The organism is Burkholderia sp. AW33-5, assembly GCF_053427615.1.
In genome coordinates this window covers 55,785-112,232 of sequence record NZ_JBSAXA010000018.1, presented here as the reverse complement: position 1 = coordinate 112,232, position 56,448 = coordinate 55,785, and the positions used below count along the sequence as shown (strand labels likewise).

Below are 56,448 nucleotides of genomic sequence, written 5' to 3'. Positions count from 1 at the left end.
GTTCATCATGGGCGGCATCTTCGTCGCGGAAACGCTGTCGGTGATGCTGCAGGTGTCGTGGTTCAAGTACACGAAGAAGCGTTACGGCGAAGGGCGGCGCCTGCTGAAGATGGCACCGCTGCATCACCATTTCGAATTGTCCGGCTGGAAGGAAACGCAGGTGGTGGTGCGTTTCTGGATCATCACGCTGATGCTGTGCCTGTTCGGTCTGTCCACCCTCAAGCTGCGGTAAAGGAAAGGTAACAAGGATGTCTGGCGAGATGTTTGGAGATCGGCAGCGGCCGATGGTGCTCGTACTGGGGCTCGGGGAATCGGGTCTCGCGATCGCGCGTTGGTGCGCGAGGCACGGGTGCCGGCTGCGAATTGCCGATACCCGCGAGGCGCCGCCGAACCTTGCCGCGCTGCAGGCCGAAGGCATCGATGCGGAGTTCGTCGGCGGGCCGTTCACGCCTGCGCTGCTCGACGGCGGCGTCGAGATCGTCGGGCTGAGCCCCGGCCTGTCGCCGCTCGAACCGGCACTGGCGGCGCTGATCGCGGCCGCGAACGAGCGCGCGATCGCCGTGTGGGGCGAACTGGAATTCTTCGCGCAGGCGCTGCGCGCGCTCGGCACGAGCGGCTACCAGCCGAAGGTGCTCGCGATCACCGGCACCAACGGCAAGACCACGACGACGAGTCTCACGGGCCTGCTGTGCCAGCGTTCGGGCAAGAAGGTCGCCGTCGCCGGCAACATCAGCCCGGCGATGCTCGACCGGCTCGCGGGCGCGATCGACGATATCGCGTTGCCCGACGTCTGGGTGCTCGAACTGTCGAGCTTCCAGCTCGAGACGGCACGCACGTTCGCGCCGGATGCGGCCGCGATCCTCAACATCACGCAGGATCACCTCGACTGGCACGGCAGCTTCGACGCCTATGCGGCCGCGAAGGGCCGGATCTTCGGCGCGACGACCACGCGCGTGCTCAACCGCGACGATGCGGCCGTGATGAAGTTCGCGCCGGCCGCCGGCGCGGCCGATGCGGCGCGCACGGTCACGTTCGGCCTGAACGAACCGACGCAGGACGGCGACTACGGCCTGTCGCGCGACAACGGCATTGCGTGGCTGGTCGAAGCGGTCGACCGCGACGCGCCGGACGAGACGACGACGAGCCGTCGCCGCAAGCGCGACGGCGCGCATACGCCCGACATCGCGCAGAAGCGCCTGATGCCGGCCGACGCGCTGCGCATCCGCGGGCTGCACAACGCGGCGAACGCGCTGGCCGCGTTCGCGCTTGCACGCGCGATCGATCTGCCGGCCGCGCCGTTGCTGCATGCGCTGCGCGAATATCGCGGCGAGGCGCATCGCGTCGAAGTGATCGCGACGATCGACGACGTGGACTACGTCGACGACAGTAAGGGAACGAACGTCGGCGCGACGGTGGCCGCGCTCGACGGGCTCGCGCAGAAGATCGTGCTGATCGCCGGCGGCGACGGCAAGGGGCAGGATTTCGCGCCGCTGGTCGCGCCGGTCGCGCGCTGGTGCCGTGCGGTGATGCTGATCGGCCGCGATGCGCCGGCGATTCGCGACACGCTCGCCGAAACCGGCGTGCCGCTCGCCGACCACGCGACGCTCGAAGGCGCGGTGCATGCCGCCGCCGACCTCGCCGAGCCGGGCGATGCGGTGCTGCTGTCGCCCGCGTGCGCGAGCCTCGACATGTTCAGGAACTACGCCCATCGCGCGGATGTGTTCCGCGCGGCGGTGGATGAAATCGCCATCGACAAAGGAGCGACGCCATGAGCTGGTCCGATCGCCTCGTCTCCCGTTTCAACGACCGGCGCGACACCGGCGGCAATGCCGCCGGCGGCCGCGTCGCGTCGGCCACGCGCGCCGCGACCGGCGGCCTCGCGAGCGTCGTCAACGGCGTGCGGCCGAGCCGCTCGCGGATGCTCGATTTCGACTACTCGCTGCTGTGGGTCGCGATCGCGCTGCTCGGGCTCGGCGTGGTGATGGTGTACTCGGCGTCGATCGCGATGCCCGATTCGCCGAAATACGCGTCGTATCACGACTATGCGTTCCTGATGCGCCACTGCGTGTCGCTTGGCGTCGCGTTCATCGCGGCGGTGATCGCGTTCCGCGTGCCCGTGTCGACCTGGGACAAATACGCGCCGCATCTCTTCCTGATCGCACTGGTCGGCCTCGTGATCGTGCTGATCCCGCACGTCGGCAAGGGGGTGAACGGTGCGCGCCGCTGGATTCCGCTCGGCATCACCAACATGCAGCCGTCGGAAATCATGAAGCTCGCGGTGACGATCTACGCGGCGAACTACACGGTGCGCAAGCAGGAATACATGCAGAGCTTCGCGAAGGGCTTCCTGCCGATGGCGTTCGCGGTCGGTCTCGTCGGCGCGCTGCTGCTGCTCGAGCCGGACATGGGCGCGTTCATGGTGGTCGCCGCGATCGCGATGGGCGTGCTGTTCCTCGGCGGCGTCAACGGCAAGCTGTTCGGCGGCCTGGTCGCGACGGCCGTCGGCACCTTCACGATGCTCGTATGGCTGTCGCCGTGGCGTCGCGAGCGGATCTTCGCGTACCTCGATCCATGGGACGAACGCTATGCGCAGGGCAAGGCGTACCAGCTCACGCACTCGCTGATCGCGTTCGGCCGCGGCGAGTGGTTCGGCGTCGGCCTCGGCGGCAGCGTCGAGAAGCTGAACTACCTGCCCGAAGCGCATACCGACTTCATCCTCGCGGTGATCGGCGAGGAGCTCGGCTTCGTCGGCGTGCTGGTCGTGATCCTGCTGTTTTACTGGATCGTGCGCCGCGCGTTCGAGATCGGCCGTCAGGCGCTCGCGCTCGACCGCACGTTCGCGGGCCTGATGGCGAAGGGCATCGGCATCTGGTTCGGCGCGCAGACGTTCATCAACATGGGCGTGAACCTCGGCCTGCTGCCGACCAAGGGCCTGACGCTGCCGCTCGTGAGCTACGGCGGCTCGGGCATCCTGCTGAACTGTGTCGCGCTTGCGGTGCTGTTGCGTGTCGACTATGAAAATCGCGTATTGATGCGGGGAGGGAAGGTATGACCGCGTCGCGACGCACGCTGATGGTGATGGCAGGCGGCACCGGGGGCCACGTGTTCCCGGGGCTCGCCGTCGCGCACCGGATGGAAGCGGCGGGCTGGCGCGTCGTGTGGCTCGGCAATCCGGCCGGGATGGAAGCGACGCTCGTGCCGAAGCACGGCATTCCGATGGAATATGTGCGCTTCGGCGGACTGCGCGGCAAGGGCCTGAAGACCAAGCTGACGCTGCCGTTCAACCTGCTGCGCGCGTGCTGGCAGAGTCTCGGTGCGCTGCGCCGCGTGCGGCCGGACGTCGTGCTCGGGATGGGCGGCTACATCACGTTCCCGGCGGGCGTGATGACCGCGCTGTCGGGCCGACCGCTCGTGCTGCACGAACAGAATTCGATCGCCGGTCTCGCGAACAAAGTGCTCGCGAAATTCGCGAAGCGCGTGCTCGTTGCGTTCCCCGACGCACTGCCGCACGCGGAATGGACCGGCAACCCGATTCGCGCGGAACTTGCGCGCACGGAAACGCCCAAAGCACGCTATGCGTCGCGCAGCGGCCCGCTGAACGTGCTGGTCGTCGGCGGCAGTCTCGGCGCCGCCGCGCTGAACGAAGTCGTGCCGCGCGCGCTGGCGCTGCTGGCGCCGGGCGAGCGCCCGCGCATCGTGCACCAGGCCGGCGCGAAGCACATCGACGCGCTGAAGGCGAATTACGAAGCGGCCGGATTCACCGGCGGCGACGACGTGCGGCTCGTGCCGTTCATCGACGACATGGCCACCGCATACGCGGCGGCGGATCTCGTGATCTGCCGCTCCGGCGCGATGACGGTGTCGGAAATCGCGGCGGTGGGCGTGGCGGCGCTGTTCGTGCCGTTCCCGTACGCGGTCGACGACCACCAGACGACCAACGCCGCGTTCCTCGCCGATGCGGGCGCGGCGGTGCTGGTGCAACAACGCGACCTGTCGGCGGAACTGCTTGCCGACTGGCTGCGCGGCCAGTCGCGGGCGTCGCTCGCGGACATGGCGGAGCGTTCGCGCTCGCTGGCGAAGCCCGAGGCCACCGACGAAGTCGCGCGCGTCTGCGCGAAGGTGGCTGGCGCGAACCTGGAACAACTGCAATGAAACACATCGTCAAACACATTCATTTCGTCGGGATCGGCGGCGCGGGCATGAGCGGCATCGCCGAAGTGCTCGTCAACCTCGGCTACGAGGTCAGCGGCTCCGACCTGTCGCGCAACGCGGTGACCGATCGCCTCGCGGCGCTCGGCGCGCGGATCGCGATCGGGCACGACGCGGCGAACATCGAGGGCGCGAACGCGGTCGTCGTGTCGACGGCCGTGCGCTCGGACAACCCCGAAGTGCTCGCCGCGCGCCACCAGCGCGTGCCGATCGTGCAGCGCGCGGTGATGCTCGCGGAGCTGATGCGCCTGAAGCAGGGGATCGCGATCGCCGGCACGCACGGCAAGACCACGACGACGAGCCTCGTCGCGAGCGTGCTCGCGGCGGGCGGGCTGGACCCGACCTTCGTGATCGGCGGCCGGCTGATCAGCGCCGGCGCGAACGCGCGGCTCGGCACGGGCGACTTCATCGTCGCCGAGGCCGACGAATCGGACGCGTCGTTCCTGAACCTGTATCCGGTGATCGAAGTCATCACGAACATCGACGCCGATCACATGGACACCTACGGCCACGATTTCGCGCGGCTCAAGCAGGCGTTCATCGAATTCACGCAGCGCCTGCCGTTCTACGGCAGCGCGGTGGTGTGCGTCGACGATCCGAACGTGCGGCAGATCATCCCGTTCATTTCGAAGCCGGTCGTGCGCTACGGGCTGTCGCCGGACGCGCAGGTGCGTGCGGAAGACATCGACGCGCGCGACGGCCGCATGCACTTCACGGTGATCCGCGAAGGCCGTGCGCCGCTCGCGGTGGTGCTGAACCTGCCGGGCCTGCACAACGTGCAGAACGCGCTCGCGGCGATCGCGATCGCGACCGATCTCGGCGTGGCGGACGACGCGATCCAGCTGGCGCTGGCGGAATTCAACGGCGTCGGCCGACGCTTCCAGCGCTACGGCGAGGTGCCGAGCGCGGACGGCGGCCACTACACGCTGATCGACGACTACGGCCATCACCCCGTCGAGATGGCCGCGACGATCGCGGCCGCGCGCGGCGCGTTCCCGGGCCGCCGCCTCGTGCTGGCGTTCCAGCCGCACCGCTACACGCGCACGCGCGATTGTTTCGACGACTTCGTCAACGTGCTGTCGACGGTCGACGCGCTGGTGCTGACGGAAGTCTATGCCGCGGGCGAAGCGGCGATCGCGACGGCCAACGGCGACGCGCTGTCGCGTGCGCTGCGCGCGGTGGGCAAGGTTGACCCGGTGTTCGTCGTGACGGTCGACGACGTGCCGGACGCACTGGCCAAGGTCGCGCAGAACGGCGACGTGGTGATCACGATGGGCGCGGGTTCGATCGGCGGCGTGCCGGCGAAGCTCGTGCAACACACACAACAGAAGGCATGACATGAGCGGGATCGATCCGAAACGTTTCGGCAAGGTGGCGGTGTTGTTCGGCGGCGAATCCGCCGAGCGCGAGGTGTCGCTCACCTCGGGCCGTCTCGTGCTGCAGGGCCTGCGTGACGCGGGCGTTGACGCGCATCCGTTCGACCCGGCCGAGCGGCCGTTGTCGGCGCTGAAGGACGAAGGCTTCGTGCGCGCGTTCAACGCGCTGCACGGCGGCTACGGCGAGAACGGCCAGATCCAGGGCGCGCTCGATTTCTACGGGATCCGCTACACGGGCAGCGGCGTGCTCGGCTCGGCGCTCGGCCTCGACAAGTTCCGCACGAAGCTCGTGTGGCAGCAGACGGGCGTGCCGACGCCGCCGTTCGAGACGGTGATGCGCGGCGACGACTACGCGGCGCGCGCGGCGGACATCGTCGCGAAGCTCGGCCTGCCGCTGTTCGTGAAGCCGGCGAGCGAAGGCTCGAGCGTCGCGGTGCTGAAGGTGAAGACGGCCGACGCGTTGCCCGCCGCACTGTCGGAAGCGGCGACGCACGACAAGATCGTGATCGTCGAGAAGAGCATCGAAGGCGGCGGCGAATACACCGCGTGCATCGCCGGCGATCTCGACCTGCCGCTGATCAAGATCGTGCCGGCCGGCGAGTTCTACGACTACCACGCGAAGTATGTCGCCGACGATACGCAGTACCTGATTCCGTGCGGGCTGCCCGCGGAACAGGAAACGGAACTGAAGCGCATCGCGCGCCGCGCGTTCGACGTGCTCGGCTGCACCGACTGGGGTCGGGCGGACTTCATGCTCGATGCCGCCGGCAACGCGTATTTCCTGGAAGTGAACACGGCCCCCGGGATGACCGACCACTCGCTGCCGCCGAAGGCCGCGCGGTCGATCGGCATCAGCTATTCGGAGCTGGTCGTGAAGGTGCTGTCGCTTACGCTCAACGACTGACGCAGGAACGGAACGACGTATGTGGAACAACGTTCGCCAACTCAACCTTGCCGCCAGCGCGCTGTACGCGCTGTTGCTGCTCGTGTTGGCGGCGGCCGGCTGCTACTGGCTGATCCAGCGTCCGACGTTCGCGCTGCGCGAAATCCGGATCGACGGCGACACCGAGCACATCAACACGCCGACGGTGCGTGCGGGCGTGGTCGGCCGGCTGAAGGGCAATTTCTTCACGGTCGATCTCGATACGGCGCGTGCCGCGTTCGAGCAGATGCCGTGGGTGCGCCACGCGAGCGTGCGCCGGGTGTGGCCGAATGCGCTGGCTGTCACGCTCGAGGAGTACAAACCGCTCGGGACCTGGGGCAGCGCGCAGCTCGTGAGCGTCGACGGCGAGCTGTTCACCGCGAACCAGGGCGAACTGGATCAGGAACTGCCGGCGTTCGACGGCCCGGAGGGCAGTGCGAAGGAAGTCGTCACGCGGTATCGCGACTTCACGAACTGGTTTGCGCCGCTGAAGGCGGCGCCGGAAGAAGTGACGCTGTCGGCGCGCTACGCGTGGACGGTGAAGCTGTCGAACGGCATGCAGGTCGAGCTGGGCAAGGAGCGCACCAGCGAGACCCTGCATGACCGGAGCCAGCGCCTCGTCGCCGCGTGGCCGGCCGTCACGGAGCGTTGGGGCAACGACATCGAGTACGCGGACCTGCGTTATCCGAACGGATTCGCGATTCGTGCGGCAGGCATGCGGTTCCTGACCGATACCGACAAGCGCAAGAAGTAACGAGAGATCACACGCAAGAGCACTTTATGAGCAAAGACTACAAGGATCTGCTGGTTTCCCTCGACATCGGCACGTCGAAGGTGGTGGCCATCGTCGCCGAGCTGAAGGGCGAAGGCCATTACGAGGTGATCGGCCTCGGCCAGAGCGAATCGAAGGGTCTGAAGAAGGGCGTGGTGGTCAATATCGAGGCCACCGTGCAGTCGATCCAGCGCGCGCTCGAGGAAGCCGAGCTGATGGCCGACTGCAAGATCACCAACGTGTTCACGGGGATTGCCGGCAGCCATATCCGCAGCTTCAACTCGAGCGGGATGGTCGCGATCAAGGACAAGGAAGTCACGCAGACGGACGTCGCGCGCGTGATCGAGACCGCGAAGGCGATCAACATCCCGACCGACCAGCAGGTGCTGCACATCCTCACGCAGGAATTCATCATCGACGGCCAGGAAGACGTGCGCGAGCCGATCGGGATGAGCGGCATCCGCCTCGAGGTGAAGGTGCACATCGTGACGGGCGCGGTCAGTGCCGCGCAGAACATCGTCAAGTGCGTGCGTCGCTGCGGGCTGGAAGTGAACGACCTGATCCTGCAGCCGCTCGCGTCGTCGCTGGCCGTGCTGACGGAAGACGAAAAGGATCTCGGCGTGGTGCTGGTCGACATCGGCGGCGGCACGACCGACATCGCGATCTTCGCCGAAGGCGCGATCCGCCATACCGCGGTGATTCCGATCGCCGGCGACCAGATCACGAGCGACATCGCGATGGCGCTGCGCACGCCGACGCCGGATGCGGAAGACATCAAGGTCGGCTACGGGATCGCGAAGCAGGCGCTCGCCGATCCGGACGAGATGGTCGAAGTGCCGGGCCTCGGCGAACGCGGCCCGCGCACGCTGTCGCGCCAGGCGCTCGCGGCCGTGATCGAGCCGCGCGTCGAGGAACTGTTCTCGCTCGTGCAGCAGGTCGTGCGCGAGTCGGGTTACGAAGAACTGCTGAGCTCCGGCGTGGTCATTACCGGCGGGGCTTCGATGATGCCGGGCATGGTCGAGCTCGGCGAAGACATTTTCCTGAAACCGGTGCGCATCGGCGCGCCGGAATACGCAGGCGGCCTCGCCGACGTGGTGCGCAATCCGCGCTACTCGACGGCGATGGGCCTGCTCGTCGAAGGCAGTGCTCAGCGCATGCGCGGCCGCAAGGTCGCCGTGCAGTCCGGCAACGCGGGGCAGATCTTCTCGCGGATGAAGGAATGGTTCCTGAGCAACTTCTGACGAACCGAATCGAAATTCGCGCCGGTGCCGGCGGCTGGCGCGCGACAGGGGGTTGCCCGATCTCCTGCCGAATAACGGCCGAGTAGTTTTATTTTCTTGACGGAGGCAACAATGGAATTCGAAATGCTGGAAACCGAAACCAACGGCACCATCATCAAGGTGGTCGGCGTTGGCGGCGCTGGCGGCAATGCCGTTCAGCACATGATCAACCGTGGCGTGCAGGGCGTCGACTTCATCGTGATGAACACCGACGCACAGGCGCTGTCGCGCGCGCGCGCACCGTCCGTGATCCAGCTCGGCAACACCGGCCTCGGCGCAGGCGCGAAGCCGGAAATGGGCAAGGCGGCGGCGGAAGAGGCGCGCGAGCGCATCGCCGACGCGCTGCGTGGCGCGCACATGGTGTTCATCACGGCCGGCATGGGTGGCGGTACGGGCACGGGCGCGGCGCCGGTGGTCGCGCAGATCGCGAAGGAGATGGGCATCCTGACGGTGGGTGTCGTCAGCAAGCCGTTCGAATTCGAAGGCGGCAAGCGCATGCGCGTCGCGGAAGCAGGCTCGCAGCAACTGGAGGATCACGTCGACTCGCTGATCGTCGTCCTGAACGACAAGCTGTTCGACGTGATGGGCGATGACGCCGAGATGGACAAGTGCTTCCAGTGCGCGGACGACGTGTTGAACAACGCGGTTGCAGGCATTGCCGAAATCATCAATGTCGATGGCCTCGTGAACGTCGACTTCGAAGACGTGAAGACGGTGATGGGCGAGCAGGGCAAGGCGATGATGGGCACGGCGACGGTCGCCGGCGTCGATCGCGCACGCCTCGCGGCGGAACAGGCCGTGGCGAGCCCGCTGCTCGAAGGCGTCGATCTGTCGGGCGCGCGCGGCGTGCTGGTCAACATCACGTCGAGCCGTTCGCTGCGCCTGTCGGAAACGCGCGAAGTGATGAACACGATCAAGAGCTACGCGGCGGAAGACGCCACGGTGATCTTCGGTGCGGTGTACGACGACGCAATGGGCGATGCACTGCGTGTGACGGTCGTGGCGACGGGTCTGGGCCGTGCGGAGAAGAAGCAGCAATCGGCTCCGATGACGCTGCTGCGCACGGGTACCGACAACCAGCCGGTCAGCGCGGTCTCGCACGGCTATGCGCAGCCGCAGCACGTCAGCACGGCCGACTACGGCGCGCTCGATACGCCGGCGGTGTGGCGCAACTCGCGCGAAACCGCGGCATCGCACGTGCAGGCGCTGCAGGAGAAGGGTGTCGACACGTACGACATCCCGGCTTTCCTGCGCAAGCAGGCTGACTGACGACGCACACAAAGGCGAAGCCGCGGCGCGATCGACGAGATTGCCGCGGTAACGCCGGCGTGACGGATGCCACGGACCACGACAGGCCGCGTCGAATGCGACGCCGGGCCGGGAAACGTGCCCTCTTCGCATGAGCGGAGCGGGATGGGACGTGCTGTCCGCAATACGCCGAAAAACCGTATCGCTATGAGGGACCAGCCATGATTCAAGTGGGCGACGCGCTGCCCGACGCGCAACTGTTCGAGTTCATCGACGACGCGCGCGAAGGCTGCACGCTGGGGCCGAATGCCTGCAGCGTGCGCGATCAGGTTGCGGGAAAGCGGGTGGTGATCTTCGGATTGCCGGGCGCTTTCACGCCGACCTGTTCGGCGCAGCATGTGCCGGGCTATGTCGAGCACGCCGAGCAACTGCGCTCGGCGGGCATCGACGAGCTCTGGTGCGTGTCCGTCAACGACGCATTCGTGATGGGCGCATGGGGACGTGATCTGCACACCGCGGGCAAGGTGCGCATGATGGCGGACGGCAGCGCTGCTTTCACTCATGCGCTGGGGCTGACGCAGGATTTGTCCGCGCGTGGCATGGGAATCCGTTCCCTGCGCTACGCGATGGTGGTCGACGACGGTGTGGTCAAGACGCTGGCCGTCGAAGCGCCGGGCAAGTTCGAAGTGAGCGATGCGGCGAGCGTGCTCGCGACGTTGACGTCCTGATCGTGCGGTGCGCCGTTGCCTGCCGGCAACGCTGCTCACCGGCCTCAGGACAGTTGTAACACGGGCCGATGACCGGAAACGCCTCCGTTCCGGGCATCGGCCCGTCCCGTATCGGCGCGGGTAAACAGTCGAAACAGATTGATACGCAGTTTCAAACAGCGTTGGATAGGGAATTACGCTATAATCCCACCTATCGAATATAACTCCTGATTGATATTCTCAATCAAGATGAAGAACATCATGCTGAAGCAGCGCACCATCAAATCGATCGTGAAGACCGTGGGCATCGGTCTCCACTCGGGCCGCAAGGTCGAACTGACGCTCCGCCCGGCCGCGCCGGGCACGGGGATCGTTTTCTCGCGCGTCGACCTGCCCACGCCTGTCGACATTCCGGCATCCGCGATGTCGATCGGCGACACGCGGCTCGCGTCGGTGCTGCAGAAGGATGGTGCGCGCGTGTCGACCGTCGAGCACCTGATGTCGGCGTGTGCCGGCCTCGGCATCGACAACCTCTACGTCGACGTGACGGCCGAGGAAATCCCGATCATGGACGGCAGCGCCGCGTCCTTCGTGTTCCTGATCCAGTCCGCGGGCATCGAGGAGCAGAACGCGCCGAAGCGCTTCATCCAGGTGAAGAAGCCGGTCGAAATCCGCGACGGCGACAAGTTCGCGCGTCTCGATCCGTATTTCGGCTTCAAGCTGAAGTTCACGATCGACTTCCGTCACCCGGCCGTCGACAAGACCGGCCAGGAACTCGAGGTCGACTTCGCGAACACGTCGTACGTGCGCGAGATCGCGCGTGCGCGCACGTTCGGTTTTGCCCATGAAGTCGAAATGATGCGCGAGCTGGGTCTCGCACGCGGCGGCAGCATGGACAACGCGATCGTGCTCGACGAATACCGGATCCTGAACAACGACGGGCTGCGCTACGACGACGAATTCGTGAAGCACAAGATGCTCGACGCGATCGGCGACCTGTACGTGGTCGGCCATCCGCTGCTGGCGTCGTACACCGCATACAAGTCGGGTCACGGGCTGAACAACGCGTTGCTGCGCGAACTGCTCGCGCACGAGGACGCGTACGAGATCGTCACGTTCGACGATCCGCAAGCCGCGCCGAGCGGCTTCGCGTTCGACACGCAGACGGCCTTCGCCTGATCGGCGTTCGGCACCCGCGATAAAAAAGCGACCTTCGGGTCGCTTTTTTGTTGGGCGTCAGGCCCGCGGGGGCGGCGCGCACTCAGCGCGACGACTTCGCACCGTGCCGCGCGGCCATTCGCGCGAGTGCAGCCTGCAATGGCGACGGCTCGAGGTGATCGGCGAGGTCGCGCAACGCGGTGGCGCCGACGGTCGTCATGCGCGCCTGCTTCACGTGCGGGGGTTCCGGCGCGTCTTTCGGACGCACGCGCACGCGCAGCGCCGAAACCGGCCAGCCGCGCTTCTGGAGATCGGCGAGCAGGCGCGGCTCGACCTGCCGCAGCCGGGCGGCGAGCGCATTGTGCGCGGCAAAGAGGGTCAGGGTGCCGTCCTTGATGGAGCCCGGCTCGACGTGATTCGCGAGATAGTCGGGCAGCAGCGCGGCCAGGTCGCGCTGCAGCGACGCGACCTGTTCGACGCCGGCGCGCAGCGCCGCGAACGCGTCGGTGCGGTTGAGCACTTCGGACACGGGTTGCGGGCGATACGCGGCGAGCGGGCCGAAACGCTTGGAAAATCGGTTCATCGAGGCATTCTTCGGGCGCGCACGGGCGCGGACGTTGACGCCGATTGTACCCGCGCCGGCTAGCGCACGGGCGGCTTTCGGGCCATGCGCCCGATTGCCCGCACGGGTTTGGCGTGCGGCGCGAGTCCGGCCGGGACACCGGCGCATGCTTCCTCGCGTGCTAAAATTCCTCGTTTGATTCCACTAATTCGCTAAGCCGCCGAGGCTCGGGCGTCGGGGCGCGCAACGCGCGCCGGGCGCCGGTGCTGCGACGCAGGATCCGATCCGATGACAACCGGTTTTCTCCAGAAAATTTTTGGCAGCCGCAACCAGCGGCTCGTCAAGCAATACCAAAAGACCGTCGCGACGATCAATGCGCTCGAAACGCAGATCGAGAAGCTGACGGACGACCAGTTGCGCGGCAAGACGGATGAGTTCCGCCAGCGGATCGCGGGCGGCGAGTCGCTCGACAAGCTGCTGCCCGAGGCGTTCGCGGTCTGCCGGGAGGCAAGCCGCCGCGTGCTGAAGATGCGCCACTTCGACGTGCAAATGATCGGCGGCATGGTGCTCCACTACGGCAAGATCGCGGAAATGCGCACCGGCGAGGGCAAGACGCTCGTCGCGACGCTGCCGGTCTACCTGAATGCGCTGGCCGGCCGTGGCGTGCACGTCGTGACGGTCAACGACTACCTCGCGCAGCGCGACGCCGAATGGATGGCGCGTCTCTACAACTTCCTCGGTCTGTCGGTCGGCATCAACCTGTCCGGCATGGAGCACGACCAGAAGCAGCAGGCCTACGCGTCGGACATCACCTACGGCACGAACAACGAGTTCGGCTTCGACTACCTGCGCGACAACATGGTCTACGAGACCGACGCGCGCGTGCAGCGGGCACTGAACTTCGCGGTCGTCGACGAAGTGGACTCGATCCTGATCGACGAGGCGCGTACGCCGCTGATCATCTCCGGCCAGGCGGAAGATCACACCGAACTGTACGTGCGGATGAACGCGCTGCCGCCGCTGCTCGAGCGCCAGATCGGCGAGGAGAAGGCCGACGGCACGGGCGTCGAGAAGCCGGGCGACTATACGCTCGACGAGAAGGCGCGCCAGGTGTTCCTGACGGAGTCGGGCCACGAGAAGGCCGAGCGGCTGCTCGCCGAGTGGGGCCTGATCGGCGAGGGCGAAAGCCTGTACGCGCCGCAGAACATCACGCTGATGCACCACGTGTACGCCGCGCTGCGCGCGCACACGCTGTTCCACAAGGACCAGCACTACGTCGTGCAGAACGGCGAAGTGGTGATCGTCGACGAATTCACGGGCCGCCTGATGGCGGGCCGCCGCTGGTCCGACGGCCTGCATCAGGCGGTCGAGGCGAAGGAACACGTGAAGATCCAGAGCGAGAACCAGACGCTCGCCTCGATCACGTTCCAGAACTACTTCCGCATGTACGCGAAGCTCGCGGGCATGACCGGTACGGCCGACACCGAAGCGTACGAATTCAACGAGATCTACGGCCTCGAGACGGTCGTGATCCCGACCAACCGCCCGCCGAAGCGGATCGACAAGCAGGACCAGATCTACAAGACGGCCAAGGAGCGCTACGACGCGGTGATCCGCGACATTCGCGACTGCTACGAGCGCGGCCAGCCGGTGCTGGTCGGCACGACGTCGATCGAGAACTCGGAGCTGCTGTCGCACCTGCTGAAGCAGGCAGGCCTGCCGCACGAGGTGCTGAACGCGAAGCAGCACGAGCGTGAAGCCGCGATCGTCGCGGAAGCCGGCCGGCCGAACCGCATCACGATCGCGACCAACATGGCCGGTCGCGGTACCGACATCGTGCTCGGCGGCAACGCCGAGAAGCAGGCTGCGTTCATCGACGCCGACGACGCGATCCCCGCCGACGAAAAAGCGCGCCGCATCAAGCAGCTGCACGACGAGTGGGAGACGCTGCACGAGCAGGTGAAGGCCGCGGGCGGCCTGCACATCATCGGCACCGAGCGCCACGAATCGCGCCGGATCGACAACCAGCTGCGCGGCCGTGCGGGCCGCCAGGGCGACCCGGGCTCGTCGCGCTTCTACCTGTCGCTCGACGATCCGCTGCTGCGCATCTTCGCGGGCGACCGCGTGCGCTCGATCATGGATCGCCTGAAGATGCCGGAAGGCGAGGCGATCGAGGCCGGCATCGTCACGCGTTCGATCGAGTCCGCGCAGCGCAAGGTCGAAGCGCGCAACTTCGACATCCGCAAGCAGCTGCTCGAATACGACGACGTGTCGAACGACCAGCGCAAGGTGATCTATCAGCAGCGCAATGAACTGCTCGAAGCCCACGACATCACCGAGACGATCTCGGCGATGCGTCATGGCGTGATCGCCGAAGTCGTCCACCAGTTCGTGCCGCAAGGCAGCATCGAGGAACAGTGGGACGTGCCCGAGCTCGAGGAAGCGCTGCGCAACGACTGGCAGCTCGACCTCGCGATCCAGGAAATGGTGAACGAGTCGTCGTCGATCACGGCCGAGGAGATTCTCGAAGCGGTGACGACCGCCGCCGACGAGCAGTACGAGACGAAGGTCGCGATGGTCGGCCGCGAATCGTTCAGCGCGTTCGAGCGCTCGGTGATGCTGCAGACGGTCGACCGCCTGTGGCGCGAGCACCTCGCGGCGCTCGACCACCTGCGCCAGGGCATCCACCTGCGCGGCTATGCGCAGAAGAACCCGAAGCAGGAATACAAGCGCGAAGCGTTCGAGCTGTTCGCCGCGATGCTCGAGGCGATCAAGCAGGAAGTCACGCGCATCGTGATGAACGTGCAGATCCAGTCGCCGGAGCAACTCGAGGAAGCCGCCGAGCAGATCGAGGAGCGCGGCGGTCATCTCGAAAACGTCGAGTATCAGCATGCCGACTACGCGGAATCCGGCGCGCCGGTCGCGAACGTCGCGGCCGCCACCGCGGCCACGGCGACGGCCGACATGGTCGGCAGCGCGATGACCCACAGCGGCCCCGGTGGCGAGATGCCGAAGGTCGGCCGCAACGACCCGTGCCCGTGCGGCAGCGGCAAGAAGTACAAGCAATGTCACGGGAAGCTGTCATGATCGGCGGCGGCGCGCATTCGCGTGCCGCTTCGTTCGCAGCTTCGAGTCAGTGATGTGAGTTGCGGCGGCCCGCGCGTGCGGCCGCCGGTTCTTCCAATCGATGCCGGCGCATGCCGGCATTTTCCATCCGGCAGGTGTGCCCCATGGCTGTCAATTTTCCGTCGATCGATCCCGCCCAACTCCATCCCGTCGCCGGCGTCACGCTCGGCTGGGCGGAAGCGAACATCCGCAAGCCGAATCGCAAGGACGTGCTGGTCATCTCCGTCGACGAAGGGGCGACGGTCGCCGGCGTATTCACCGAGAATCGCTTCTGCGCCGCGCCGGTGACGGTGTGCCGCGAGCACCTGGCAAAGGTGCGTGCCGGCGGTGCGGGCATCCGCGCGCTCGTCGTGAACACGGGCAATGCGAATGCGGGCACCGGCGAGCCGGGCCTCGCGAACACGCGCGAGACCTGCTCGGAACTCGCGCGCCTCGCGGGCATCGACGCTGCACAGGTGCTGCCGTTCTCGACCGGCGTGATTCTCGAGCCGCTGCCGATCGACCGCCTGAAGGCCGGGCTGCCGGCAGCGCTCGCAAACCGCAAGGCCGCGAACTGGTACGACGCCGCGCAGGCGATCATGACGACCGACACGCTGCCGAAGGCCACGTCGCGCCAGGTGACGATCGACGGCCACACGGTCACGCTGACGGGCATCAGCAAGGGTGCGGGCATGATCAAGCCGAACATGGCGACGATGCTGGGCTTCCTCGCGTTCGATGCGAACGTGGCGCAGCCGGTGCTCGACACGCTCGTGAAGGAAGTGGCCGACCGCTCGTTCAACTGCATCACGATCGACGGCGACACGTCGACGAACGACTCGTTCATCCTGATCGCGTCCGGGAAGAGCACGCTGCCTGCGATCACGTCGACCGACTCGCCGGCCTATGCGGCGCTGCGCGACGCGGTCACGCAGGTCGCCCAGGTGCTGTCGCAGCTGATCGTGCGCGATGGCGAAGGCGCGACGAAATTCATGACGGTGCAGGTCGAAGGCGGCAAGAGCGTCGCCGAGTGCCGCCAGATCGCATATGCGATCGGGCACTCGCCGCTCGTGAAGACGGCCTTCTATGCATCCGACCCCAATCTTGGCCGGATTCTCGCGGCGATCGGCTACGCGGGCGTCACGGATCTCGACGTGGGCAAGGTCGACCTCTATCTCGACGACGTGCTCGTCGCGAAGGCCGGCGGCCGCAATCCGGCTTACCAGGAGGAGGACGGCCAGCGCGTGATGAAGCAGAGCGAAATCACGATCCGCGTGCTGCTCGGCCGCGGTGACGCGCAGGCAACCGTCTGGACGTGCGATCTTTCGCACGATTACGTGAGCATCAACGCGGATTACCGCTCCTGATCGGGAGCGCTCGAACGACATGGACAAGCTCGAACAGTTTCTGACGCGCGCGGAAGCGCTGCTCGGCCGCCTCGAGGGGATGCTGCCGCCTGCGCCGGCGGCCATCGACTGGAACGCCGCCACTGCGTTCCGCTGGCGCAAGCGCCAGGGGCGCGGCTATCTGCAGCCGGTGCCGGCAGCATCGTCGATCACGCTCGACGACCTGCACAACATCGATCGACAGAAAGGGCTGATCGAGCAGAACACGCGACAGTTCGTCCAGTGCAAGCCGGCGAACAACGTGCTGCTGACCGGTGCGCGCGGCACCGGCAAGTCGTCCCTGATCAAGGCCTGCCTGAACGCGCATGCGAAGGACGGCCTGCGCCTGATCGAAGTCGACAAGGACGACCTGCACGATCTCGGCGACATCGTCGACCTGATCGCGCAGCGTCCGGAGCGGTTCATCGTGTTCTGCGACGACCTGTCGTTCGAGGAGGGCGAGTCGGGCTACAAGGCGTTGAAGGTCGCGCTCGACGGCTCGATCGCCGCGCAGTCCGACAACGTGCTGATCTACGCGACGTCGAACCGCCGCCATCTGCTGCCCGAGTACATGAGCGACAACGAGTCGTACAAGCATCTGCCGGACGGCGAGATCCACCCCGGTGAAGTCGTCGAGGAAAAGATCTCGCTGTCGGAGCGCTTCGGGCTGTGGGTCAGCTTCTACCCGTTCAAGCAGGACGACTACCTCGACATCGTCGCGCACTGGCTGCGTCATTTCGGCTGCGCGGACGCCGAGATCGAGACGGCGCGCGGCGACGCGCTCGTCTGGGCGCTCGAGCGCGGTTCGCGTTCGGGTCGCGTCGCATGGCAATTCGCGCGCGACTGGTCGGGTCGCAAGGAGCAGGCATGAGTGCGGATTTCGCAGCAGACGGCGTGCGCGCGCCTGATGGACGCAAGGTGACGGAGGTCGCGGTCGGCGTGATGGTGCAGGCGGACGGTCGTTACCTGCTCGCGCAGCGGCTGCAGGGCAAGCCGTACGAGGGCTACTGGGAGTTTCCCGGCGGCAAGCTGGAGGCCGGGGAGAGCGTGGAGGACGCGCTGGCGCGCGAATTGCACGAGGAACTCGGCATCGAAGTCACGGCCAGCCACCGCTGGCATATGCTCGAGCACGATTATCCGCACGCGTACGTGCGGCTCTATTTCTGCAAGGTGACGGGCTGGACGGGCGAGCCGCACAGCAAGGAAGGGCAGGCGTTCGTGTGGCAGCAACTGCCGGTCGAGGTCGCGCCGCTGTTGCCGGCGGCGCTGCCGGTGCTGGAACTGCTCGAGAAGGAGGCGGCGTCGTAATGACGCCGTGGCGGCTCGCCTGAAAGGCGGGCCACATCGCAGGACGGGCGGTGTCGCGCGCCGCTCAGCTGTCGCGGCGGCCGTCGGTGCCGTCTTCCTCCGACGACGGACCCTCGTCGGAGGACCCGCCGATCCGGTACTTTTCTGCGGCCCATGCGCCGAGGTCGAGCTGCTTGCAGCGGGCCGAACAGAAGGGACGGAACTTGTTTTCAGGCGTCCAGCGCACTTCTGCGCCGCACGAAGGACATTTCACAACGGTAGTCATACGAGAGCGTCGAACCGGCACGCGGCCGTTACAGATTGCACAGTGTCAGGTGGAATGGCACGTCGATGTCCACCGCGCGCGGCCGCACGTCGCCGTCCTGCATGGTGAACCGTACCCACAGCATGTATTTGTTGGCGCTCGCTTCGGGAATCACGCGCAGCTCCGGCGGCACGCGCACCTGCATCAGCTGGTAGGTGCGCCCCGACAGCATCTGCTGGTAGCTGCCCTGCATCGCCATCACTTTCGAAGCCTGGCCCGATTCACGCGCGAGCCGCAGCACGATCGCAGCGGCGTCGCGCAACGGCAGCAGCGGCAGGATCCATTTCGCGATGTCCTGGCGCCGCTGTTCCGCGGGCCATTGCTGCCACGCATAGTACGACGGCAGGTCGAACTTGCACGTGCCGCCGGGAATCACCGCGCGGCTGCGGATGCTGGCGAGCCACTCGTTGTCGATCAGATGCTGCCCGGTCTTGCCCTGCATCTGCGCAAGATTGGCGAGCGTCTGCTCGATTTCACCGAGCACGGCCTCGAGCGCATTCTGCTCGATGCCCGGATTGCCGCGAAAGGGGGCGAGCGTCTGGCGTTGACGTTCGAGCTCCTTCATCAGATCCGATTTCAGGTCCGCGCGGCCCGTGACCTCGGCGATTTCGAACAGCGTCGTCAGCGCGACGTGATGTTCACGCGGGTCCTCCTGAGCCAAAAAGAACGCGAAGCGCTCGAACAGGTCTTCGAGGCGCAACAGCGTGCGAATTCGCTCGTTGAACGGATACTCGTAAAGAATCAAGCGCGCTCGCCTCTAGGGTAGGGATTGAAACAATGCAGGACATTCTAATGCTCACTGTCTACCCTAGCAACGCACCAATTTCGTACACCATCACGATCGCGCGCGGCGATCAGTGCGCGGCGGCCGCGAATGCGAGATAACGTTGGTGCAGTGCATCGACCTGTGCGGCGAGAGCTGCGGGCGTCGTCGCGTCGTTGACGATCACGTCGTCGGCCGCAGCGAGACGCGCTTCGCGCGTCGCTTGTCTTGCGATGATCGCTTCGACCTGTTCGCGCGTGAAATCATTGCGCCGCATCACACGTGCGATCTGCGTCTCGACCGGGCAGTCGACGACCAGCACGCGATCGCTGCGCGCCTTCCAGTTACCTGACTCGACGAGCAGCGGCACGACGAAGATCACGTAAGGGCCCTGCGCTTCGCGGGCCTCGCGCTCGGTCTCGGCGCGGATCAGCGGATGCGTGATCGCTTCGAGGCGCCGGCGCGCGTCGTCGTCGCTGAAAATCAGTGCGCGCATCTTTGCACGGTCGAGCGAGCCGTCGGCCGCGACGAATTCCGGTCCGAAGGCATGTTCGATCGCCGGCATCGCGAGGCCGGCCGGTGCGGTGATGCGGTGCGCGATCAGGTCGGTATCGACGATCGATGCACCGCGTGCGGCGAACATGTCGGCGACGGTCGTCTTGCCGCTGCCGATGCCGCCGGTGAGTCCTATTGCAAACATGTGAGCCTCCGCCGTGCCGTCACGGGGCGGCGAAGCGCCTCCCCGCGACGCAGCGAACATGGCGGCCGCCGGCGGTGCGTCATGTCAGCCGCCGAGTGCCGAATAGAAAGGGGTGCCGAAAAACAGCGTCGCGACGCCGCCTGCCGCGAGGAACGGGCCGAACGGAATCGGCTCCTCGAAGCGCATGCGTCCGCGCCAGGTCGCGACGAGCCCGACGAGCGCGCCCGTCACCGCGGCGAACAGCACGACCTGCGGCAGCGCGGCCCAGCCCATCCATGCGCCGAGCGCGGCGAGCAGCTTCAGGTCGCCGAAGCCGATGCCCTCGATGCCGCGCAACCATTTGAACAGCCAGTAGATCGACCACAGGAACAGGTAGCCGGCCATCGCGCCGACCACGGCCGAACGCAGCGACGTGAACGTGCCGCCGAGGTTCAGTGCGAGCCCGGCCCAAAGCAACGGCAGCGTCATCGAGTCGGGCAGGTACCCGGTCCGGATATCGATCGCGCTCATTGCCAGCAGTGCCGCGCACAATCCGAATGCGGCGAGTGCGGCGACGGTGGGGCCGAACGCGGCGAGCGAACCGGCGGCGAGCAGCGCACCGGCGAGCTCGACGAGCGGATAGCGTACGCCGATCGCATGGCCGCACTGACGGCAGCGCCCGCGCAACAGCAAGTAGCTGACGAGCGGGATGTTCTCCCACGCACGCAGCACGTGACCGCAATGCGGGCAGGCGCTGCGCGGGCGCCACAGGTCGTAGCGCGGCGGATAGCCGTCGTCCGGCGGCGTGCTTGCACTGCCGGTCGCTTCGGCGATCTCGGCCTGCCAGGCGCGCTGCATCATCACCGGGATCCGGTGCACGACGACGTTCACGAAGCTGCCGACGCACAGGCCGAGCACGACGGCGAACGCATACTGCACCGCGGGCGGCAGCATCGCCAGCGCGAGCAACGTGCTGTCGGGCGAGTCGAATACGGTTATGAGGGGCGCGGACGTCATGGGGCTCGGGTTCGGGCATGAAAGGCGACAGAATCGGTTGCGATGCTACACCACGTTGCCCAGCTGAAGGATGGGCAGATACATCGCGATCACGAGGCCGCCGACGAGTGCGCCCAGCACGATCACGATCAACGGCTCGCCGAGCGCGGCGAGCGCATCGAGGCGCGCGTCGAGCTGACGCTCGCATAGCGCGGCGATATCGGCGAGCATCGTGTCGAGCGCGCCGGTTTCCTCGGCGACGGCGATCGGCTGCACGACGTCGTCCGGGAAGCATCCCGCCGCGTGCATCGCATCGGCCAGTCGCGCGCCGCGCAGCACGCGCGTCGCGATCTGTGCGGTGGCCTGTTCGAACACCGGATGGCCGGCGGTGCGCTCGAGCGTGGCGAACGCGTCGGCGAGCGGGACGCCCGCGCCGAGCAGCGTTGCAAGCGAGCGGCACCAGCGCGCGGTCGCGAAGCGTATGAGCGCGGTGCCGACGAGCGGCAGATTCAGCAGATGCCGCGCGACCGTATAGCGCAGCGAAGGCGAGCGCCGCAGCGCGTGGCGCGCGACGAGTCCGGCGCCGGCTGCGCCCGCAACCAACGTGCCACCCCAGGCCGATGTCGCGGACGAGAGGGCGAGCAGGGCGCGGGTTGGTGCCGGCAGCGCCGCGCCGAAACCGTCGAAAATCTGTCGGAACGTCGGCACGACCCACACCATCAGCGCGGCCGAGATCGCGAGCGCGAACACGATGACGGCGACCGGGTATGCGAGTGCGGCACGCAGCTTGCGCCATTGCGCGTCGGCGCGTTCCCGGTGCTCCGCGACGCGGGTCAGTACGGTACCGAGCGCACCCGATGCCTCGCCCACCTCGATCAACTGGCGATACAGCGTGCCGAACTGGGACGGATAGCGTGCGAGCGCGGCGGCGAAGCGTTGCCCGCCGATGATCTCGCGCGCGAGACCGGCGGCGATGCGCGGCAACCCGTCGCGCGTACGGGTGCGGGCGAGCATCTCGAGCGACGGTGCGAGCGGTAGTCCGGCTTGCAGCAGGCTCGCGAGCTGACGCGTGAAGCGCGTGACCTCTCGTGCGCCGGCCGCGGGTGGTCGGGCCGCGCCGCGGACGTCGAGCGACAGCACCGCGACGCCGTCGCGCGCGAGTGCTGCTCGTGCGGCGGCTGCATCGAAGGCGATGACGTTCCCGCGGCATGGCGTGCCGTCGCGACGACGGCCGCGCCACGCGAAGCAGGTTTCCTTTGGCGGTGCATGCATGGCGATCATGCGTCGGGCGTCGCGGCCAGCGCTTCCGCGATGCTCGTCGTGCCGTCGCGGACGTGCGCGAGTGCCGCGTCGCGCAGACTGCATACGCCCTCGGACGCCGCGCATTGCGCGAGCGTGCCGACGCTTGCGCGTGCGACGATGTGCTCCGCCATTGCCGGTGAAACCGGCATCGTCTGATGCAGGCCGATCCGGCCGCGATAACCGATGCCGTGACAGGTGGCGCAGCCGCGCGCGACGAACGGACGCCATCCGGATTCCAGCGCTGCCGAATCGCAGCCTGCTTCGCGCAGCGCGCGTGCCGATGCGTCCGAGCGCACGCGGCAGACGGTGCAGAGGCGCCGGACGAGGCGTTGCGCGGTGACGAGGCGCAATGCGGCCGCCAGGTTGTATGGTGCGACGCCGATGTCGAGCAGGCGCGCGACGGCTGTCGGCGCGTCGTTCGTGTGCAGCGTCGATAGCACGAGGTGCCCGGTCTGCGCGGCCTTGATCGCGACGTCGGCCGTCTCCGCATCGCGAATCTCGCCGACCATGATGACGTCCGGGTCCTGCCGCAGCAGCGCGCGCAGCGCAGTGGCGAAAGTGAGCCCGGCCTTTTCGGCCACGCCGACCTGGTTGATCCCGTCGAGCTGAATCTCGGCCGGATCCTCGACCGTGCACACGTTGTGCGCATCGCGGTCGAGCATCTGCAGCGCGCAATAGAGCGACAGCGTCTTGCCGCTTCCGGTCGGCCCGGTGACGAGCACGAGACCGTGCGGCGCGCGAATCGCGGCCTCCATCGCCTCGGCCTGCCGCGCGTCGAAGCCGAGGCGCGCGAGCGTGAGGTCGGGCGGCAATATTTCCAGGCGGCGCAACACGAGCTTCTCGCCGAACAGCGTGGGCAGCGAGCTGACCCGGTAGTCGCCTCGCATGCCGCCGTCGACCGCGATGCGCAGCCGGCCGTCTTGCGGAAGCCGGCGCTCGGCGATGTCCATGCGGGCGAGCACCTTGATGCGTGTCACGAGTGCGTCGCGCAGATGAGCTGGCGGCCGCGCGTGTTCATGCAGGACGCCGTCGATGCGCAGGCGGATGCGCCAGCCTCCTTCGAACGGCTCGACGTGGATGTCGGACGCGTTGCGCACGCGGGCGGCGTGCAACGTGTCGGTCAGCAGCCGTACGGCGGGCGAGTCGTCGAGTTGCGCCGCATCGAGCGGCCGGGGCGTTTCAGCGGGCGATGCGTCGAGGGAGGCAGGCGGCCGCTGCGTGCGCGGCGGCGCCCCGGGAGGTGGGAAGTGCATGTGAGCCGGCGCTCGGCCGCCTGTTGATCGTGACCAGCAAATGGTCGCGTATCGCGAGCGGCGCCGACAGTCGGCCGTTCGGCTAGCGCGCGGCGCGTGCGCGCGTGCCGCGCGGCTTGAAGAGCTTGACGGTGCGCACGGCCTGATCGTCGCTGCGCATGACCTCGAGCATCACGTCACGGATTTTCAGGCACACGTCGCCTTCGGGAATTTCCTCGAGGATTTCGAGGATGAGGCCGTTCAGCGTCTTCGGTCCGTCGGTTGGCAATTGCAGGTGCAGCCAGCGGTTCAGTTCGCGCAGCGGCATGCTGGCGGCGACGATGCATTCGCCGTTCTGGTCCCAGCCGCCCGCACGTTCGCCGCGCGGCATCGACGTCGTGAATTCGCCGATCAGTTCCTCGATGATGTCCTCGGGCGTGACGAGCCCCTCGAGTTCGCCGTACTCGTTGACGACGAGCGCGGTTCGCTGCCGGCTTTCCTGGAAATACTGGAGTTGCTGGACGACCGGCGTGCCCGACGGCACGTAGTACGGCTCGGCGAGCAGCGTGCGCAACGTTTCGCGGTCGAAATCCTGGTTGTGCAGTGCGGTGAGTGTCTTCCGGACGTGCAGCACGCCGAGCACCTTGTCGATGTCGCCTTCGTAGACGACCAGGCGGTTGTGATAGCAGGTCTCGAGCTGATGCAGGATGTCGTCGAGCGGCGCGTAGAAGTTGAGCGATTCGATTTGCCGGCGCGGCACCATCACGTCGTCGACCGTGATGTTCTCGAGGTCGAACAGGTTGAGCAGGATGCTGCGGTGCTTGGTCGGCATGAAGCTGCTCGATTCGAGCACGATCGCGCGCAGCTCGTCGGCCGACATCCGCTGATCGCGGCCCTTCTTCGTGTTGATGCGCAGCACCCAGAGCACGCCGTTCGCGAGCGCGTTGACGAACCAGACGACCGGCTTGAACACGCGCATCAGCGGCGCGATCACGAGACTGGCGGGCAGCGCGATGCGCTCGGGAAAAGTTGCGCCGACGATCTTCGGCGCGATTTCCGCGAACACGATGATCAGGAACGCGACGATGCCGGTCGCGATCGACAGCGCGAGGTTGTTACGGCCGAACGTATGCAGCGCGAGCGAGGTCGTCAGAACCGGGATGATCGTGTTGAACAGATTGTTGCCGATCAGGATCACGCTGAGCAGCAGGTCGGTGCGCGTGAGAAGACCCTGCGTGGTTTTCGCGCCGAGCACGCCCTGACCGGCGAGATGCTTCAGCCGATGGCGGTTGAGCGCCATCATCGCGGTCTCGGAAATGGAAAAGAAGCTGGAGCAGAGGAGAAGCAGGAAGACGGCGCCGATTTGCGCCCATAAGGGAATTTGGTCCACGCGTCAGAAGGGCAGTGAAGGACAGGGATGGAGGGAATATAGCAGAGGCCGGCGGCCGGGATGTGTCGCACGCGGCATCGGGCCCGTGCGACCGGGCAAAACGAAGGCAAAAAAAAACCGTGCACATGGTGCACGGTTTTTTCAAATCTGGTCGGGGTGAGAGGATTCGAACCTCCGGCCTCTACGTCCCGAACGTAGCGCTCTACCAGGCTAAGCTACACCCCGATTTTTTGCTCTTCCGACTTTGGCGCCTTCGTGAAGATCGCTGCGTCGTCTCAAGCAAGAACGTAACTATAACGATGTTTTTTCTAAAAGGGAATACCTTGGTGAAGAAATTTTTCGAGGCAAGGTATCGCGTCCCCTTCGCGGCGCGTTTACGACTGCCGCGACGTCGAGTACGAGCACAGCCCGAGCAGGCTTTCCTTGTAGATCGAATCCGGGAACGCGGCGATCGCGGCCGCAGCGGCCTGTGCTTCCTGGCGCGCACATTCGAGCGTATGGTCGAGCGCGCCCGAACGCGTGATCGCGTCGAAAATCGTATCGAAGCGATCGGTGCCGCCTTGCTCGATCGCCTCGCGCGCGAGCGCCGATTGTTCGGGCGTGCCGCGTTCGATCAGATAGATGAGCGGGAGCGTCGGTTTGCCTTCGCGCAGATCGTCGCCGGCATTCTTGCCCATCGCTTCGGCCGTGCCCGCGTAGTCGAGCCAGTCGTCCATGATCTGGAATGCGGTGCCGATCCGGCGGCCGTATTCGGCCGCGGCGGCTTCGGTTGGCGCATCGGCGCCGGCGAGCACCGCGCCCAGGCGGGCCGATGCCTCGAACAGCTTCGCCGTCTTGTAGCGGATCACCTGCATGTAGCGCGACTCGTCGACGTCCGCGTCGTGCATGTTCAGAAGCTGCAGCACTTCGCCTTCGGAGATGATCGTCGTCGCTTCCGACAGGATTTCCATCACGCGCATCTTGCCGACGCCGACCATCATCTCGAACGAGCGCGAATAGAGGTAGTCGCCGACCAGCACGCTCGCCGCATTGCCGAACAGCGCGTTCGCCGTCTGGCGGCCGCGCCGCAGTTCGGATTCGTCGACGACGTCGTCATGCAGCAGCGTGGCCGTGTGGATGAACTCGACGACGGCGGCCAGCACGTGCCGCTGGTGCGACGTCTCGCCGAGCGCACCGGCGACGAGCAACAACAGGGCCGGACGCAGCCGCTTGCCGCCCGCGCCGATGATGTACTCGGCGATTTGGTTGATCAGCAGCACGTCGGACGCGAGGCTTTGCCGGATAACGCGATTCACCTGCTCCATGTCGCTGGCGATCGGGGCGAGCAGGTGGGCGGCGCTGAGGGTGGGGGAGGCGGTGGACGACGACATGATGATCGAAATGGGTGATGCCGCGGATTATAAGTCGAATCCGCGATATCCCGGTCTGTCGGACGTGCCGGCACCGTGATTTTGGCCGTCCGGCCAGGGCTTGCGCGCGGCAATCGTGGATCGGCTTTGACTTGGGTGCTAACCCCATGTATAATCACGTGTTTTCCGCGCGTGGTGTGCGGAAAAATTGGATCCAGAGTGAGGTTCTCAATGTACGCGGTCATAAAAACCGGCGGCAAGCAGTACAAGGTTGCCGTTGGCGAAAAACTCAAAGTAGAACAGATACCGGCTGACATTGACGCTGAAATCACGCTCGACCAGGTTCTCGCAGTGGGCGAAGGCGAATCGATTAAGTTCGGTACGCCGCTGGTCAGTGGGGCTTCCGTCAAGGCCACCGTTGTGTCGCACGGTCGTCATGCCAAGGTCACCATCTTCAAGATGCGTCGCCGGAAGCACTACCAAAAGCACGGCGGCCACCGCCAGAACTACACTGAGCTGCGCATCGACGCGATCAACGCGTAAGCGCCTCGGTAAAGGAGCAATCAGATGGCACACAAAAAGGCAGGCGGCTCTTCCCGGAACGGCCGCGACTCCGAGTCGAAACGTCTCGGCGTGAAAGTGTACGGCGGCCAGGCGATCAACGCTGGCGGCATCATCGTGCGTCAGCGCGGTACGCGCATGCACGCTGGCGAGAACGTCGGCATGGGCAAGGATCACACCCTGTTCGCGCTGGTCGACGGTCACGTCAAGTTCGCGACCAAGGGCGCGGACAAGAAGCATCTGGTCATCGTCGTCCCGGCGGCTGCCTAAGTTCAGGCACCCACGGGCTTCGTAGCCGAAAGGCCCCGCAGTCTTCGCGGGGCCTTTTTTTATTTGGCCGCCGGGCGCATGTGCGCACCGGCGGCTGTCGCGAAACGGCGGGCAATCGGCCGAACGGCAGATTGTTCAAGCGCGCCGGCGCGCGGCACAATAGCGGAAATACTGGTCGGAGTGACGAATGAAGTTCATTGACGAAGCACGAATCGAAGTCATCGCCGGCGACGGAGGCGATGGCAGCGCGTCGATGCGCCGCGAGAAATTCGTCCCGTTCGGCGGGCCGGATGGCGGCGACGGCGGCCGGGGCGGCAACGTCTACGCGATCGCCGACCGCAACATCAACACGCTGATCGACTACCGTTACGCGAAGAAGCATCTGGCGCGCAATGGCGAAAACGGCCGCGGATCCGATTGCTACGGCAAGGGCGGTGACGACGTCACGCTGCGCATGCCGGTCGGCACGGTCGTGACGGACATGGACACGGGCGAATTGATCGCCGACCTCACCGAGCACGATCAGCAGGTGATGCTCGCGAAGGGCGGCGCAGGCGGCCTCGGCAACCTGCATTTCAAGTCGAGCACGAACCGCGCGCCGCGCCAGAAAACCGACGGCAAGCCGGGCGAACGGCGCATGCTGAGGCTCGAACTGAAGGTGCTCGCCGACGTCGGTCTGCTCGGCATGCCGAACGCCGGCAAGTCGACCTTCATCTCGTCGGTGTCGAACGCGAAGCCGAAGATCGCCGACTATCCGTTCACGACACTCGCGCCGAACCTCGGCGTCGTGCGTGTCGGCCCGAGCAAGAGCTTCGTGATCGCCGACATCCCGGGGCTGATCGAGGGCGCAGCCGAAGGTGCGGGCCTCGGCCACCAGTTCCTGCGACACCTGCAGCGCACCGGTGTGCTGCTGCATCTCGTCGATTTGGCTCCGTTCGACGAAAGCGTCGATCCGGTCGCGGAAGCAACCGCGATCGTCGGCGAACTGCGCAAGTACGACGAGGCGCTCTACGAGAAGCCGCGTTGGCTCGTCCTCAACAAGCTCGACATGGTGCCGGAAGACGAGCGCGAGGCGCGCGTCGCCGATTTCCTCGACCGTTTCGGCTGGGACGGCCCGGTGTTCGAGATTTCGGCGCTCACGGGTCAGGGCTGCGAAGCGCTTTGCTACGCGATCTACGACTACCTCGCCGAGCATTCGGACGCGCATCGCGCGGCGGAAGAGGAAGATCTGGCCGCGGACGTGCGCTTCCGCGATGCGCCGCCCGCCGATGGCGGCGCGACGCCCGGCGACGACGCCTGAGCGGGGCCGGAACGCACCGGGCGTCGCGCCTGGTGCCGGAATTTAATCGCGCCCTGTCGGGCCGGCATCAGATACAGGAGACAGCGCACAATGCGTTCGATCATCGCGGATTCGAAGCGATTGGTGGTGAAGGTGGGCTCGAGCCTCGTAACCAACGACGGTAAGGGGCTCGATCATGCTGCGATCGGCCGCTGGGCGGCCCAGATCGCCGCGCTGCGCGCGCAGGGCAAGGAAGTGGTGCTCGTCAGTTCGGGCGCGATCGCTGAAGGGATGCAGCGGCTCGGCTGGAGCAAGCGTCCGCGCGAGATCGACGAGTTGCAGGCCGCCGCCGCGGTTGGCCAGATGGGGCTCGCGCAAGTCTACGAAAGCCGCTTTACCGAGCACGATATCCGCACCGCGCAGATCCTGCTGACACATGCCGACCTTGCCGATCGCGAACGCTATCTGAACGCGCGCTCGACGCTGCTCACGCTGCTGCGGCTCGGCGTCGTGCCGATCATCAACGAGAATGACACGGTCGTCACCGACGAAATCAAGTTCGGCGACAACGACACGCTCGGTGCGCTGGTCGCGAACCTGATCGAAGGCGATGCGCTGATCATCCTGACCGACCAGTCCGGGCTGTTCACCGCCGATCCGCGCAAGGATCCGAATGCGACGCTGGTCGCGGAAGCCAGTGCGGGCGCACCGGAACTCGAGGCGATGGCGGGCGGAGCCGGCTCGAGCCTCGGCCGCGGCGGAATGCTGACGAAGATCCTCGCGGCGAAGCGCGCAGCGCACAGCGGCGCGAACACCGTGATCGCGAGCGGCCGCGAAGCCGACGTGCTGGTGCGACTGGCGGCGGGCGAGGCGATCGGCACGCAGCTGATCGCGCGCACCGCGCGGATGGCTGCGCGCAAGCAATGGATGGCCGATCATCTGCAGGTACGCGGGCACGTCGTGATCGACGCCGGCGCGGTCGAAAAGCTGACGGCTGGCGGCAAGAGCCTGCTGCCGATCGGCGTGATCGGCGTGCAGGGCGCATTCGCGCGCGGCGAGGTGATCGCATGTGTCGGCCCCGACGGACGCGAAGTGGCGCGCGGTCTCACGAACTACAGCAGCGCGGAAACGAAGCTGATTCACCGCAAGCCGAGCGGCGAGATCGAGGCGGTGCTTGGCTACATGCTGGAACCGGAACTGATTCACCGCGACAACCTCGTGCTCGTGTAATCACTCGGCCAAGGCGTCGCGAGACACTAAAAAAAGCCCGCGTTATGCGGGCTTTTTGTTGCAACTGGCGAGAGGCAGGGCCCGGGCCGGCGCCCTGCGTCACATCGTCAGCGCAGCTGGCTCATCGCGGTGCGGTGGAACCGGATGTTCTCGAGAATCTGCTGGGTCGTGCCCTGTGGCATCTTGTTCGAGCAGAAGTAGTCCTGGTACAGCGCCGAGTGGTACGCGTTCAGCTCACCGTTCTCGATGCGACGCCAGTCGTTCTCGACCGTACGGTCCCAGCCGTCGTGGTCTGAATTCAGTCCTGCATACTGACGCCATTCGTAGGTGTCGCAGCGGATGCCTTCGTAGTTCACGTTGCGTGCGCCGGCCGGGCTCGTGATGACGACCGCATAGCGCACGACGCCGTCGGTGCCGACCGCGAGCGACTTCGCATCGACGGAGAACTTGAGCGGCGTGTTCTGCGATACGTTGAACGGCAGCAGGTCGCCCGCTTGCGGAAGCGGCGGCAGCGTGTCGACCGGGTTTTCCTTCCAGTTGCCCTGGCGGTCCAGCAGGTACACGAACTCGCTGTCATCCTTGTTGGTCGGCGTCTTCGAATTCGCGCAACCGGCCAGCGTGGCCGCCGCGACAATCGATGCGAGCGCGAGAGCAATCGCTTTCAATATGCATTCCTCGTAAAAAAAGGGCGCGACACAAGGTCGCGCCCGGTCATGCAGTCCGACTCGTCATTTGCCGATGATCTCGCGGGGCGGCATCTCGTCGAGCGTGCTCGCCTCCACTTCGATCTCCGAACAGACCACCGATGTGTCGACAATCGTCAGCGTCTGCTGGACCTGCGCACCGATGACGCGCGGATAGCGCGACGGACGCGGCCCACGCGGCTTTTCGGCTCGCTGCGCCGGGCGGCGCAGGAAGCGCGACAGTTCCGTCAGCGCCAACTGATAGACATCCCGCTTGAACTCGATCACCGCATCGAGCGGCACCCAGTACTCGTTCCAGCGCCATGCATCGAACTCCGGGTGATCGGTCGCGCGCAAGCAAATGTCGCAATCGCGTCCGACCATCCGCAGCAGGAACCAGATCTGCTTCTGGCCGCGGTAATGGCCGCGTACTTCGCGTTTGATGAACTTGTCAGGCACCTCGTAACGCAACCAGTCGCGGGTGCGGCCGATTATCTTGACGTGTTCCGGGTGCAGTCCGGTCTCCTCGTGCAGTTCCCGGTACATCGCCTGCATGGGGGTCTCGCCGTACTTGATCCCACCTTGAGGAAACTGCCAGGAATGCTCGCGGAGCCGCTTGCCCCAAAACACCTCGTTGCGCGCGTTCAAGAGGATGATGCCGACGTTCGGGCGAAAGCCTTCACGATCCAGCATACAACCACCTTCGAATCCTTTAAAATTGCTTTGATTATAAACAGATAACGGGCGCTGCGCACCGTGACGGAGCGAATCCGCGCGGGGTGCACCGGCTGAATTGTCCCTGATTAGTCTGCTACGTCATCTGCGCCATCGTCGTTCGTCGCGCGCAGCTTTTTCACCTTGAAACTTTTTCGGGCGCCCCGCCTGGGGGCGCCGTATTTGGAACCGTCCGCATGAAAGCTTCCCGTTTCTTTATCGGCACCCTCAAAGAAGCACCGGCCGACGCAGAGATCGTCAGCCACAAGCTGATGGTGCGCGCCGGCATGATCCGTCGCGTCGCCGGCGGCATCTACAACTACCTGCCGGTCGGCCTGCGTTCGATTCGCAAGGTCGAGGCGATCGTGCGCGAGGAAATGAACCGGGCAGGCGCCATCGAGCTGCTGATGCCGGCCGTGCAACCGGCCGAGCTGTGGCAGGAATCGGGGCGCTGGGAACAGTACGGCCCGGAACTGCTGCGCTTCAAGGACCGCAAGGACAACGACTTCGTGATCGGGCCGACGCACGAGGAGGTCGTCACCGACATCGCGCGCAACCAGATCAAGAGCTACCGGCAGATGCCGGTGAACTTCTATCAGATCCAGACGAAGTTCCGCGACGAGATTCGTCCGCGCTTCGGCGTGATGCGCGGCCGCGAATTCATCATGAAGGACGCGTATTCGTTCGACAAGGACGCGGCCGGCCTGAACGAGTCGTATCGCAAGATGTATGACGCATACGTGCGCATCTTCACGCGCCTCGGCCTCGAGTTCCGCGCGGTCGCGGCCGACAGCGGCTCGATCGGCGGCAACTTCTCGCACGAGTTCCACGTGATCGCCGATACCGGCGAAGACGCGATCGCCTACTGCCCGACGTCCGACTTCGCGGCGAACGTCGAAGCGGCCGAAGCGCTGCCGCTGACGCCCGCGCGCGCCGCACCGGCCGAAGCGATGGAGAAGGTCGCGACGCCCGGCAAGGCGAAGTGCGAGGCCGTCGCCGAGCTGCTGGCGATCCCGCTCGAGCGCACGATCAAGTCGATCGTGCTTGCCACCGACAACGAAGGCGCCGAGCCGACCATCTGGCTCGTGATGCTGCGCGGCGACCACGATCTGAACGAGATCAAGGTGTCGAAGCTGCCGGGGCTGAAGAACCACCGCTTCGCGACCGAGCAGGAAATCGTCGAGTGGTTCGGCACGCCGCCGGGCTATCTCGGCCCGGTCGGCACGAAGAAGCCGGTGAAGGTGATCGCCGATCGCACGGTCGCGAACATGAGCGATTTCGTCGTCGGCGCGAACGAGGTCGACTATCACATCGCGGGCGTGAACTGGGGCCGCGACCTGCCGGAGCCGGACGTCGCCGACGTGCGCAACGTGAAGAAGGGCGATCCGTCGCCGGACGGCAAGGGCGAGATCGACATCTGCCGCGGCATCGAAGTCGGCCACGTGTTCCAGCTCGGCACCAAGTACTCGGAAGCGATGGGCGCGACGTTCCTCGACGAATCGGGCAAGCCGCAGCCGATGCTGATGGGCTGCTATGGCGTCGGCGTCACGCGCATTCTCGGCGCGGCGATCGAACAGAACTTCGACGATCGCGGCATCATCTGGCCGGAGTCGATCGCTCCGTTCGAGGTCGTGCTGTGCCCGATGGGCTACGATCGCAGCGACATGGTTCGCGAGGCGGCCGACAAGCTGTACGCGGAACTGGCCGCTGCCGGTATCGACGTGATCCTCGACGATCGCGGCGAGCGCCCGGGCGTGATGTTCGCCGACTGGGAACTGATCGGCGTGCCGCATCGCCTGGTGATCGGCGAACGTGGCCTGAAGGAGGGCAAGATCGAGTATCAGGGCCGCCGCGACGCCGAAGCGACGCTGCTGCCGGCCGACGCGGCCGCGGCGACGGTGACGGAGAAGATCCGCGCCGCGCTCGCGCGCTAAGCGCTGCTACCGGGGGACACGGTGGAATACACCTTCCTGTCGGCCACCGTGCTCCTCGTGCTGATCACGGATCCGCTCGGCAACATTCCGCTGTTCATCACGGCGATGCGGGACGTGCCGCGCGAGCGGCGCGTGAAGCTGATTCTGCGTGAAGTGGGGATCGCGTTCGTGATCCTGCTGTTCTTCATGGTGGTCGGCGACCGCTTCCTGCGGATGATGAGCCTCACCGACCTGTCGCTGAGGCTCGGCGGCGGGATCGTGCTGTTCCTGATCGCGCTGCGGATGATCTTCCCGCATCCGGACGGCGCGCTCGGCAGCGATCCGCGCGCAGGCGGCGAGCCGTTCATCGTGCCGCTCGCGATTCCGGCGCTGGCCGGGCCGTCCGCGCTCGCGACGGTGATGCTGCTGACGTCTCAGGCGCCGGGCAAGATGTTCGAGTGGGTGGGCGCGTTGACGGTCACGATGATCGTCTGCGCGATCACGCTGGTGCTGGCCGAACGGATCCAGCAGTGGCTCGGCGAGCGGACCGTCGCCGCATTCGAGCGGCTGATGGGTTTGGTGCTCGTCGCGATCTCGGTCGAGATGCTGCTGGCCGGCATCCGGGCGTTCGTGCACCAGCTGTAGCGCGGGCGGCGCGGCGCGTGCCGACGCAAAAAAGCGGCGCTCCGGGAAACCGGGGCGCCGCTTTTCTTTGTGGCGGGCAGAGCGGTCAGACGTTCGCGGTCAGCGCGCGGATCGTCGGCAGATTGCGCCAGTAGCCCTTTGCGTCCATCCCGCAGCCGAACACGTAGCGGTCCGGCACCGAGAAGCCGCAAAAGTCGGGGTGCAGCGGTTTCGCCTTCGTAAGCGTCTTTTCGCACAGCACGGCGGACATGAAGCGCTTCGCGCCCATGTCGAGGATGCGGTCGCGGATCGCGGCCATCGTCTCGCCTTCGTCGAGGATGTCGTCGAGCACGAGCACGATCCGGTCCTTCACCGATTCGCGCGGCGCGACGCGCCAGTGCATCTCCGGGCTGCCCTGCGTCGTGTTGCGGTAGCGGGTCAGGTGGATGTAGTCGAATTCCAGCGGGAAATCGAGATGCGGCAGCAGCATCCCGGTAAACACCGCGGCGCCGCCCATCACCGAGAGCACGAGCGGGAACGCGTCGCCGATGTCGGCGCGGATCGCGTCGGCCATCCGGGCGATCGATGCGTTGACGGCATCGGCCGAGACGATCTCTTCGGAGTGGTCGAAAATGTGGAGGGCTTCTTCGCGGTTCATGTGTTCTGGCGGGCAGTCGGTATACAAATAAGGATGAAGCAGAACGGCCGGCGCGCGCTACGGCAAAAACCCGCGCGCCGACCGACGGGCGGAATCAGCGCATGCCGGGCATCATGCCCTTCAGGCCGCGCATCATCTTCTGCATGTTGCCGCCCTTCAGCTTCTTCATCATCGTACGCATCTGGTCGTACTGGTTCAGCATCCGGTTGACTTCCTGCACCGGCACGCCCGCGCCGGCTGCAATGCGGCGCTTGCGCGTCGCCTTGATGATTTCGGGTTTCGCGCGCTCGGCGGGCGTCATCGAGCTGATGATCCCTTCCATGCGGCGGATCTGCTTCTCGGCCTGGCCCATGTCGGCGCCGGCCGCCGCCTGCTGGAACTGCGCGGGCAGCTTGTCCATCAGCGACGACAGGCCGCCCATGTTCTTCATCTGCGAGATCTGCGCGCGGAAATCGTTCAGATCGAAGTCGCCGCCTTTCTTCACCTTGTCGGCGAGCTTCTGCGCGGCCTGCACGTCGACGCCGCGCTGGGCCTCCTCGACGAGCGCGAGGATGTCGCCCATGCCGAGGATCCGGTTCGCCATCCGGTCCGGGTGGAACACCTCGAGGCCGTCGAGCTTCTCGGCGACGCCGACGAACTTGATCGGCTTGCCCGTGATGTGGCGCACCGACAGCGCGGCACCGCCGCGCGAATCGCCGTCGAGCTTGGTCAGCACGACGCCGGTGAGCGGCAGCGTGTCGTTGAACGCCTTCGCGGTGTTGACCGCGTCCTGACCGAGCATCGCGTCGACGACGAACAGCGTTTCGGCCGGCTTCAGCGTGCCGTGCAGCGCGGCGATTTCCTGCATCATCGCCTCGTCGATACCGAGGCGGCCGGCCGTGTCGACGATCAGCACGTCATGGTAGTGGCGCTTCGCCCAGTCGACGGCCGCGAGTGCGATGTCGACGGGCTTCTGGTCCGGCGTCGACGGGAAGAAATCGGCGCCGACCTGTTCGCTCACCGTTTTCAGCTGCATGATGGCGGCCGGGCGATACACGTCGCACGACACCGTCAGCACCTTCTTCTTGTACTTCTCGCGCAGCAGCTTCGCGAGCTTGCCGGCGGTCGTCGTCTTGCCGGCGCCCTGCAGGCCGGCCATCAGGATCACGGCGGGCGGCGTGACGGCGAGGTTCAGCTCGGCGGCCTTGCCTTCGTAGTCGCCGCCGATCACGGCGGTCAGTTCCTTCTGGACCACGCCGACGAGCGCCTGACCCGGCGACAGGCTGCTGATCACTTCCTCGCCGAGCGCCTTTTCCTTGACCTTGGCGATGAATTCGCGAACGACGGGCAGCGCGACGTCGGCTTCCAGCAGCGCGAGACGCACCTCGCGGAGCATCTCCTGGGTGTTCGCCTCGGTGAGCCGGGCCTCGCCGCGCAGCGTCTTGACGACGCGCGCCATCCGTTGAGTGAGATTGTCGAGCATGGGGAGCGATGGACAGTGGGGCCCGAAGGCGCAACGGAACCGAACAAAGGGAGCCGTCGCGGGAAGGGGGCCTAGTGTAAACTTCGAACATGGATATTGTACTGTATGCCCTCACCGCATTCCTGTACGGCGGCCTCGCCGTCGCAGGCTGGCGCACGCACCGCCAGGGCGCGACCTCGCTCGTCGCGAGCGTGCCGGCCGTGCCGGTTCCGGCGTCCGCCGCGTCGGGGATGAGCGGGGCCGGCCGCGCGCTGCTGTTCGCGGCGCTCGTCGCGCACGGCGTGCTGCTGCACACGACGATTTTTCCGCACGACGCGATGGTCTTCGGCTTCGCGTTCGCGCTGTCCGCGATGTTCTGGCTCGGCGCCGGCATCTACTGGATCGAGAGCTTCTTCTTCCCGCTCGACAGCCTGCGCCTGCTGGTGCTGCCGCTCGCGTGCGGCGCGTCGCTGCTGCCGCTTGTGTTCGGCGGCGTGCGGGTGCTGCCTTATGCCGCAGCGCCGCTGTTCAAGATGCACTTCCTGATCGCGAACATCGCGTACGGCCTTTTCGCGATCGCCGCGCTGCACGCGGTCCTGATGCTGATGGTCGAGCGGCGCCTGCAGTCGCTGAGGAGCGGCGGGCGCGACGGCTCGACCGGCTGGATCGCGAGCTGGCTCGAAACGCTGCCGCCGCTGCTCACGCTCGAGAAGCTGCTGTTCCGCCTGATCGGCGCCGGCTTCGTGCTGCTGACGCTGACGCTCGCGTCGGGGATCCTGTTCAGCGAGCAGGTCGATGCGCGCGCGCTGCGGCTCGATCACAAGACCGTGTTCGCGGTGCTGTCGTGGCTGATGTTCGGCGGCCTGCTGGTCGCCCACAAGACGTCGGGCTGGCGTGGGCGCGGCGCCGCGCGCTGGGTGCTCGTGTCGTTCGCCGCGCTGCTGCTCGCGTATGTCGGCAGCCGGTTCGTTTTCGAGGTGCTGCTGCACCGCTCCGTGGTTTGAACGCAGGTGTCCGATGCGACAGATTCTTCTCCTGATCCTTCTCTTCTTCGCGGGTTCGTGGCTCACGCGCAAGCTGCGTCAGGCCCACGAGCACGCGCAGGCGCGCAACGGCCGCGGTGGCGGCTTCGACGGCGCGCCCGGTTCCGGCGGCGCCGGGACGGCACGCCCGAACGGCGATGCGCGCTCGCTGCCCGAACCGATGGTGCGCTGCGCCGAATGCGGCGTGCATACACCGAAGGGCGACGCCGTCGCCGCGGGTGGCGAATACTTCTGCAGCACCGAGCACGCGCAGCGCCACGGCGCACACGCGAGCGGCCGCGACGCCCGATGAGCGACGCAGCGCTGCTGTCGGTCGACGCGCACGGCTGGGTGCGCGAAGCGCGCCACGCGCCGTCGCCGAATTTCGAGGCGCGGCCCGCGGGCGCGGTGCCGACGCTCGTCGTCGTCCACAACATCAGCCTGCCGCCCGGCGAGTTCGGCGGCGACGCGATCGAGGCGCTGTTCCTGAATCGCCTCGATTGCGATGCGCACCCTTATTACCAGAGCCACCTGCGCGGCGTGCGCGTGTCTGCGCATTTCCTGATCCGTCGCGACGGTGAGCTCGTGCAGTTCGTGTCGTGCGACGAGCGTGCATGGCACGCGGGCGCGTCCGAGTTCTTCGGTCGGCCGCGCTGCAACGACTTCTCGATCGGCATCGAGCTCGAAGGCGCGGACGACGTGCCGTTCGACGCGGCGCAGTACGCGACGCTCGGCGTGCTCGCGCGCACGCTTGCCGCGCGCTATCCGATCGATGCGGTGGCCGGGCATTCCGACGTCGCGCCGGGCCGCAAGACCGACCCGGGACCGCACTTCGATTGGCAACGCTTCGCAGGCGATGCCGGCTTTTCCGCCGAATACTTTCCTTTCCGTCAGCACTGAGCGCAGGGTTTTTTGACCGGGGAAAGTTTTTTCTCCGACCAATGCCTTGTCGTGTCTGCGCGCGAGCGATGTCAAGACCTCCATCGCAAATTATCCGTTTTGACCTCGTCCGAATGTCCACTATACTTGGTGCCAGTTGAGCAGTTCTGTACTAGATATAGTGTGTGTCGCAGGGGAAACCCGAGCGGCACCGGCCGGCGGGCAACGCCGGCGGACAGGGTTCTCAGGGCGGCGCGCCAGGCCGGGCGGTCCGGGCGTCGCGATCAAGCGCAGCGAACTTCGACGGGGCAGGGTATACATGACGAAGCACACGACCGGAACGGTTGTCGCGCATCGACCGAACCGGCTTCCCCGACGCATCGCTCGCCTCTTACCGCTCGCGCACGCCATTGCGCAGCGTTCGTTTTAATCCGCGGTTCTCTCCGCACCATCCAACACCAGGAGCTTTGCACATGCAAACCACCGACAACGCGACGTCCCAGTACGAGAGCGCCTCGAGCCGTCCGCTCGGCGGGACCGAACAGGGCGCACAGGCGCTCGCGCCGCAGGCCACGTTCGCCGACTACAAGGTGATCCGCCGCAACGGCAGCGTGGTGTCGTTCGAGCCTTCGAAGATCGCGATTGCGGTGACCAAGGCTTTCCTGGCCGTCAACGGCGGGCAGGGCGCGGCATCGGCGCGCGTACGCGAACTCGTCGAGCAGCTGACGCACAACGTCGTGCGCGCGCTCGTGCGCAGCCGTCCGAACGGCGGTACGTTCCATATCGAAGATATCCAGGACCAGGTCGAACTCGCGCTGATGCGCGGCGGCGAGCACAACGTCGCGCGTGCGTATGTGCTGTATCGCGAGAAGCGTCACCTCGAGCGTCAGCATGCGGGCGAGGAAGCAGCGGTCGCCGGCGGCGAGGCGAGCACCGGCATCAACGTCGTCGACAACGGCGTCACGCGTCCGCTCGACCTGAACGCGCTGCGTGCGTTGATCGTGTCGGCGTGCGACGGTCTCGGCGCTGCGGTTAACCCTGACCCGATCGTCGCGGAAACGGTGAAGAACCTGTACGACGGCGTGCCGATGAGCCAGGTCTACGACTCGGCGATCCTCGCTGCGCGCACGATGATCGAAAAGGACCCGGCATACAGCCAGGTCACGGCCCGCATCCTGCTGCACACGATCCGTCGCGAGATCCTCGGCGAGGAAGTGGTCCAGGCCGAGATGTCGGTCCGCTACGCCGAATACTTCCCGCAGTTCCTGAAGCGCGGCGTCGACGCCGGCCTGCTCGACGACAAGCTGCTGCAGTTCGACCTGAAGCGTCTGGGCGAAGCGCTCGACGCGAACCGCGATCTGCAATTCGGCTACCTCGGCCTGCAGACGCTGTACGACCGCTACTTCCTGCACGTCGACGGCGCCCGCATCGAAATGCCGCAGGCATTCTTCATGCGCGTCGCGATGGGCCTGTCGCTGAACGAGATCGACCGCGAAACGCGCGCGATCGAGTTCTACAACGTGCTGTCGAGCTTCGACTTCATGAGCTCGACGCCGACGCTGTTCAACTCGGGCACCCACCGCTCGCAGCTGTCGTCGTGCTACCTGACGACGGTCGCGGACGACCTCGACGGCATCTATGAAGCGCTGAAGGAAAACGCGCTGCTGTCGAAGTTCGCCGGCGGCCTCGGCAACGACTGGACCCGCGTGCGCGCACTCGGCTCGCATATCAAGGGCACGAACGGCAAGTCGCAAGGCGTGGTCCCGTTCCTGAAGGTCGTCAACGACACGGCCGTCGCGGTCAACCAGGGCGGCAAGCGCAAGGGCGCGGTGTGCGCGTACCTGGAATCGTGGCACCTCGACATCGAGGAATTCCTCGAGCTGCGCAAGAACACGGGCGACGACCGCCGCCGTACGCACGACATGAACACGGCGAACTGGATTCCCGACCTGTTCATGAAGCGCGTGATGGAAGGCGCCGACTGGACGCTGTTCTCGCCGTCGACCTGCCCGGATCTGCACGACAAGTTCGGCGCGGAGTTCGAGAAGGCTTACACGGCTTACGAAGACAAGGTAGCGCGCGGCGAGATCAAGCTGTTCAAGAAGATCCCGGCGCAGCAACTCTGGCGCAAGATGCTCGGCATGCTGTTCGAAACCGGCCACCCGTGGATCACGTTCAAGGATCCGTGCAACGTGCGCTCGCCGCAACAGCACGTCGGTGTCGTCCATTCGTCGAACCTGTGCACGGAAATCACGCTGAACACGAGCGACACCGAAATCGCGGTGTGCAACCTGGGCTCGGTGAACCTCGTCGCCCACCTGGTGAAGCAGGCCGACGGCAGCTACGCGCTCGACCACGACAAGCTGAAGCGCACGATCAGCGTCGCGATGCGCATGCTCGACAACGTGATCGACATCAACTACTACGCGGTGCCGAAGGCGCGTAACTCGAACCTGAAGCACCGTCCGGTCGGCATGGGCATCATGGGCTTCCAGGACTGCCTGCACCTGCTGCGCACGCCGTACGCGTCGGAAGCGGCCGTCGAGTTCGCCGATCGTTCGATGGAAGCGGTCTGCTACTACGCGTACTACGCGTCGACCGAGCTGGCCGAGGAACGCGGCCGCTACTCGAGCTACCGCGGCTCGCTGTGGGATCGCGGCATCCTCCCGCAGGACACGCTGAAGCTGCTGACGGAAGCGCGCGGCGGCTACGTCGAGGTCGACACGTCCGAGTCGCTCGACTGGACGACGCTGCGTTCGCGGATCGCCGCGCACGGCATGCGCAACTCGAACTGCGTCGCGATCGCGCCGACGGCGACGATCTCGAACATCATCGGCGTGTCGGCATGCATCGAGCCGACCTTCCAGAACCTGTACGTGAAGTCGAACCTCTCGGGCGAATTCACGGTGGTCAACGAGTACCTCGTTCGCGACCTGAAGGAACGCGGCCTGTGGGACGAAGTGATGGTCGCCGACCTGAAGTACTTCGACGGCATGCTGTCGCGCATCGACCGCATCCCGGCCGACCTGCGCGCGATCTACGCGACCGCGTTCGAAGTCGACCCGACGTGGCTGGTCGAAGCGGCGTCGCGTCGTCAGAAGTGGATCGACCAGGCGCAGTCGCTGAACATCTACATGGGCGGCGCGTCGGGCAAGAAGCTCGACGAGGTCTACAAGCTCGCATGGCTGCGCGGTCTGAAGACGACCTACTACCTCCGCACGATGGCGGCGACGCACGTCGAGAAGTCGACGGTCGCACACGGCGCGCTGAACGCAGTGCCGACGAGCGGCGGCTCGAGCAGCGGCGGCGCGCAAGGCGCGGCAGGCGGCTTCGGTGCGGCGGGCGGCGATGCATCGTCGGGCGCGATCAATGCTGCACCGGCGCTGGCGCCGGTCGAAGCAGACGGTCCGGTGTGCACGATGCGTCCGGGCGATCCGGGCTTCGACGAGTGCGAAGCCTGCCAGTAACGCGGCGCGCATGACCTGAAGAAGGTTCGGGCGGCGCGCACGGCAACCGATCGAGGTTGAAGTGTGCGCCGCTCTCTACTAAAAAAATGATAAGGAATCTGTAACGCGGCACTTGCGTTGCAGGCAGTGACAAGCGATCGAAACATCCCCGACGACGTCGCGTTTCGATCAGCGTTCGATGCGTCGAGCGCACCTCGCGATACATGCGTGACACGCGTCGCGCTCTGCATGAACGACGATGCGTTGCTCAAAGTGTTGTATCGAGGTCGCAACGCGAATCGAAAAAAGGATTTTTCGTGAGCGAACCCTTTTATCGCTCAGGAAAAGATGGTACAAACCGTTCTAAATTGATGGTGAGAATTTATGCTCAACTGGGATGACGAGAAGACTGCCGTAACCCCCGCGAGCGGAGCGCAGCAAAACGCGATGCGCACCTCCGCAGGGATGGCTGTCGGACTGCAGGCTGCGACGCCTGCCGCCCATCAGGTCCGCGACATTTTCGAAGGCGATCTTGCGGTGCCGCCGCAAGCATCGGCTGTTCCCGCTGGCGGTTCGGAAGCGCGGGTCAATGTCGCCGACAAACGCATCATCAACGGCCAGACTGACGTCAATCAGCTGGTGCCGTTCAAGTACAAGTGGGCGTGGGAAAAGTATCTGGCGGGTTGCGCGAACCACTGGATGCCGCAGGAAATCAACATGTCCCGCGACATCGCACTGTGGAAGGACCCGAACGGTCTGACCGAGGACGAGCGCCGCATCGTCAAGCGCAACCTCGGCTTCTTCGTGACGGCCGATTCGCTCGCCGCGAACAACATCGTGCTCGGCACGTACCGCCACATCACGGCGCCCGAATGCCGGCAGTTCCTGCTGCGCCAGGCGTTCGAGGAAGCGATCCACACGCACGCGTATCAATACATTGTCGAATCGCTCGGTCTCGACGAAGGCGAGATCTTCAACGCGTACCACGAGGTCACGTCGATCCGCGCGAAGGACGAATTCCTGATCCCGTTCATCCACACGCTGACGGACCCGGCCTTCAAGACCGGCACGCTCGAAGCGGATCAGAAGCTGCTGAAGTCGCTGATCGTGTTCGCCTGCATCATGGAAGGCCTGTTCTTCTATGTCGGCTTCACGCAGATCCTCGCACTCGGCCGCCAGAACAAGATGACGGGTGCTGCAGAGCAATATCAGTACATCCTGCGTGACGAGTCGATGCACTGCAATTTCGGCATCGACCTGATCAACCAGATCAAGCTCGAGAACCCGCATCTCTGGACCGCGGAATTCCGCGCCGAGATCCGCGAGCTGTTCAAGCAGGCTGTCGAACTCGAATACCGCTACGCCGAGGACACGATGCCGCGCGGCGTGCTGGGTTTGAACGCGTCGATGTTCAAGAGCTATCTGCGCTTCATCAGCAACCGTCGTTGCCAGCAGATCGGCCTCGATCCGCTGTTCCCGAACGAGGAAAACCCGTTCCCGTGGATGAGCGAGATGATCGACCTGAAGAAGGAACGCAACTTCTTCGAGACGCGTGTGATCGAGTATCAGACGGGCGGTGCGCTGTCCTGGGAATAACCCGCAGCAGCGAACCCGTCACATGATGGAGCAGCCGGCGGCCTCTCGGTCCCGGCCCAAGGTTTAGGAGCAAGAACGCCTGATGCAAAGCATGCCCGGTGCCTTATCGGCCCAACGACATGATCGGCACTTTGCGAACCCTTCAGTGGGATGGGCAAACTTCCCTCCGGAAAAAGCGGGCGGCCGTGTGGCGGTCCGCTTGATCAAGCGATTAGGGGTAGCGGCGCGAGGTGCGCCGGCTGCCGACTTGATTTGGCGCGCGAGGCCATGGGGTCACGCGCGCCATACCGTATTCATTAGCGTAAGCGCGTGGTATCCGCGTACGCCGATGAATAGCCCGCTTCGAAGCGCACGTCCTGAACAGCGTCCGCGGGAAGCGGGTTTTGACGAAGGGTGTAGTTTGAACTGACTCTCATCTGAACCTGAAGGAGAACAACATGGCTACTGCCAAGAAAAAACCGGCTGCTAAGAAGGTCGCTGCCAAGAAGACCGTTGCGAAGAAGGCTGCTGCTCCGGCGAAGAAGGCCGCTGCGGTGAAGAAGGTTGCTGCGAAGAAGGTCGCGGTGAAGAAGGTCGCCGCGAAGAAGGCAGCACCGGCGAAGAAGGCCGCTGCGAAGAAGGTCGCGGCAAAGAAGGTCGCAACGAAGAAGGTTGCAGCCAAGAAGGTTGCTGCGAAGAAGGTCGCGGTGAAGAAGGTTGCCGCGAAGAAGGCAGCACCGGCGAAGAAGGCCGCTGCGAAGAAGGTTGCAGCCAAGAAAGTCGCAGTGAAGAAGGTTGCTGCGAAGAAGGCCGCACCGGCGAAGAAGGCTGCTGCGAAGAAGGCCGCGCCGGCGAAGAAGGCTGCCGCGAAGAAGGCTGCGCCTGCGAAGAAGGCCGCTGCGAAGAAGGCTGCCCCTGCCAAGAAGGCTGCGCCTGCGAAGAAGGCTGCCGCTGCACCGAAGGCTGCCGCACCGAAGGCCGCTGCCCCGGCGAAGAAGGCTGCTGCTCCGAAGAAGGCCGTCGTGAAGAAGGCTGCACCGGCAACCACCGCGTCGACCGCATCGGTCGCGCCGGCATCGGGCGTGAAGACCGCGCTCAACCCGGCAGCGGCATGGCCGTTCCCGACCGGCAGCCGTCCGTAATCGCGGCTGACCCGTACCACCCGGACACTCACGTGGTGTCCGCGGGTTGAGTAGCGCTACTCAATCGGTCCCGCCATCTGGCTCAGGTGGCGGGATTTTTTTCGTCCGTATTCGTCGATGCGTCGACCGGCTGCCGCGCACGGACGAAAAAAAACGCATGCGCAGCTTCGCACATGCGTTCGACCGCGGCTTGCGCCGCGTGCTGAGGATGCTCGTTAGTGCGTGACGCGCGTGACGCCGCCGCTCGACAGCAGCCGCACACGCTCGCCGGCGCGGAACACTTCGCCGCTCGCCGCCTGCGTGATCGAGCGCAGGTCGCCGTTGTCGAGGCGCACGGTGATTTCGACACCGTTCGCCGTGCTGAGGTTTTCGCCGACCGCGTTGCCCGCGACCGCGCCGACGAGACCGCCCGCGATGGCCGTCAGGATCGACCCCTTGCCGCCGCCGATCGCGCTGCCCGCGACCGCGCCGAGCGCACCGCCACCCAGCGTGCCGATCGCGCTGCCGCCGCCGTCGGACTGGATGCGCACGGCACGGACGCTTTCGACCGTGCCCATGCGGACGGTTTGTTCGCGCTGCGCCTGGCCGACGCTATAGACATCTGCCGAGCCCGGCGCCGTGAAGCAGCCCGCGAGCGTCAGCGTGGCCGTCAGCATGGCGGCGAGCGTGAGGGTTTTCTTGGTCATCATTTTTGATCTCCCACAATATTCATTTGAGACTGTACCCGAAGGCAGCCTCGAAACGCGCGTCGATTTCGGCGCGCGTCAGTGCGTAAGTTTGAGGCCCCTGGTGAGCGATCTTGATCGAGCCCATCAGGCTCGCGAGGCGGCCCGTGGTTGCCCAGTCGAGGCCATTCTCGATGCCGTACAGCAGGCCGCCACGGAAGGCGTCGCCGCAGCCGGTCGGATCGACGACACGCTCGGCTTGCACGACCGGAATCTGTTCTTCGCCGTTTTTGTGAAGAATAGTGGAGCCGTGCTCGCCGCGCGTGATGATCAACGCCTGAACCCGGCTGGCGATTTCCTGTTCGGACCAGCCCGTCTTGTCGCTGACGAGTTTGCCCTCGTAGTCGTTGACCGCCACGAAGGTCGCGAGTTCAATGATGCGGCGCAGCGTCGCACCATCGAACAGCGGCAGGCCCTGGCCCGGATCGAAGATGAACGGGACGCCGGCCTTCGCGAATTGCTCGGCGTGCTGGACCATCCCGTCGAAGCCGTCCGGCGCGACGATGCCGAGCTTCACGCCCGACACTTCGTCCGCGCGGTTCAGGTGCGACTGCATCATCGCGCCCGGGTGGAATGCGGTGATCTGGTTGTTCTCGAGATCGGTCGTGATCATCGCCTGCGCGGTGTGCGTTTCGGGCACCACGCGCACGCTGGCCTTGGACAGGCCGAGGCTGTCGAGACGCTCGAGATAGCGATCGGCGTCGTTCGCGCCGACCGTCGCCATGATGCGCGCGTCGCCGCCGAGCATGTGCAGCGCGTAAGCGATGTTCCCCGCGCAACCGCCGAATTCGCGACGCATCGTCGGCACGAGGAAGCTCACGTTCAGAAGGTGAACCTGGTCGGGCAGGATGTGCTCGCGAAACCGGCCTTCGAAGGTCATGATGTTGTCGTAGGCGAGCGAGCCGCAAATCAGCGTAGTCAAGGCGTGCGTTCCTGTAGAGAGCAAAAGGAAGCGGCCGCCCGGCCGGCGCGCCGAGGCCGTCGGGCCTCGCGCGGCAGCGCCGGGCGGCAGCGGGTTACTTCAGTGCGGCGAGCGCTGCGTCGTAGTTCGGCTCGTCCTTGATCTCGCCGACGAGTTCCGCGTGGATCACCTTGTCCTGCGCGTCGAGCACGACGACCGCGCGGGCCGTCAGGCCGTTCAGCGGGCCGCTCGTTACGTCGACGCCATACGCGTTCGCGAACGCGCGGGCGCCGCGGAACGTCGAAGCCGTCACGACGTTCGCGAGGCCTTCCGTCGTGCAGAAGCGCGTGGCGGCGAACGGCAGGTCGCCGGATACGACGATCACGACCGTGTTGTCGAGCGACGACGCGGCTTCGTTGAACTTGCGGGTCGACGTTGCGCAGGTCGGCGTGTCGAGGCTCGGGACGATGTTCAGCACCTTGCGCTTGCCGGCGAAGCTGGCGAGCGACAGATCGGCGAGGTCCTTGCCGACCAGCTTGAAGTCGGGGGCTTGCGAGCCGACGGCCGGGAACGTGCCGGCGAGATCGATCGGGTTGCCACCCAGCGTAACTTTGCTCATGTTCGTGCTCCGAAATAGCGCGCCGCTGCGGCGCGCGGGTTGAGACGGCGCGCATGCGCGCGCCGCGGGGCGTCACGGATAGAAGATCTGGACGCGGAAATTCGAGGCGGGCGCGCCGTTCGTGTCGAGACGGACGACCATCGTCCGCGTCGTGCCGGGCGGCAGCCCGGCGTCGATCGGCGTGCCCGGGCGGACGTAGTCGCGCGGCGCGAGCACGCGGCGCACGGTCACATGATTCGTGTCGTCGAGCAGCGTCAGCTCGAGCGACGGGTAGGCGAGTGCGACGCGGTAGCGGTTCGTCAGCGGCACCTTCAACTCCAGCACGCGCGGGCCGTCGAGCTGGCGCAGGTCGGCCGCGTCGAGCCGCAGCCCGTCGATCGCGCGCGGCGGCGTGACCGTGCAGCCGAGCGGCGCGCACGCCTGCCGGAACCAGTCCTGCGTGACCGGCCAGTCGATCATCACGGTTTCGCGCTGCCACCACGCGAGTTGCGCGACGAGCAGCACCGCGAGCGCGGCGGCGACGAGTCCGCCGAAAAAGCCGCCGAGCATCCCGCGTCGCTGCGGCGCGCGCGTCTCGCGGGTCACGGCGAAGTGCGGGCGATCGTCGTCGGCCAGTGCGGCGGGGAAGGGCGCGGCCGGTTGGACGGCCGCTTCGCCGGCGGCCGCGGCCGGTGCGGGGGCGCGCTCGTCGGCGTCGGCGCCGGGTTCAGGGACGGCTTGCGCCGGCGTGAATGCGAAGCGCGGTTCGCGCGGTGCGCGTTCGTCGTCGGGTACGGAGAAGTGCGCGTTGCCGACAGGTTCGTCCGCGTCGGCCGCCGACGGCGTGTGCGCGACGAAGCGCGGTTCGCGCAGGTCGGGTTCGGCGGGTGGCGTGGCCCGCGATGCGCCGGATGAGTCGGTTTCGTGGCGCGCCCAATCCGGCTCGGCCGACGCGACAGCGTGCAGTTCGGCCGGAGCCGATGCGATCGGGGCAGGCGTGCCGGACAGGTGGACGACGCCGGCGTCCATGGCCGGCAGCGCGAGCGGAACCAGCGGCTCGGTGCGTACGGTCTGCACGGTGTGCTGCAGGGACGGGTCGACGCCGGCATCGAGCCACGGCGCCCACATGTCCCAGCCTTCGGGCTGGTAGTCGGAACCGGACGTCGGCTCGACCGGTGCGTCGGTGGCGAAGAGCCGCGCGGGCGCGGCTTCGTGCTGCGGTACGGCGGCGGCCGGCCCGGCCGGTGCCGCCTCGGTCAGCGCCGGCTCGGGAACGAGCGACTGCGACGCGTTGAAGACCTGATGGCAGTGTCCGCAGCGCACGAGCCCGTCATGCAGCGAGAGCTGTTCCTGCTGCAGCCGGAAGACGGTTTCGCAATGAGGGCAGCGCGTCGCAAGAAGCATGTCGAGCCGGGCGGCCTGCTGGCCAGAGTGAAGGACAGCGCTATTCTAATGGCTTTCCCGCCGCGTTCCGGCGAGGCATACCCAACCTTCGTGTTCGCGCCAGACCGAGATGTCGACGTAGCGCGCATAGACGGCCGCGACTTCGTCCGCCTGGCGCGCGAGCACGCCCGACAGCGCGATGCGCCCGCCCGGTTTCACCTTCGATGCGAGCATCGACGCCATCAGTTTCAGCGGGTTCGACAGGATGTTGGCGACGACGATGTCGAATTCACCGGCCGGGCATGCGTCGGGCAGCCCGTACGTGACTTCCGCGTGGTTGCGTTCGCTGTTCTGCCGCGCCGATTCGACCGCTTGCGGATCGATGTCGATGCCGACCACGGGGTTCGCCCCGCATTTCTTCGCGAGGATCGCGAGAATGCCCGAGCCGCAACCGTAGTCGAGCACGGACTGGCCGGGCTTCACCGACTGTTCGAGCCACTCCATGCACAGGCGCGTGGTCGGGTGGCTGCCCGTGCCGAACGCGAGGCCGGGGTCGAGTTCGAGGATCAGCGCGTCGGGGTCGGGTGCGTCGTGCCACGAGGGCACGACCCAGATCCGCTCGCCGATCGGAATCGGCTCGAACTGCGACTGCGTGAGCCGTACCCAGTCCTGTTCCTCGACTTCGCGTACGTCGAACTTCGGCGTCTCGGCGACGCCGATCTCGTTCGCGGCCGCCGCGAGCAGCACGGCCGGATCGTGATCGGGCGACAGCAGCGCGATCACGCGCGAGTGCTGCCATGCGGTGCGTTCCGGAACCAGGCCCGGCTCGCCGAAGAGCGGCTGTTCGTCGGGCGTGTCGGCGTCGGCGTCCTCGACGGACACCGACAGCGCGCCCAGGTCGAGCAGCGCGTCGGACAGCGCCTCCGCATGCTCACGGGCCAGTTCGACGACGAGTTCGCGATAGCTCATGCTTACGCTTCTTCCGGTGCGACCTGCTGCTTCTGGGCGAGCCGGTGTTCGAGATAGTGGATGCTGGTGCCGCCTTCGACGAACTTCGAGTCGATCATCAGCTCGCGGTGCAGCGGGATGTTGGTCTGGATGCCTTCGACGACCATCTCCGACAGCGCGATGCGCATCCGGCGGATCGCCTGGTCGCGCGTCGCGCCGTAGGTGATCAGCTTGCCGATCATCGAATCATAGTTCGGCGGCACGAAATAGCCATTGTATGCGTGCGAGTCGACGCGCACGCCGGGGCCGCCCGGCGTATGCCACGACGTGATCCGACCCGGCGACGGCGTGAACTTGAACGGATCTTCCGCGTTGATCCGGCATTCGATCGCATGTCCGCGGAACTGGATGTCGCGCTGGCGCAGCGCGATCTTCTCGCCGGCCGCGATGCGGATCTGTTCCTGGACGATGTCGACGCCCGTGATCATCTCCGACACCGGGTGCTCGACCTGCACGCGCGTGTTCATTTCGATGAAGTAGAACTCGTTGTTCTCGTACAGGAATTCGAACGTGCCCGCGCCGAGATAGCCCATTTTCTTGCACGCGTCCGCGCAGCGGTCGCCGATGCGCTCGATCAGGCGGCGCGGAATGCCGGGCGCCGGCGCTTCCTCGATCACCTTCTGGTGACGGCGCTGCATCGAGCAGTCGCGCTCGCCGAGCCAGATCGCATTCTTGTGCGCGTCCGACAGCACCTGGATTTCGATGTGGCGCGGGTTCTCGAGGAACTTCTCCATGTACACCTGCGGGTTGCCGAACGCACGGCCGGCTTCCTCGCGGGTCATGTTGACCGCATTGACCAGCGCGGCCTCGGTGTGCACGACGCGCATCCCGCGCCCGCCGCCGCCGCCCGCTGCCTTGATGATGACCGGGTAGCCGATCGCGCGGGCAATCTTCACGATCTCCTTCGGATCGTCCGGCAACGCGCCTTCCGAACCCGGCACGCACGGCACGCCCGTCTTGATCATGGTCTGCTTCGCGGTGACCTTGTCGCCCATCAGGCGGATCGTTTCCGGACGCGGGCCGATGAACGTGAAGCCCGACTGCTCGACGCGTTCCGCGAAGTCGGCGTTCTCCGACAGGAAGCCGTAGCCGGGGTGGATCGCCTCGGCATCGGTGACTTCCGCGGCGCTGATCAGCGCCGGCATGTTCAGGTAGCTCAGGTTCGACGGGGCCGGGCCGATACAGACGGCTTCGTCCGCGAGGCGGACGTACTTGGCTTCCTTGTCGGCTTCCGAGTAGACGACCACCGTCTTGACGCCGAGCTCGCGGCACGCGCGCTGGATGCGCAGCGCGATTTCACCGCGGTTGGCAATGAGGATTTTTTCAAACATAGCGAGTATTCGTCTCTTCGAGGGGCGCGCGAACGGCGCCTGGCGAGCATCGGCGGTGCGCGGCCGGACAGGCCGCGCGGCGGGCTTAGCCGATCACGAAAAGCGGCTGGCCGTATTCGACGGCCTGGCCGTTCTCGACGAGGATTTCCTTGATCACGCCGGCCTTGTCCGACTCGATCTCGTTGAGCAGCTTCATCGCTTCGATGATGCAGATGGTCTGGCCTTCCTTGACCGTGTCACCGACCTGGGTGAACGGGTCCGCGCCCGGCGACGGCGCGCGATAGAACGTGCCGACCATCGGCGACGTCACGACGTGGCCTTGCGGCACGGCGGGCGCGGCAGCGGCGCCTGCGGCCGGCGCGGCAGCCGCGCCTTCGGTCGGCAGCGCGACCGCCGGGGCCGGTGCGCTGACCTGCGGGGCAAATCCGCCCGTCGGCTGGACATAGACCGGCGGCGCGTTCTTGACGATACGCACCTTGCCTTCGCCTTCCGTCACTTCCAGCTCGGAGATGCCGGATTCGGAGACGAGGTCGATCAGAGTTTTCAGCTTACGAAGATCCATCGGGAATTCCCCTTTCAATACGTGAAAGCGCCGGTGGGACCGGCGCTGAATCTAGATCGCGAAATCAGCCGCGCGACGTGCCTTGCAGCTTGTCGAGCGCGTACTCGAGCGCGTACAGATAACCTTTCCAGCCGAGCCCGCAGATCACGCCTTCGGCCTGGTCGGAAAAGTAGGAGTGGTGCCTGAACGCTTCGCGGCGGTGCACGTTCGACAGATGAACCTCGACGAACGGGATGCCAACACCGGCGATCGCGTCCCGGATCGCGACGCTCGTGTGCGTATACGCGGCGGGATTGATCAGGATGAAATCGGTCTGTTCCTCCCGCGCGGCCTGGATGCGGTCGACGAGCGCGCCTTCATGGTTGCTCTGGAACGACGCCAGTTCGGCGCCGGCTTCCTGCGCCCGCGCGGCAAGCGCCTGATCGATCTGCGCGAGCGTGACGCGGCCGTACACCTCCGGTTCCCGGGTGCCGAGAAGGTTCAGGTTGGGGCCGTGCAGCACCAGCAATCGTGTCATGGTCGCTTCTATTTCTGCGGAATTGCGCGAACTTTAGCGCTATTTAGAGAAATTTGTCTAGTTTTGCCGAACGGCCGCGCGCGCCGGACCTGCAAGAATTACCGGTGCGGCCGCAAAGTATCACCGAATTCCCGTGAAATTGCGCCGATCGACGCACAAATCGCCGCCAACGCGCAGGCAGCCGTTCAGGGCGATCACAACGCGTCGAGGGTCTTTCTCAGCTCGGCCGGTTCGATTTGTCCCAATTTTGTCTCGCGAATCTTGCCGGTTTCGTCGATGACGACCGTAAACGGCAGCGCGCCGGCGGTATTTCCAAAATTGCGGGCCAGATCCGCACCCGCATAACCGCTGACGAAAACCGGATAGTCGACCTTCACCTTCTGCAGAAAGTTCTTCACGTTCTGGTCGGAATCGACGCCGATGCCGATGAAACGGATCCCCTTCTGCTTGTATTGGTGCGACAGCGCGACGAGTTCCGGCATCTCTTCGACGCACGGGCCGCACCACGACGCCCAGAAATTGACCACGACCTTCTGGCCCTTGAAGGAAGCGAGCGACGCCGGCTTGCCGTCGACGCCGGTCAGCGACGCGGCCCACAGCTGGTCGACCGGGCTGCCTTTCGCGGCGGAGGCGGCGACGGCGACGCCGTCATCGGCGCTGCCGCCGCGGAACCAATGGCCGGCGGCGAGCCCGCCGGCGACGGCGGCGGCCGCGACCACCGCGAGCGCCAACATGCGTTTCATCATCATCGTTGAATCATTCCGGTTCGGAAGGGGCGTTGCTGGCCTCGAGCAGCGCGCGCAACACGGTGGCGTCGGCGCGGGCGACCCGGCCGCGGGCGTCGGCCTTGACCGCGCCGCGCAGGTCGTCGCTCGCGTAGAGCGCGACGTGAATGCCGATCGCGTCCACGTCGCGCCGCGGGCGCCACAGGAAGCTGAGCGTCTCGACGTCGGCGCGACCGGCGAAATGCCGCGTTTCGGACACGTCGTACTGAACGTTCTGGTTCAGCAGGTAGATCGCGACGTCCTTCGGGTTGTCGGTGAATATCTGCAAATGGATGTCCGAATGCGCGTTCGCGGTGCCGTTCAGCACCGCGCCCGTCACGTACGGATTGAACTCGGCGAGCCGGCGCATCCAGTCGAGCGCGATCTCGCGCAGGCGGCGCAGTTCGTCCGGCTGCGTGTCGCTCTGGAACAGGGCGAGGTACTCGCGCAGTTCTTCCTCGATCAGATCGTTATCAGGCAGCCATTCGCCGGCAACGCGCGTATCGCCGAACAGCTGGCGCGCGGCCTTGCGTTTCGCGCCGGCGTAATCGAGGCCGTCTTCCGCGATCAGGCGGGCGGCGGACTGGGCAATTTCCTCGCGGGCGCGCCGCGGGTCGACAAGAGGTTTGCGAGACATGATCCGGCAATCATACTCGATCGCCGCCACGGCCGAACGCGGTGCGGCCGGGTGCCGCCCGCCGCGCCGCGCGGCGTTCGGATCCATCGTTCGGGCCGCCGGGCAGGGCGGGCCGTCAGTTACAATGACGGTCTTTGTGTCGCGGCGAAAGTCGTTGGCCGGGCGGCCTGTCCGGCGTGCCGCAGACCTTCCTTTCCGAATCGACGGCGCCCGGCGGCGCGAAAGCATTCATCTATGCACATCCACATTCTTGGCATCTGCGGCACCTTCATGGGCGGTCTCGCCGTGCTCGCGCGCGAGGCGGGCCACACGGTGACGGGTTGCGACGCGGGCGTCTATCCGCCGATGAGCACGCAGCTCGAGGCGCAGGGCATCACGCTGATCGAGGGCTACGGCGCCGAGCAGATCGACCTGAAGCCCGACCTGTTCGTGATCGGCAACGTCGTCACGCGCGGCAACCCGCTGATGGAGGCGATCCTCGATCGCGGCCTGCCGTATGTATCGGGCCCGCAATGGCTCGGCGAGCACGTGCTGGCCGGCAAATGGGTGCTGGCGGTCGCGGGCACGCACGGCAAGACGACCACGTCGTCGATGCTCGCGTGGCTGCTGGAAGATGCCGGCCTGAACCCGGGCTTCCTGATCGGCGGCGTGCCGCTGAACTTCGGCGTGTCGGCGCGGCTGACCGATTCGAGTTTCTTCGTGATCGAGGCCGACGAATACGACACGGCGTTCTTCGACAAGCGCTCGAAGTTCGTCCACTACCGGCCGCGCACCGCGGTGCTCAACAATCTCGAATTCGATCACGCCGACATCTTCCCGGATCTCGCCGCGATCGAAACGCAATTCCATCACCTCGTGCGCACCGTGCCGGGCGTCGGCCGGATCGTGACCAACGGCCGCTCGGACGCGCTGGAGCGCGTGCTCGCGCGCGGCTGCTGGAGCGAGGTCGAGCGCTTCGGCGTCGACGGCGGCTGGCAGGCGCTGCCTGCCGAGGACGGCGTGCCGGTCGACGAGCGTTTCGCCGTGTATTCGCAGGCCGAGCGCGTCGGTGAGGTCGCGTGGCAGGTGCAGGGCGACCACAACCGGATGAACGCGCTCGCGGCGATCGCCGCCGCGCGCCACGTCGGCGTGCCGCCCGCGCAGGCCGCCGAGTCCCTCGCATCGTTCCGTAACGTGAAGCGGCGCATGGAAGTGCGCGGCAGCGTGGACGGCGTGACCGTCTACGACGACTTCGCGCACCATCCGACCGCGATCGATACGACGATCGCCGGTCTTCGTGCGCGCATCGGCCGTCAAAATTCCCGCATTCTCGCCGTGCTCGAGCCGCGTTCGAACACGATGAAGCTCGGCGTGATGAAGGCGCAACTGCCGGCAAGCCTCGCCGACGCCGACCTGGTGTTCGGCTACGGCGCCCCGACCGGGCGCGACGCGCTCGGCTGGAACCTCGGCGACGCGCTTGCGCCGCTCGGCGACAAGGCCCGCGCGTTCGACGATCTTCACCTGCTGGTGAAGTCGGTCGTCGAGGCCGCGCGCCCTGGCGACCACGTGCTCGTGATGAGCAATGGCGGCTTCGGCGGCGTGCACCAGAAGCTGCTCGACGCGCTCGGGAGCCGCGCGTGATCCTGTACCTGCACGGATTCCGGTCGTCGCCGGAGTCGCAGAAGTCGCGGCTCCTCGCCGCGCGCATGGCCGAACTCGGCCGCACGCACGAGTGGCGCTGCCCGTCGCTGTCGGTGTCGCCGCTCGAGGCGATCGCCGTCGCGGAAGCCGAGGTGGCCGGTGCGCGCGACGTGACGGTGATCGGCAGCTCGCTCGGCGGCTACTACGCGACCTGGCTCGCCGAAAAGCACGGCTGGAAGGCGGTGGTGCTGAATCCGGCGATCGTGCCGCAGCGCGATCTCGAGCAGTATCTGGGCGAACAGCCGCTGTGGCACGGCGGCGGGTCGATCGTCGTCGAACGCCATCACCTGCACGAGCTCGATGCGCTGCGCGTGCCGGCGATTTCGCGGCCCGAACGCTACTATCTGTTCGCGGCGACGGGCGACGAAGTGCTGGACTATCGCGAGATGCTCGCCCATTACCCGGGCGCGAAAACGCGCGTGATCGAAGGCAGCGATCATGGAATCAGCGAATTTGCCGACTATGTCGACGACGTTCTCGCCTTTTGCGACGAAAGAACGTCATGAACCCGGCGTCATGCCGATCGAATTCCCATCATCATGCGGCGCCGCAGATGCGGTGCCCGGCAGTCTGAACGAGAGTACTGAGTGAACGTTTTCTTCGAGGAATCGGGCAGTTTCAAGGCGGGCAGCGTGCTGTCGCGCCAGGGCGACGCATTTCAGGTCGAGTTGCCCGGCGGGCGGCGTGCGAAGGTCCGTGCAAAGGACGTGCTGATCGAATTCGAGAAGCCGGCCGCGAGCGAGCTGATGCAGGAAGCCGATACGGCCGCGCAACAGATCGACCTGGACTTCCTGTGGGAATGCGCGCCGGCCGAGGAATTCGCATATACGGCGCTCGCCTCGGAATATTTCGGCGCGACCTACGGCCCGGTCGAGCGCGCGGCGCTGGTGTTGCGGCTGCACGGCTCGCCCGTCTACTTCCGACGCAAGGGGCGCGGCCAGTATCAGCGGGCGCCGGAAGAGCAGCTCAAGATGGCGCTCGCGTCGCTCGAGCGCAAGCGCCAGCAGGCGCTCGTCCAGGCGCAGTATGAAGAGGAACTGAAGGCCGGCAAGCTGCCGGAAGCGTTCGCGGGCAAGGTGCTCGGGCTGCTGACGCGGCCGGACAAGAACGCGATCGAATACAAGGCGATGGAAGCGGCCGCTGGGGCGCGCGGCGTGTCGCCGGCGCGGCTGATGCTCGACTGCGGCGGCATCGCGTCGCCGCGTGCGCTGCACGAGGCGCGCTTCCTCGCGGAATTCTTCCCGCACGGCACGGGCTTTCCCGCCGTCACGGTCGGCCCGCTGCCGGACGACCTGCCGCGCGCGGACGTCGAGGCGTTCTCGATCGACGACATCACGACGACCGAAATCGACGACGCGTTCTCGGTCGAACACCTGTCCGACGGTCGCGTGCGGATCGGCGTGCACATCGCGGCGCCGGCGCTCGGCATCGTGCGCGGCGACGCGGTCGACGCGATCGCGCGCGCGCGCCTGTCGACCGTCTACATGCCGGGCGACAAGATCACGATGCTGCCGGACGACGTCGTCGACGTGTTCACGCTGAAGGAAGGCGATTACCGCCCGGCGCTGTCGCTGTACATCATCGTCAACCGCGAGACGCAGGAGATCGTCGCGAACGAGACGCGTGCCGAACTCGTGTTCGTGAAGAACAACCTGCGCCACAACACGCTCGACGAGCTCGTCAACGAAGAGACGCTCGCGGCCGGCACCGGCGACTACCCGCACAAGGACGACATCGCCGTGCTGTGGCCGCTCGCGCAGGCGCTGTTCGAGAAGCGCCAGGTCGCGCGCGCGGGCTACGGCCTGAAGCGCGAAGTGCAGCGCAACACCGACTACAACTTCTACGTCGAAGGCGAGCACGTGACGATCACGCCGCGTCGCCGCGGGTCGCCGCTCGACCTGATCGTGTCGGAGCTCGCGATCCTCGCGAACTCGACGTGGGGCGCGTTCCTGCACGATCACACGGTGCCCGGCATCTATCGCTCGCAGCGCGGTTTCGGCGCGCCGGGCCCGAAGCGCACGCGGATGCAGACGACGGCCGCGCCGCACGAAGGCCTCGGCGTCGCGCAGTACGCGTGGAGCACGTCGCCGCTGCGCCGCTACGTCGACCTCGTGAACCAGTGGCAACTGCTCGCGTGCGTGCAGCACGGCGTCACCGCGAAGCTCGCCGCGCCGTTCAAGCCGAAGGATGCCGACCTGTACGCGGTCGTGCAGGGCTTCGACGACACCTATACCGCCTACGCCGACTACCAGCGCCGGATGGAGTACTTCTGGTGCCTGCGCTGGCTCGCGCAGGAGCAGAAGAAGCAGGTCGTCGCGAGCGTCGTGAAGGGCGACCTGGTGCGCCTCGAGGAAATTCCGCTGCTGCTGCACGTGCCGGGGCTCGGCGTGCATGCGCGCGGCACGCGCGTGCTGCTCGACGTGATGTCGCTCGACGAGCTGACGATCGAGGCGTCGGTGCGGCTGCTGAACGTGCTCGACGCGCCGACCGTGACGAGCGGCGACGCGGCCGACGACGAAGACGAGACCGAAGGCGGCGACGACACGCTGGTCGATGCGGAAGACGCGTCGGCGGAAGCCGAGGCCGAGGCACTGGCCGAAGCGGACGGCGCGGCGGTCGAAGGCGGCGAGGCTGCGAGCGGCAACGGCCAGGAAAGCGAAGAGAGCGAAGAGGGACGCGCATCATGAACGCAGCCGCGTCGACGAGCGGCGCCGACCGCTACGTGGTGTTCGGCAATCCGGTGGCGCACAGCAAGTCGCCGTTCATCCACGCGCAGTTCGCCGCGCAGACGGGCGAGGCGATCGTCTACGAGCACAGGCTCGCGCCGCTCGACGGTTTCGAGGCCGCCGTGCGCGCAT

General features: G+C 66.3%; 55 protein-coding genes and 1 tRNA gene (2 of these 56 running past the window's edge). 32 read left to right on the top strand and 24 right to left on the bottom strand.

The annotated features are described in order from the left end of the window. From mraY to lpxC, 11 genes are all read left to right on the top strand, one after another. Positions 1–232, top strand: the end of a protein-coding gene (gene mraY, locus ACV22V_RS24625; protein ID WP_059451891.1) for a phospho-N-acetylmuramoyl-pentapeptide-transferase. 938 nt of this gene lie to the left of the window's left edge; 232 of the gene's 1,170 nt are visible here — the last part of the coding sequence; its start codon lies beyond the left edge, outside the window; it ends in the stop codon at positions 230–232. A gap of 28 nt (positions 233–260) precedes the next feature. Then, entirely contained in the window at positions 261–1,772 is a 1,512-nt protein-coding gene (gene murD / locus ACV22V_RS24620; protein ID WP_448015775.1) for a UDP-N-acetylmuramoyl-L-alanine--D-glutamate ligase, read from the top strand. Continuing rightward, positions 1,769–3,052: a putative lipid II flippase FtsW gene (gene ftsW, locus ACV22V_RS24615; RefSeq protein ID WP_059535166.1), complete on the top strand. Its 1,284-nt coding sequence runs from the start codon at positions 1,769–1,771 to the stop codon at positions 3,050–3,052. The genes murD and ftsW overlap by 4 nt, the downstream gene beginning before the upstream one ends. Further along, the gene (murG, locus tag ACV22V_RS24610) at positions 3,049–4,152 is read left to right on the top strand and encodes an undecaprenyldiphospho-muramoylpentapeptide beta-N-acetylglucosaminyltransferase (RefSeq protein ID WP_223962768.1); all 1,104 of its coding nucleotides are present in this window, start codon (positions 3,049–3,051) and stop codon (positions 4,150–4,152) included. The genes ftsW and murG overlap by 4 nt, the downstream gene beginning before the upstream one ends. Further along, a complete protein-coding gene (murC, locus tag ACV22V_RS24605; protein WP_448015774.1) occupies positions 4,149–5,546 on the top strand; it encodes a UDP-N-acetylmuramate--L-alanine ligase in 1,398 nt (465 codons plus the stop codon). Before murG ends, murC begins: the two co-directional genes overlap by 4 nt. Position 5,547: 1 nt before the next feature. Beyond that, entirely contained in the window at positions 5,548–6,489 is a 942-nt protein-coding gene (locus ACV22V_RS24600) for a D-alanine--D-alanine ligase (protein ID WP_059688957.1), read from the top strand. 19 nt (positions 6,490–6,508) lie between these two features. Continuing rightward, a complete protein-coding gene (locus ACV22V_RS24595) occupies positions 6,509–7,261 on the top strand; it encodes a cell division protein FtsQ/DivIB (RefSeq protein WP_057926855.1) in 753 nt (250 codons plus the stop codon). Positions 7,262–7,287: 26 nt separating this feature from the next. Beyond that, positions 7,288–8,520 (top strand): cell division protein FtsA, encoded by a 1,233-nt coding sequence (ftsA, locus tag ACV22V_RS24590; RefSeq protein WP_006752447.1) that lies wholly within the window; start codon positions 7,288–7,290, stop codon positions 8,518–8,520. Between the two features lie 111 nt (positions 8,521–8,631). Next, a complete protein-coding gene (gene ftsZ, locus ACV22V_RS24585) occupies positions 8,632–9,828 on the top strand; it encodes a cell division protein FtsZ (RefSeq protein WP_448015773.1) in 1,197 nt (398 codons plus the stop codon). 200 nt (positions 9,829–10,028) lie between these two features. Continuing rightward, positions 10,029–10,535 (top strand): peroxiredoxin, encoded by a 507-nt coding sequence (locus tag ACV22V_RS24580; protein WP_059535173.1) that lies wholly within the window; start codon positions 10,029–10,031, stop codon positions 10,533–10,535. Positions 10,536–10,775: 240 nt separating this feature from the next. Continuing rightward, complete coding sequence (gene lpxC, locus ACV22V_RS24575; RefSeq protein WP_059535496.1) at positions 10,776–11,693, top strand: UDP-3-O-acyl-N-acetylglucosamine deacetylase; 918 nt, start codon at positions 10,776–10,778, stop codon at positions 11,691–11,693. Between the two features lie 82 nt (positions 11,694–11,775). On the opposite strand, the gene ACV22V_RS24570 is transcribed toward lpxC, so the two are convergent. After that, on the bottom strand, positions 11,776–12,255 hold the full coding sequence (locus tag ACV22V_RS24570) for a DUF721 domain-containing protein (protein WP_059535175.1): 480 nt from the start codon (positions 12,253–12,255) through the stop codon (positions 11,776–11,778). Between the two features lie 267 nt (positions 12,256–12,522). Between ACV22V_RS24570 and secA the strand changes: the two genes are divergently transcribed. From secA to ACV22V_RS24550, 4 genes are all read left to right on the top strand, one after another. After that, positions 12,523–15,321, top strand: a complete 2,799-nt coding sequence (gene secA, locus ACV22V_RS24565) for a preprotein translocase subunit SecA (RefSeq protein WP_059535177.1) — start codon at positions 12,523–12,525, stop codon at positions 15,319–15,321. 143 nt (positions 15,322–15,464) lie between these two features. After that, positions 15,465–16,706, top strand: a complete 1,242-nt coding sequence (gene argJ / locus ACV22V_RS24560; protein WP_448015772.1) for a bifunctional glutamate N-acetyltransferase/amino-acid acetyltransferase ArgJ — start codon at positions 15,465–15,467, stop codon at positions 16,704–16,706. Positions 16,707–16,725: 19 nt separating this feature from the next. Next, positions 16,726–17,595: an ATP-binding protein gene (locus tag ACV22V_RS24555; protein ID WP_448015771.1), complete on the top strand. Its 870-nt coding sequence runs from the start codon at positions 16,726–16,728 to the stop codon at positions 17,593–17,595. Next, positions 17,592–18,032, top strand: a complete 441-nt coding sequence (locus ACV22V_RS24550) for an NUDIX domain-containing protein (RefSeq protein WP_448015770.1) — start codon at positions 17,592–17,594, stop codon at positions 18,030–18,032. Before ACV22V_RS24555 ends, ACV22V_RS24550 begins: the two co-directional genes overlap by 4 nt. 64 nt (positions 18,033–18,096) lie before the next feature. Here the strand turns inward: ACV22V_RS24550 and ACV22V_RS24545 are convergent, their stop codons facing one another. The 9 genes from ACV22V_RS24545 to ACV22V_RS24505 form a co-directional block, all read right to left on the bottom strand. Beyond that, positions 18,097–18,297 (bottom strand): DNA gyrase inhibitor YacG, encoded by a 201-nt coding sequence (locus tag ACV22V_RS24545; RefSeq protein WP_039317342.1) that lies wholly within the window; start codon positions 18,295–18,297, stop codon positions 18,097–18,099. Between the two features lie 28 nt (positions 18,298–18,325). Then, positions 18,326–19,081: a cell division protein ZapD gene (zapD, locus tag ACV22V_RS24540; RefSeq protein ID WP_059535184.1), complete on the bottom strand. Its 756-nt coding sequence runs from the start codon at positions 19,079–19,081 to the stop codon at positions 18,326–18,328. Between the two features lie 109 nt (positions 19,082–19,190). Next, positions 19,191–19,799 (bottom strand): dephospho-CoA kinase, encoded by a 609-nt coding sequence (gene coaE / locus ACV22V_RS24535; protein ID WP_448015769.1) that lies wholly within the window; start codon positions 19,797–19,799, stop codon positions 19,191–19,193. A gap of 84 nt (positions 19,800–19,883) precedes the next feature. Further along, positions 19,884–20,795: a prepilin peptidase gene (locus ACV22V_RS24530; RefSeq protein WP_059700730.1), complete on the bottom strand. Its 912-nt coding sequence runs from the start codon at positions 20,793–20,795 to the stop codon at positions 19,884–19,886. Positions 20,796–20,840: 45 nt separating this feature from the next. Beyond that, entirely contained in the window at positions 20,841–22,055 is a 1,215-nt protein-coding gene (locus ACV22V_RS24525; RefSeq protein WP_059535190.1) for a type II secretion system F family protein, read from the bottom strand. Then, on the bottom strand, positions 22,052–23,329 hold the full coding sequence (locus ACV22V_RS24520) for a GspE/PulE family protein (protein WP_448015768.1): 1,278 nt from the start codon (positions 23,327–23,329) through the stop codon (positions 22,052–22,054). The genes ACV22V_RS24525 and ACV22V_RS24520 overlap by 4 nt, the downstream gene beginning before the upstream one ends. Before the next feature lie 82 nt (positions 23,330–23,411). Next, on the bottom strand, positions 23,412–24,698 hold the full coding sequence (locus tag ACV22V_RS24515) for an HlyC/CorC family transporter (protein WP_082721944.1): 1,287 nt from the start codon (positions 24,696–24,698) through the stop codon (positions 23,412–23,414). Positions 24,699–24,846: 148 nt separating this feature from the next. Then, positions 24,847–24,923 (bottom strand) — tRNA-Pro (locus ACV22V_RS24510). A gap of 149 nt (positions 24,924–25,072) precedes the next feature. Then, positions 25,073–26,068, bottom strand: a complete 996-nt coding sequence (locus ACV22V_RS24505; protein ID WP_059700727.1) for a polyprenyl synthetase family protein — start codon at positions 26,066–26,068, stop codon at positions 25,073–25,075. Positions 26,069–26,278: 210 nt separating this feature from the next. Here ACV22V_RS24505 and rplU point away from each other — a divergent pair, with 210 nt between their 5' ends. From rplU to proB, 4 genes are all read left to right on the top strand, one after another. After that, complete coding sequence (rplU, locus tag ACV22V_RS24500; protein WP_006025184.1) at positions 26,279–26,590, top strand: 50S ribosomal protein L21; 312 nt, start codon at positions 26,279–26,281, stop codon at positions 26,588–26,590. A gap of 24 nt (positions 26,591–26,614) precedes the next feature. Beyond that, the gene (gene rpmA, locus ACV22V_RS24495) at positions 26,615–26,878 is read left to right on the top strand and encodes a 50S ribosomal protein L27 (RefSeq protein WP_006476999.1); all 264 of its coding nucleotides are present in this window, start codon (positions 26,615–26,617) and stop codon (positions 26,876–26,878) included. Positions 26,879–27,065: 187 nt separating this feature from the next. After that, positions 27,066–28,178 carry an Obg family GTPase CgtA gene (gene cgtA / locus ACV22V_RS24490; RefSeq protein ID WP_059535195.1) on the top strand — a complete coding sequence of 371 codons (1,113 nt, stop codon included), beginning with the start codon at positions 27,066–27,068 and terminating at the stop codon, positions 28,176–28,178. Between the two features lie 90 nt (positions 28,179–28,268). Continuing rightward, positions 28,269–29,387, top strand: a complete 1,119-nt coding sequence (gene proB, locus ACV22V_RS24485; protein ID WP_059681797.1) for a glutamate 5-kinase — start codon at positions 28,269–28,271, stop codon at positions 29,385–29,387. 107 nt (positions 29,388–29,494) lie between these two features. Here the strand turns inward: proB and ACV22V_RS24480 are convergent, their stop codons facing one another. Both ACV22V_RS24480 and ACV22V_RS24475 read right to left on the bottom strand, forming a co-directional pair. Then, positions 29,495–30,052 carry a CNP1-like family protein gene (locus tag ACV22V_RS24480; protein WP_059465329.1) on the bottom strand — a complete coding sequence of 186 codons (558 nt, stop codon included), beginning with the start codon at positions 30,050–30,052 and terminating at the stop codon, positions 29,495–29,497. 63 nt (positions 30,053–30,115) lie between these two features. Beyond that, positions 30,116–30,763, bottom strand: coding sequence for an RNA pyrophosphohydrolase (locus ACV22V_RS24475; RefSeq protein WP_059535199.1), 648 nt, complete (start codon positions 30,761–30,763; stop codon positions 30,116–30,118). A gap of 218 nt (positions 30,764–30,981) precedes the next feature. Between ACV22V_RS24475 and ACV22V_RS24470 the strand changes: the two genes are divergently transcribed. Both ACV22V_RS24470 and ACV22V_RS24465 read left to right on the top strand, forming a co-directional pair. Continuing rightward, entirely contained in the window at positions 30,982–32,718 is a 1,737-nt protein-coding gene (locus ACV22V_RS24470; RefSeq protein ID WP_059820705.1) for a proline--tRNA ligase, read from the top strand. 21 nt (positions 32,719–32,739) lie between these two features. Further along, positions 32,740–33,342 carry a MarC family protein gene (locus tag ACV22V_RS24465; RefSeq protein WP_012363042.1) on the top strand — a complete coding sequence of 201 codons (603 nt, stop codon included), beginning with the start codon at positions 32,740–32,742 and terminating at the stop codon, positions 33,340–33,342. Positions 33,343–33,427: 85 nt separating this feature from the next. Here the strand turns inward: ACV22V_RS24465 and ACV22V_RS24460 are convergent, their stop codons facing one another. Together ACV22V_RS24460 and ffh are read right to left on the bottom strand one after the other, a co-directional pair. Next, on the bottom strand, positions 33,428–33,979 hold the full coding sequence (locus tag ACV22V_RS24460; protein WP_059535202.1) for a hypoxanthine-guanine phosphoribosyltransferase: 552 nt from the start codon (positions 33,977–33,979) through the stop codon (positions 33,428–33,430). Positions 33,980–34,073: 94 nt separating this feature from the next. Next, positions 34,074–35,441 carry a signal recognition particle protein gene (ffh, locus tag ACV22V_RS24455; RefSeq protein WP_059465333.1) on the bottom strand — a complete coding sequence of 456 codons (1,368 nt, stop codon included), beginning with the start codon at positions 35,439–35,441 and terminating at the stop codon, positions 34,074–34,076. Between the two features lie 89 nt (positions 35,442–35,530). Between ffh and ACV22V_RS24450 the strand changes: the two genes are divergently transcribed. The 7 genes from ACV22V_RS24450 (at position 35,531) to ACV22V_RS24420 (ending at position 43,484) form a co-directional block, all read left to right on the top strand. Next, positions 35,531–36,424, top strand: coding sequence for a cytochrome C assembly family protein (locus ACV22V_RS24450; protein ID WP_448015767.1), 894 nt, complete (start codon positions 35,531–35,533; stop codon positions 36,422–36,424). A 13-nt stretch (positions 36,425–36,437) separates the two neighbouring features. Further along, positions 36,438–36,755 carry a PP0621 family protein gene (locus tag ACV22V_RS24445; RefSeq protein ID WP_448015766.1) on the top strand — a complete coding sequence of 106 codons (318 nt, stop codon included), beginning with the start codon at positions 36,438–36,440 and terminating at the stop codon, positions 36,753–36,755. Further along, entirely contained in the window at positions 36,752–37,342 is a 591-nt protein-coding gene (ampD, locus tag ACV22V_RS24440; RefSeq protein ID WP_059608190.1) for a 1,6-anhydro-N-acetylmuramyl-L-alanine amidase AmpD, read from the top strand. The genes ACV22V_RS24445 and ampD overlap by 4 nt, the downstream gene beginning before the upstream one ends. Before the next feature lie 452 nt (positions 37,343–37,794). After that, entirely contained in the window at positions 37,795–40,788 is a 2,994-nt protein-coding gene (locus tag ACV22V_RS24435) for a ribonucleoside-diphosphate reductase subunit alpha (RefSeq protein WP_448015765.1), read from the top strand. A 363-nt stretch (positions 40,789–41,151) separates the two neighbouring features. Beyond that, positions 41,152–42,363 (top strand): ribonucleotide-diphosphate reductase subunit beta, encoded by a 1,212-nt coding sequence (locus tag ACV22V_RS24430; protein WP_059535212.1) that lies wholly within the window; start codon positions 41,152–41,154, stop codon positions 42,361–42,363. Between the two features lie 82 nt (positions 42,364–42,445). Continuing rightward, positions 42,446–42,772 (top strand): hypothetical protein, encoded by a 327-nt coding sequence (locus ACV22V_RS24425; protein WP_448015764.1) that lies wholly within the window; start codon positions 42,446–42,448, stop codon positions 42,770–42,772. Between the two features lie 28 nt (positions 42,773–42,800). Beyond that, entirely contained in the window at positions 42,801–43,484 is a 684-nt protein-coding gene (locus ACV22V_RS24420; RefSeq protein WP_059451920.1) for a histone H1-like DNA-binding protein, read from the top strand. 215 nt (positions 43,485–43,699) lie between these two features. Here the strand turns inward: ACV22V_RS24420 and ACV22V_RS24415 are convergent, their stop codons facing one another. The 10 genes from ACV22V_RS24415 to ACV22V_RS24370 all read right to left on the bottom strand — a co-directional run bounded on the left by ACV22V_RS24415 (position 43,700) and on the right by ACV22V_RS24370 (position 51,910). After that, positions 43,700–44,173 (bottom strand): outer membrane lipoprotein, encoded by a 474-nt coding sequence (locus ACV22V_RS24415; RefSeq protein ID WP_059535216.1) that lies wholly within the window; start codon positions 44,171–44,173, stop codon positions 43,700–43,702. Between the two features lie 19 nt (positions 44,174–44,192). Beyond that, positions 44,193–45,131, bottom strand: coding sequence for a carbohydrate kinase family protein (locus ACV22V_RS24410; RefSeq protein ID WP_448015763.1), 939 nt, complete (start codon positions 45,129–45,131; stop codon positions 44,193–44,195). A gap of 94 nt (positions 45,132–45,225) precedes the next feature. After that, on the bottom strand, positions 45,226–45,729 hold the full coding sequence (gene tpx, locus ACV22V_RS24405; protein WP_059535219.1) for a thiol peroxidase: 504 nt from the start codon (positions 45,727–45,729) through the stop codon (positions 45,226–45,228). A 72-nt stretch (positions 45,730–45,801) separates the two neighbouring features. After that, a complete protein-coding gene (locus ACV22V_RS24400) occupies positions 45,802–47,112 on the bottom strand; it encodes a DUF3426 domain-containing protein (protein ID WP_448015762.1) in 1,311 nt (436 codons plus the stop codon). Between the two features lie 45 nt (positions 47,113–47,157). After that, a complete protein-coding gene (gene prmA, locus ACV22V_RS24395) occupies positions 47,158–48,060 on the bottom strand; it encodes a 50S ribosomal protein L11 methyltransferase (protein ID WP_059535223.1) in 903 nt (300 codons plus the stop codon). A 2-nt stretch (positions 48,061–48,062) separates the two neighbouring features. After that, complete coding sequence (gene accC / locus ACV22V_RS24390) at positions 48,063–49,430, bottom strand: acetyl-CoA carboxylase biotin carboxylase subunit (protein WP_059535225.1); 1,368 nt, start codon at positions 49,428–49,430, stop codon at positions 48,063–48,065. Positions 49,431–49,515: 85 nt separating this feature from the next. Continuing rightward, complete coding sequence (accB, locus tag ACV22V_RS24385; protein ID WP_059535226.1) at positions 49,516–49,992, bottom strand: acetyl-CoA carboxylase biotin carboxyl carrier protein; 477 nt, start codon at positions 49,990–49,992, stop codon at positions 49,516–49,518. Between the two features lie 64 nt (positions 49,993–50,056). Continuing rightward, positions 50,057–50,509: a type II 3-dehydroquinate dehydratase gene (gene aroQ / locus ACV22V_RS24380; protein ID WP_448015761.1), complete on the bottom strand. Its 453-nt coding sequence runs from the start codon at positions 50,507–50,509 to the stop codon at positions 50,057–50,059. A 194-nt stretch (positions 50,510–50,703) separates the two neighbouring features. Then, entirely contained in the window at positions 50,704–51,258 is a 555-nt protein-coding gene (locus tag ACV22V_RS24375) for a TlpA family protein disulfide reductase (protein WP_448015760.1), read from the bottom strand. A gap of 7 nt (positions 51,259–51,265) precedes the next feature. Beyond that, a complete protein-coding gene (locus ACV22V_RS24370) occupies positions 51,266–51,910 on the bottom strand; it encodes a hypothetical protein (protein WP_059535498.1) in 645 nt (214 codons plus the stop codon). Positions 51,911–52,144: 234 nt separating this feature from the next. On the opposite strand from ACV22V_RS24370, the gene mpl reads away from it, so the two are divergent. The 4 genes from mpl to aroE form a co-directional block, all read left to right on the top strand. Beyond that, entirely contained in the window at positions 52,145–53,530 is a 1,386-nt protein-coding gene (gene mpl / locus ACV22V_RS24365) for a UDP-N-acetylmuramate:L-alanyl-gamma-D-glutamyl-meso-diaminopimelate ligase (protein ID WP_448015759.1), read from the top strand. Next, complete coding sequence (locus ACV22V_RS24360) at positions 53,527–54,096, top strand: YqiA/YcfP family alpha/beta fold hydrolase (RefSeq protein WP_059700721.1); 570 nt, start codon at positions 53,527–53,529, stop codon at positions 54,094–54,096. The genes mpl and ACV22V_RS24360 overlap by 4 nt, the downstream gene beginning before the upstream one ends. Before the next feature lie 81 nt (positions 54,097–54,177). Next, positions 54,178–56,277, top strand: a complete 2,100-nt coding sequence (locus ACV22V_RS24355) for an RNB domain-containing ribonuclease (protein WP_059820712.1) — start codon at positions 54,178–54,180, stop codon at positions 56,275–56,277. Continuing rightward, on the top strand, positions 56,274–56,448 hold the beginning of the coding sequence (aroE, locus tag ACV22V_RS24350; RefSeq protein ID WP_059689097.1) for a shikimate dehydrogenase. Its footprint extends 692 nt past the window's final position; 175 of the gene's 867 nt are visible here — the first part of the coding sequence; its start codon is at positions 56,274–56,276; its stop codon lies beyond the right edge, outside the window. The genes ACV22V_RS24355 and aroE overlap by 4 nt, the downstream gene beginning before the upstream one ends.

Bases quoted from the DNA above. Each gene is read 5' to 3' on its own strand.
- murD (WP_448015775.1), top strand. From the start codon at position 261: ATGTTTGGAGATCGGCAGCGGCCGATGGTGCTCGTACTGGGGCTCGGG.
- ftsW (WP_059535166.1), top strand. From the start codon at position 1,769: ATGAGCTGGTCCGATCGCCTCGTCTCCCGTTTCAACGACCGGCGCGAC.
- murG (WP_223962768.1), top strand. From the start codon at position 3,049: ATGACCGCGTCGCGACGCACGCTGATGGTGATGGCAGGCGGCACCGGG.
- murC (WP_448015774.1), top strand. From the start codon at position 4,149: ATGAAACACATCGTCAAACACATTCATTTCGTCGGGATCGGCGGCGCG.
- ACV22V_RS24600 (WP_059688957.1), top strand. From the start codon at position 5,548: ATGAGCGGGATCGATCCGAAACGTTTCGGCAAGGTGGCGGTGTTGTTC.
- ACV22V_RS24595 (WP_057926855.1), top strand. From the start codon at position 6,509: ATGTGGAACAACGTTCGCCAACTCAACCTTGCCGCCAGCGCGCTGTAC.
- ftsA (WP_006752447.1), top strand. From the start codon at position 7,288: ATGAGCAAAGACTACAAGGATCTGCTGGTTTCCCTCGACATCGGCACG.
- ftsZ (WP_448015773.1), top strand. From the start codon at position 8,632: ATGGAATTCGAAATGCTGGAAACCGAAACCAACGGCACCATCATCAAG.
- ACV22V_RS24580 (WP_059535173.1), top strand. From the start codon at position 10,029: ATGATTCAAGTGGGCGACGCGCTGCCCGACGCGCAACTGTTCGAGTTC.
- lpxC (WP_059535496.1), top strand. From the start codon at position 10,776: ATGCTGAAGCAGCGCACCATCAAATCGATCGTGAAGACCGTGGGCATC.
- ACV22V_RS24570 (WP_059535175.1), bottom strand. From the start codon at position 12,255: ATGAACCGATTTTCCAAGCGTTTCGGCCCGCTCGCCGCGTATCGCCCG.
- secA (WP_059535177.1), top strand. From the start codon at position 12,523: ATGACAACCGGTTTTCTCCAGAAAATTTTTGGCAGCCGCAACCAGCGG.
- argJ (WP_448015772.1), top strand. From the start codon at position 15,465: ATGGCTGTCAATTTTCCGTCGATCGATCCCGCCCAACTCCATCCCGTC.
- ACV22V_RS24555 (WP_448015771.1), top strand. From the start codon at position 16,726: ATGGACAAGCTCGAACAGTTTCTGACGCGCGCGGAAGCGCTGCTCGGC.
- ACV22V_RS24550 (WP_448015770.1), top strand. From the start codon at position 17,592: ATGAGTGCGGATTTCGCAGCAGACGGCGTGCGCGCGCCTGATGGACGC.
- ACV22V_RS24545 (WP_039317342.1), bottom strand. From the start codon at position 18,297: ATGACTACCGTTGTGAAATGTCCTTCGTGCGGCGCAGAAGTGCGCTGG.
- coaE (WP_448015769.1), bottom strand. From the start codon at position 19,799: ATGTTTGCAATAGGACTCACCGGCGGCATCGGCAGCGGCAAGACGACC.
- ACV22V_RS24530 (WP_059700730.1), bottom strand. From the start codon at position 20,795: ATGACGTCCGCGCCCCTCATAACCGTATTCGACTCGCCCGACAGCACG.
- ACV22V_RS24525 (WP_059535190.1), bottom strand. From the start codon at position 22,055: ATGATCGCCATGCATGCACCGCCAAAGGAAACCTGCTTCGCGTGGCGC.
- ACV22V_RS24520 (WP_448015768.1), bottom strand. From the start codon at position 23,329: ATGCACTTCCCACCTCCCGGGGCGCCGCCGCGCACGCAGCGGCCGCCT.
- ACV22V_RS24505 (WP_059700727.1), bottom strand. From the start codon at position 26,068: ATGTCGTCGTCCACCGCCTCCCCCACCCTCAGCGCCGCCCACCTGCTC.
- rplU (WP_006025184.1), top strand. From the start codon at position 26,279: ATGTACGCGGTCATAAAAACCGGCGGCAAGCAGTACAAGGTTGCCGTT.
- rpmA (WP_006476999.1), top strand. From the start codon at position 26,615: ATGGCACACAAAAAGGCAGGCGGCTCTTCCCGGAACGGCCGCGACTCC.
- cgtA (WP_059535195.1), top strand. From the start codon at position 27,066: ATGAAGTTCATTGACGAAGCACGAATCGAAGTCATCGCCGGCGACGGA.
- proB (WP_059681797.1), top strand. From the start codon at position 28,269: ATGCGTTCGATCATCGCGGATTCGAAGCGATTGGTGGTGAAGGTGGGC.
- ACV22V_RS24475 (WP_059535199.1), bottom strand. From the start codon at position 30,763: ATGCTGGATCGTGAAGGCTTTCGCCCGAACGTCGGCATCATCCTCTTG.
- ACV22V_RS24470 (WP_059820705.1), top strand. From the start codon at position 30,982: ATGAAAGCTTCCCGTTTCTTTATCGGCACCCTCAAAGAAGCACCGGCC.
- ACV22V_RS24460 (WP_059535202.1), bottom strand. From the start codon at position 33,979: ATGAACCGCGAAGAAGCCCTCCACATTTTCGACCACTCCGAAGAGATC.
- ffh (WP_059465333.1), bottom strand. From the start codon at position 35,441: ATGCTCGACAATCTCACTCAACGGATGGCGCGCGTCGTCAAGACGCTG.
- ACV22V_RS24450 (WP_448015767.1), top strand. From the start codon at position 35,531: ATGGATATTGTACTGTATGCCCTCACCGCATTCCTGTACGGCGGCCTC.
- ACV22V_RS24445 (WP_448015766.1), top strand. From the start codon at position 36,438: ATGCGACAGATTCTTCTCCTGATCCTTCTCTTCTTCGCGGGTTCGTGG.
- ampD (WP_059608190.1), top strand. From the start codon at position 36,752: ATGAGCGACGCAGCGCTGCTGTCGGTCGACGCGCACGGCTGGGTGCGC.
- ACV22V_RS24435 (WP_448015765.1), top strand. From the start codon at position 37,795: ATGCAAACCACCGACAACGCGACGTCCCAGTACGAGAGCGCCTCGAGC.
- ACV22V_RS24430 (WP_059535212.1), top strand. From the start codon at position 41,152: ATGCTCAACTGGGATGACGAGAAGACTGCCGTAACCCCCGCGAGCGGA.
- ACV22V_RS24425 (WP_448015764.1), top strand. From the start codon at position 42,446: ATGCAAAGCATGCCCGGTGCCTTATCGGCCCAACGACATGATCGGCAC.
- ACV22V_RS24420 (WP_059451920.1), top strand. From the start codon at position 42,801: ATGGCTACTGCCAAGAAAAAACCGGCTGCTAAGAAGGTCGCTGCCAAG.
- ACV22V_RS24415 (WP_059535216.1), bottom strand. From the start codon at position 44,173: ATGATGACCAAGAAAACCCTCACGCTCGCCGCCATGCTGACGGCCACG.
- tpx (WP_059535219.1), bottom strand. From the start codon at position 45,729: ATGAGCAAAGTTACGCTGGGTGGCAACCCGATCGATCTCGCCGGCACG.
- ACV22V_RS24400 (WP_448015762.1), bottom strand. From the start codon at position 47,112: ATGCTTCTTGCGACGCGCTGCCCTCATTGCGAAACCGTCTTCCGGCTG.
- prmA (WP_059535223.1), bottom strand. From the start codon at position 48,060: ATGAGCTATCGCGAACTCGTCGTCGAACTGGCCCGTGAGCATGCGGAG.
- accC (WP_059535225.1), bottom strand. From the start codon at position 49,430: ATGTTTGAAAAAATCCTCATTGCCAACCGCGGTGAAATCGCGCTGCGC.
- accB (WP_059535226.1), bottom strand. From the start codon at position 49,992: ATGGATCTTCGTAAGCTGAAAACTCTGATCGACCTCGTCTCCGAATCC.
- aroQ (WP_448015761.1), bottom strand. From the start codon at position 50,509: ATGACACGATTGCTGGTGCTGCACGGCCCCAACCTGAACCTTCTCGGC.
- ACV22V_RS24375 (WP_448015760.1), bottom strand. From the start codon at position 51,258: ATGATGATGAAACGCATGTTGGCGCTCGCGGTGGTCGCGGCCGCCGCC.
- ACV22V_RS24370 (WP_059535498.1), bottom strand. From the start codon at position 51,910: ATGTCTCGCAAACCTCTTGTCGACCCGCGGCGCGCCCGCGAGGAAATT.
- mpl (WP_448015759.1), top strand. From the start codon at position 52,145: ATGCACATCCACATTCTTGGCATCTGCGGCACCTTCATGGGCGGTCTC.